This window comes from Duganella sp. LjRoot269 (assembly GCF_964254095.1).
GTDB classification, from domain to species: Bacteria; Pseudomonadota; Gammaproteobacteria; order Burkholderiales; family Burkholderiaceae_D; genus Rugamonas; species Rugamonas hordei.
The window spans coordinates 108,891-165,750 of the sequence record NZ_CAXUSL020000002.1; the positions used below are offsets into that span (position 1 = coordinate 108,891).

A 56,860-nucleotide genomic window follows, 5' to 3' on the forward strand; every position below is an offset into this window, starting at 1 on the left:
AAATCGTGGGGATCAAGTTTTCAGTCGAAGACAAGGCTCAGTCGACCATATTCAAGGAAAGCCAGCAGCGTATCGACGATGCTCGTGCGAGTGAAACATTCAAGCGCCTGGTCAAACATGGTGTCGGTGAAAAATTGGCAGTCAGCTGGGTCATGACGGACGAGCACCGGGCCAAGGCCGCCTTGGATATCACCGAGCAAAAGGCCAGGAACAACCTCATCAAAACAACCACCGCCGGCTACGTCCGGCGGCTCATCGAGAATTCTGACATCGATCTCTCCCCGAGCACGTTTGAGCAAGAGCTGGAGGATGCGCGGAAGCGGGACGCGGAGGAAAAAGCACGCAAGGCCGCCGTCCAAGCAGTTGATGCCAAGGCCGTCGCGGATCGGACAGAGAAGGTTACCGCACTGATGCGCCAGCTGTCCGAGCAAGAACTGAAGACCTACACGCAAATCTACATGGCCGGCGCGGGTTCCGCCGACTGCAATAGCTACCGGCCGGAGGCGAATACTTTCAGCAACGTGACCGAGCGTATTAAGTTCCGCGGCTGGTTACGTGATCAAGTGGTCCAAAAGCACAATATCTGACCCAATCGCTGGTTTTGCTCCACATTTGTGGGGCACTACTGTAGCGTTTACCGTTAACTCCTTTGGGTATTTCATACCGAATCGTTGCTTTTCTTCCGAATCGGTTGTATTCTCCGTGAAATTATTGTTTACATTGCCATCTTTTCATAGGGACTGATGGTGGCTAAACCTAGCCTGGAGCGGAATATGGACCTGGGATTCGACCCCAAACCTCAATGTGTGACTGCAGACGATCTGGTTGCTCTATCCGAACGATCAGGGCGGATGTTGCAGAAGATTCGCGATTCGATGTTGCAGCCGCACCCACGCAAGGAAGCTCCAATCTTTCCGAGCAATAAGCTCCAGGCACTCTGCGGCATCGACAAGACCAAAATGAACTACAACCTTAAATCCGGCCGTCTTCCACAAGGACAGCAGGATGCGCCTGGCCGCATGAGGAAGTTCACCCTGGCCGAAACGATCGAATGGACGAAGGCAATGCTCAAACCACCCGCTCGCCCGGAAGGCCAGCGGGGCAAGATTATCACCGTAGGGAACTTCAAAGGTGGCGTCACAAAGACAACCACCTCTACGATCTTGGCCCAGGGCCTTACGCTTCGCCGCGGTCGGAAGGTCCTGTTGGTGGATCTTGATCCGCAGGGCTCGACCACCACGCTCTTCGGCATCAATCCCCATGCGGAGGTCGATGCCGAAGCAACCGTATTGCCTGTCATTGAGGGCACCCAGCCGGATCTGCTCTACGCGCCTCAAAAAACGTATTGGGACAACCTGGATCTGATTCCGTCCTCTACTGATCTCTTTAACGCGGAGTTCCTGCTGCCTGCGAAAGTGCACACGAACGACGCGAATTTCGAATTTTGGTCTGTTCTCGAGAAAGCATTGGACCCCCTCCGTGACGAGTATGACTACATTATTCTCGACACGGCGCCAACGCTATCCTACCTGACGATCAACGCGCTGTTCGCAGCCGACTCGATCATTGTGCCGGTAGTGCCTGATACCTTGTCATTCGCCTCAATGGCGCAGTTCTGGTCCCTATTTTCGGATCTCGTACAGGGGATGCGACGCTTTAACGGCGATGCCAAGGTTGGAAAGACGTTCGACTACGTCGACGTGCTGATCACTAGGATTCCGAATAAGCCGGCGGCGATGATCGTCCGTGATTGGATCATCAAGACCTACGGTGACCGCGTGCTCCCCGTGTCGATTCCCGAAACCGATCTGATTCGCACGACCAGCAATGAATTCAAGACGATCTACGATATGCCCAATTATGAAGGCAGCGCCGATGCATATCGTCGTATCTGCGATCCCTACGATCAGTTCGTCGATCACATCGACCAGAAAACCTGCCAGATCTGGGGCGCTACTTAAAGAACTCATACTATGTCAAACCCAAAATCTTCTATCGCCAATCGGCAGGCCCAGTTCGCCGCCAGCATCAACCTGGACGACGACGATGCCCCTGCCTCGCAACCGTCCGCAATTCGCGAACCAAGGACCGCACCTGGTCAATTGATGAGTTTGCAGGCACAGTTGCGTGAAGCTCATACGCTTATCGCGCAATTGCGCCAAGGCGCCAGCGCCGGCCAGGTAGTGGACTTGCCACTTTCCGATATTTACAAGGTTCCTGGACGCCAGCGTGTGCTCAGCCCACAAGAGCGCGCTGAACTGAAGGCGAACCTGGCCAATAATCCCCTTGGGAATCCGATCGTTGTGTTGCCTCGCAACGAGCGGGGTCATGAACTGTTTGCCGGTCATAACCGTCTGGACCTGTACGGCGAGCTTGGTCGGCTGACTATCCCAGCGATTATCCGAGATTTCGATGCCGAAAAGGCCAACGTCTTGGCGTTTTACGTCAACCTGTTAGCGCCGGATCTCCCCGACTACGCCAAGTACGTTGGGCTGAAAAGTCGCCAGGAAGAGACTGGTTTTAACCAGGCGCAGCTCTCGGAGGAGTCTGGCCTGGTACCTCAGTCTGTATCGCTGTTATTCAATTTCGAACGGCTGCCAGCAGCGGCTCGGGAAATCCTGGATGTTTCTCCGCATATTCTCGGCGCCACCGCAGCCAAGAAACTCGCCGACGCCGCCGATAAGGGAAAGGCTGATCGAGTTGTAGAAGCGCTGGGATTACTCGCGGCATCAACAAAAGAAAATCGCTTCACCGAGGAGAACGCGGTGCAGTATGCCAACGGCTCCCTAAAGCCCGCCAAGCAAGCTGCAAAGGCCAATGGGTCTACTGTTCGCCAGGGAGCAAAGAACTTCTGCAAGATTACTCCCAGGGCCAACCAGGTGACGTTTAAATTTGCCGACGAGGAAACGTCCCTCGTATGGGCTAAGAAATTTGAGGAATTCTTGCGTGCCGAGTTGAAAAAATCGGATGACTAACGCCAAATGAACAATTGGAGAAAACCAATGTAGAACATCGCGCTTAATGCGAGTCCCACATAGACAAAAGCCCGGGTCTGCAAACCCAGGCTTTTGAATGTAAGGAAGACCGTATCGAAGGCCTTCACGGCTACACACCGACGTCAATCGGAAGTGCAGGACACCACATAGAGCCTGCAGTGTAGCATTACCTCGATGCGTGTCAAGCCTTGGGGACTCTTTTTCCCTACGAAAAGGAGTTTTTATGACACGGTCTCTCTATAGTGCCGGGCAGGCGGTCGCCTGTGCTCGATTTTTACCTGCGCCTCTAATCGAGGCCCGGGCGTCTGTTTTTGATCCGCTTAACTGCCAGGATTTAAATCTCACTGCGCGTCGTGCCTTGTTTGGCATTCTCACGTTCCTCAATCTCGCGAATAAAACCAAGGCTATATTTCCGCGCCGCGATACCTTGCGCGCCGAGTCACTCATACAGTCCGATGCCACGCTTTACCGCGGCTTGGCCGTGCTCGAGGCTAAAGGGTATATCTCGCGAGCTCAGAAGCGCAACAACCGCAACGGCAAGTTTTATCTTTCGCCGATCGCGTTGACCGATAAAGCATTGGCGTTACTCGGCCTCGGCAAAGTTATTCACAAGAAACCGTCTCTCGTCCTGAGAGACGGCCATATAAAGAAGGAACTTACCAAAGATAATCAATCTTTAAAGAAAACAACCAGCGAGCAGGATTCTGCGAAAAATACCGAAATCGACGGAAAGACAAGGCTACCCAACGAACTGGTGCCGTTATTGAATCTCGACGTTTCAAAAAGCGCTATTTGCTGGCTCATGAACCAATGCAAAAAGCACGGGAAGCGCCTTGGTGACGTTTATCGCGTTGTTGAATCCAATGTAAAACCATTGCGAGGAAAAGCTGTTGTAGCCTACCTGATGGCGCTGATCAAGAAAGATATCGACTTCAAATGGATCGCGAAAGACAAGTCCGACCGCGCCGTTGAAGATGAGAAGGCTCATGCCGTAAAAGTCGAAGTCAAGCAGCTGGACGATCGCTATGACGGGTGCGAGGTAGTTCGTCAGGACGGAACCATGATTGGTATCTTCCGGGCCGCCGAGACGCTTGGCGGTATCGCCTTCGTCCATGGCGCTGATGGAAGCTTGCCAGTCAACCAAACCTTTGTGCGTGCTTGGTTGGACGGTTTGATCCGGTTGCGTCCGAAAAGTGATTTATTGTACGGCGGCGACTTCACTGACGAGGCGTTCTAGGTCTGGGACTGACGTCCATTGCCGTGACGCGTCTTTCAGCGTCATGAAGTGACACCGCATACCACTCGGTTGCATGCCGCCCGGGATGTCGATAGGCCTTGCCTTCTTTCGAGAGCGATAGGAGGCGCGAGGTTCAGTTTCTAACGGATGGCGATCTTTGGCGTTAAAACATCCGCGCCTCGATGCGTTCAAGGCTGATGAACCAACGATTAGATCTGTTCGAGGTGAATCAAAACTTTTGATTCTTTTGAAATCAAGCACTTAGGGCGATAGCCGAAGTGAGCAGAGAGATCTATTTGGTCCTGGAAGTTTCAGGCCCTGCCCTGGCGCATTGGACGCCAGTGCTATCACCTCACCATCGTTAGATCCGCGATCCGCCGCCTGCACGTGCGGCGCTGGCCAGCACCACGCCCAGGCAAACACCAGCCGCGGGCCGGCCGCCGCCGGCACCGCGCTCACCCCTACCCCTGATAACCGCCAGATCTCCGATCGCCGCCGGCGCGCGCAGCGCGGCGCTGGCCACGACCATCACCAGCTGCTGGCCCACCTGCTCCACCAGCTCGGCGCCTGGCCGGCGCCTCCTTCAGCTGCAGCACCAGGTCGCCGGCGGCCGCCATGCACGCGCCGCGGTACCGACGCTGGCCAGCACCACGCCCGGGCACGTACCAGCTGCTGGCCGGCGCCGCCGGCGCCCGGGCACTCGCCAACACCTGATCACTGCCAGATCCCCGATCGCCGTCGGCGCGCGCAGCGCTGGCCACGGCCATCACCAGCTGCTGGCTCACCTGCTCCGCCAGCCCAGCGCCTGGCCGGCGCCTCCTCCAGCTGCGGCACCAGGTCGACCGTGGCCGCCATGCACGCGCCGCCGGCGCGCTGCGGTGCCGGCGCTGGCCGGAACCACGCCCGGGCACATAACAGCTGCGGGCCGGCCGCCGCCGGCGCCGCGCCAACGCCAACACCTGATCACCGCCAGATCCGCGATCGCCACCGGCGCGCGCAGCGCGGCGCTGGCCACGGCCATCACCAGCTGCTGGCTCACCTGCTCCGCCAGCCCGGCGCCTGGCCGGCGCCTCCTCCAGCTGCGGCACCAGGTCGACCGCGGCCGCCATGCACGCGCCGACGGCGCGCCGCGGTTCCGCCGCTGGCCGGAACCTCACCCAGGCACGCTCCAGCTGCGGGCCGGCCGCCACCGGCGCCGGGCCCACGCCAACACCTGATCACCGCCAGATCCCCGATCGCCGCCGGCGCGCGCGGCGCGGCGCTGGCCACGGCCATCACCAGCTGCTGGCCCACCTGCTCCGCCAGCCCAGCGCCTGGCCGGCGCCTCCTCCAGCTGCAGCACCAGGTCGAGCGCGGCCGCCATGCACGCGCCGACGGCGCGCCGCGGTGCCGGCGCTGGCCGGAACCTCACCCAGGCACGCTCCAGCTGCGGGCCGGCCGCCGCCGGCGCCGCGCCAACGCCAACATCTGATCACCGCCAGATCCCCGATCGCCGCCGGCGCGCGCAGCTGGTGATGGCCACGGCCATCACCAGCTGCTGACCCACCTGCTCCACCAGCTCGGCGCCTGGCCGGCGCCTCCTCCAGCTGCAGCACCAGGTCGAGCGCGGCCGCCATGCACGCGCCGCCGGCGCGCCGCGGTACCGACGCTGGCCAGCACCATGCCCGGGCACACACCAGCTGCGGGCCGGCCGCCGCCGGCGCCGCGCCAAAGCCAACACCTGATCACCGCCGGATCCCCCGACCGCCGCCGGCGCGCGCAGCTGGTGATGGCCACGGCCATCACCAGCTGCTGACCCACCTGCTCCACCAGCTCGGCGCCTGCTGGCGTCTCCTTCAGCTGCAGCACCAGGTCGACCGAGGCCGCCGCGCACGCGCCGCCACCTGATCCCCGCCAAATCCGCGATGGCCGTCGGTGCGTCGCGGCTTCTGTAGAGCGGGGACAGGGTCGAATTAAATCAAAACTTTTGATTCATTTAAAATCAAGCACTTAGCCGAATGCCCCAAAAAGAAGGGAGGCCGTTGGCCTCCCTTCTTTTTTGAAATCACGCAGATAACTTCCGTAGCCTGTCTGACAGCGATTCGCTCGCAGGTGTCCCCGCATTCAGCTGCTGGTCATTCCCAACGTCCGCGACAACGGGCGATAGGGAAGGGAAGGGCGCAGGAGCAACTTGGGGCTCACTTCGTGTAGGCGCCACCGGCTTTGGCGTTGGAGCATTAGGCGCCTCCGGCCGAACTGCTGCTCGTTCGGCCAGGTCAGGCTGGACATGCCAAGCGCGATCGGCATGACGGAGTTGAGCGCCGTCCATACGAAAACCAGCCTGCTCGGCGGCAAATCCCAACTCGATCCAGCGGCGTGACTCTGCCGCACGATCGACGCCAGGAGCACTGAGCCGGCCCATGATTGCTTCACCCACCACTGTTGGACGAAGTATAAACCGGACTTTAGGATCAGGATCGGTCGCCATCTTTGACCTTATGCTGCAAGTTCAACCGGCGCGTCGACGGTTTGGCTGATCAGATCGTGACCTTCAACAATGCGCTCTTCCGGGCGCACAACGAAGTTCGCGAACTTCCACATACCACGAGCGTTCGCGAACTCTGGATCTGGCGAAATGATGCGCTTGCCCTTGTAGACCAGCGCGAACGCGTCCTCACCCAGAGCCGACTTGATCAGCGCAGTGCCGCCGCCCACGAAGATTGCTGCACCCAGATCCGAGCCGTCCCCGACCTTTTTCACGAAGAAGTTCATCACGTCCGCCAAATACTCGCGGCAAGACGTTTCGACAATTTCCGATACATCCTCTGCAACGCCGAACAGTTCGTAGACCTTCGTCCGGAACGCTTCTTCAACATAGGACGGTGGAGGGTCGTTGCTCAGATTGAACTTGGACTTGATGCGCTCCGCAACTTTGGCAATCAACTCGAGCACCCCGATGTTCTCGGTACCACTGCGATCTTTGTACACGCCGTTGACGTTTTCAACGACCACAGCGATATCCAACGTCTTGCCGCCCAGGTCAACGACGGCGACGGGACGACGAGAGATCAACGTCTCAATGTCTTTGTCCATCGTGCCGTCATGGTTCAGCAGGGCGTCATAGAACGCCGCAATAGCTTCGCTGACGACATTTTGCTTGCCAATCTGTGCAAGCGCCGCACCGGCACCGTGGCGACGAACTGGCTTCGCCAGGCTCTGTTTCTTTTTGTTGATCAGTTCCAGGTTCGGTTTCCCATCCTTGTAGTACTGGTCCACCGGCAGGCCCGTCACCAGGTAAAGCGGGGCGCTGTTCAGCCCGCACTCGGCCAACGCGTGATTTACCAGAGTCCGGTTCAGATCCGAATACGGGTAATCAATGGTGCGAGTGTCCAAGGCGCGAATCAGAGCCTGCCCATCTGCGACGGTGTAGCTCCGGCCCTCGGTCTCGTAAGCCGCGCCCGGGTGGTTGCCCATCGACATGATTTGCTGCAGACCTTCCACGGCACGGGACTTGTGGTAACCGTAAAGGTACTTGCCCGTCTTTGGATCGTAACCGAAGCAGGTTTTAATGGTGTCGTGACCGTCATCTTGGCCGATGCCCAGCAGCTGGTGTTTCATGAAAGCTCCTTTATTTACGTGGGAAAGTGAACGTGCGGCTTAGCTATTTGTTCCGTTTTATAGCTACAAAACGTAACTGTACACCGATAATTCCCCATGTCAAGGCGTGGTTGGACGGATAATGTCATTTCGCGCCATTTTGTGCCATGTAGTGCCACGATTGGGCGGAAACTGCGTGTTCCGGATGGCGTTTGCTGCCGATATTTGTCGTAGGGTGTCTTCAAGTGACGTTTTGAGTCACTTTACGCTGCGGATAATTCGTGGCACTCAACGACTGCAAGCGACGCGCGCGGCGTATGGAGATAGCCGAGTCTTTCGCTACGAGTCGCATGAGGGAAGTAACTTAAACTCGGTACCAGGTAGGCGCCAGCACTGTGCAACGGATGTCGAAACAACGCCATATTTGATCTGCAATGCTCGTTAAGTGCCGCGAATTCGCAGGCGTAAAACGTCGTTAACGTCGTGCAACACGTTAACGGAAATGCCACGAGAGTAGAATTGCAACTAAAACCATAATAATCAACGGCTTATGATTCAACCGAAATCACTTTCATCGGTTGATGCTCATCGGTTAACAAGGCGCGGTTGCAAACGGCAGAATGCCCAGGGTGGAATGTGGGCAAAACACCACATTTTCGCGAGCGTTCGAAGGTTAATGATACGGTTGGCGCTTTCGCACGCCGTTGCAGGCCGAAGCCGAGGAATGGACGCACCGTCTGGAGGTGAAAACCGCCTCGCCGAGGATGGTATTTTCGATAAAAATTTCTCTTCAGCACTCATAGTGACGCCGTAGCAAATCCGTGGCCGGTAAAATGCTGGATATCAACCCAACGCTTGTGTTAGGTGACCAGTTCTTCGGCAGGCCCAGGGTGTCACCTAATGGGAGGGCAGGGCCTCTTTCGCGGAAAAAACTGGGCTCCAGTGATACCCGGCGCAGTCGCACCCATTAACTCGGGAAAACCCGGCTCTGGACAACCCACCGTCCGAGTCAAACCACGTACTTTTTCAATGCAAAATAACAGCCCGACGCAGAGCCAAGTCTTGGCCAAGCCCCCTCTCTTCATGCCCGACGCCCCTCCTACAGCCGCGGCCCTGAGAAACGTGGATCCCGAGATCCTCCTGGACCAGCTGCCCCTGGAGCTCGCAACCCAAATTCTCGCCGAGTGGCGGGCTTCACGCGCGACCGAAGGCGTCCCGCCGCCCGTGAAGAAGACCGTCGACCTGTACGCCCGGAACAGTGAGATGCTCGAGCACAAATACTCGCGCGAGGCCCAGGTTGAAGTTGGCCTGCTCTCCCCGGTGGATATCGTCAAGCAGCTCTTCGTCCATTCCAAGTTGCTCGCGCAATCCACTTGGAATTTGTATCGACACGGCTTTTTGCATACGATGAATGCCCGAGAACAGGCGCTTGTCGAGCAGGGCCTGCCTCAACCGAGTCTCGTCCGGGCACTGGCTGCGCTGATCGTCGCATCGAAGAAACCCATGGCCGATCCTCGCTCGTTGGGGGCTCCGCAGGTCTCCTCCCGCCGGCCAAGAACCAAATCGGTGTCGGCTGCGGACTTCGAGAAGCTGATCAATCACCTGGCGACCGGGTACTCCACGCGAAACTTGCGTCCGCTCAAGGCCCAGTCCTTTGCCATGGCCATTCTTGCAACAGGCCTGCGTCCCGCGGAGTGGGCGCGGACAACCATACGCCCGGCCCGGGCTGACGAGGTCCCGCACGGTGAGCCCCCAGAGGGCTGGATCGCGCTCGAGGTGGATACTGCAAAGCGCAAGGATGACGAGCCAGGCTGGAAAAGAACCATTGTGGTTGAACCCGGCCTGTACCAGGTCCACGTTCACCAACATCACGATCAGCTCCACGCGTTCCTCAATTCGAACCCGACCGCTGAGGACCCCGCAACCAATTATTCTGTGCGATGCTCGCGGGCGCTCAAGAAAGCCTGTGAGGAGCTGTGGCCCGAGGCTCGGAGAGGGAAGGCTCCAGTTCGCGTAACCCTCTACACCTTGCGGCACCAGGCTCGTGCCAATATCGCAGCCGCGTATGGTGGTTTTGTCGCGGCGGCAATGATGGGACACTCCCCGCATACAGGTGAAAACTGGTACTCGGGCAAACACCGGGCGAACAATCTCAGCATGCTGCGACGCGTCCGCAACGCCGGCGTGCCGGTCCCAGTACCTGGTATGGATGTCCTCCTCCAGGCCCAGGAATTCGAGAACAATCCTGCCCTGATGGAATCCGCTGGGCCCAGCGACGAGCAACGCGACGTGCCGTAATCCGTGAAACAATCGGGAAAGCACAGAATTATTTGACGCGGAAATTTACTTCAGCAAAATCAGTGACTTATCACAGAATTGGCTCCCATGAGAGGGGCCAGCAGGCCGATGTTCCACGGCTGAGCTAGCCTTCAATGCGGCACAACCCGTCGTTTCGTGAAATTCGTACCATATGGTATCCTTTTGGTACAAATGCTACTGGACCGCTCATGAAACCTATTCGCGAGGCATTGGCCGCCTCATTTCCCTGGTTGGATGCTGCTGAAATTGAGCAGGTCTGCCGACGGTTGCAGGTCGACGAAAATGGCTCCGCCATTGAGAGAATGCGCGTTACTGCCGACACCTTGGATATCCTGGGACTTCCTCCGACATCCTCATTACTCCTCGCGATCGTGGGCCGTGGTTCAAAAGGGGCTGCGGTGCAGGTTGCCCGCGAAACAGCACGTAGCAGATTTGAGCGCGCCAGTCGCGCGCCGGGGCCGTCCGCTCCTGGTGCAACTCAAATCGACGCAACGTCAATTCGCGCGATGCTGTTGGAGGCCGTGACTCAATTGAGGGCCCCGTCATCTATACCAGCGGCCGAGTCAGAAATCGTACAGATGCTTCGTTCGGTCTCCGGTGACGTCAATTGGCTCAAGTCCACCATCGACACTGAGCGGCAACTTCGCAAGCACATGGAGCAGCATGGCGCCGTGGTGGAGGAGAGCCACAAGCAGCCAGATCGAGTTCAAGAGCGTCGGGCAATCGTTTCGGATCTGGCGAGATCGTTGGAAGCCAATCGGTTTGGGTCACACTATCGTGCGCCGGATCCGGCAGACGGAGCACAAGAATAGCAGGAGTTGCAACCGCGTCTACCAAAGCCTTTCAGAATGGCGAACAAAGCCAACCTCTGAAAGGCAGATATGAAACAGACTCATTCGATTAGCAAGCTCCCGCAATTCTCGACGTTGACGCGGGAGCAGTTCGGCGGCGTTCTCTCTTCAGCTAAAACCGTTAAAGTGGTGGCTCGTGCCGGTTCCGGGAAGACCAAGCTCGCGATGGGCTATGCGGCGGCGCGCCCGAAGGCACGCGGCCTGTACCTGGCCTTCGGCAAACCTACCCAAATGCAGGCGAACGCGCGTCTGAAGGCACTGGCTGTTAATACGGAAGCGCGCACCACGCATAGTTTGGCGTGGAACGGATTTGGTTCCGCGTTGGATGCGGCGTGCAAGCTTTCTTCCAACGGATCCCTGCGTGCCGGCGTAACCGCGAAGCTGCTGGACGTGAACTACGGCGTTGCCAAGGCCGTCAACGAAGCCGTCCATACTTACTTGTGCAGCGCGGATAAGGTGCTGTCGGATAAACACTTGCCCGATGAGCGCGACTTTCCTGCAGTGCGCTTTGCTGCCGGTGCTGTGATGGACAATGCGCAGCGCCTGTGGGCTCGTATGACGGATCTGAACGACACCGACGCGAAAGCCATTCCCGATGTCTACCTCAAGCAATGGGTCAATACGGACCCGAAGCTGCCGTATGAATTCATACTCTTCGACGAGTGCCAAGACGCTAACCCTCTGTCTGCGTACCTGGTGTCGCGCCAAGAACATGCTTCGCGCATCTATATCGGCGATCCGCACCAGTCCATCTACGGCTTTCGCGGCGCCGTGAATCTGATGGACGAGATGGAGGCTGAAGAAACGCACACGCTGACTGCTTCGTTCCGGTTCTCCAAAAACATCGGCATTCTTGCCTCGACCTTTTTGCAGCACTGGAAGAAGGAACCATTGCCCTTGATCGGCTTGGGCCCGGCCGGGAAAGTCCAGCCAGGGGACCAGCAAGCATACTTGGCTCGGACGGTCGCGGGCTTAATCGGCAAAGGCTTCGAGCTTCATATGAAAGGCCAAAAGCTCCATTGGGTGAAAGGCTTCGAGGACTATCGCGTCGCGCCCATTCTGGAGGCCTACCGCCTCTTCAAAGGGGAGAGCAGCGCGAGCTTCCAGGATCCAGTGCTGAAATTGATGAAGAGCTGGACCGAGCTGGCGGACTATGTCGAGGTGACGAAGGATCCGGAAGCTGGTCCCGTTTATCGCCTGGTCGCGCAGTACGGCGATGAGATCCCGAACATTGTCGAGACGCTCAAAAGGGAGCAAGTGCGCTCTGAAGCCAACGCCCCCTACGTGCTGACGACCGCGCACAAATCAAAGGGGCTTGAATGGCCAGTGGTGCGCCTGATCAATGATTACTTCTCGTTCAAGGATCCAAAAGACGGCGACAAGTGGCTAAGTCCAAACAAAATCGATCCGCAGGAAGCCAATCTGATGTACGTCGCGCTCACGCGCGCGATGAAGGCAATTGCGCCGACGGCGGAGATCGTCGAATGGTTCCGTCAACAGCCGGCGACCGCACGTTTGTTCCCCGAACCTAAGGCGCCCACCGCCCCGGCACCATCGGAGGCTGAAAACAGCAACCTGCCGCGAGCAGCATGATGGGACAGGTAACGTAATTTAATACGCGGGATATTTGCGAGACGACACGCCGATTTTTTAGAATGGTCCTATGTGTGCCGATGACTATAGTCGGCATTATTTCTAACATAGTTGTTCCGTTCTATATATCCATAACGTATCGCACATATGCCGCGAAATCCTATTCTCAAGCCGGACCAACTAAGCCACATTACGCGTCTCCTCGCGCACGAATCACTTGAAGGCGCCTCCAAGTTGCTGGGCGTGTCGAAGGAGACGCTCACCAAATATCTGCAGAAATATCACTGGACTCCGAAGCGATTCGCCAGCTATTTCAGCTTTATTGTCGCCCCACAAAAGCAGCAGAGACCGAAGCGAACCAGAGACGCGGAAGAGGGCGAGCCAGAGGTGAAGAGGCGCCTGAGGCAACCAATCGATTGGTCCGGGTACTCCTGGGCGGCCGGCGAGCAAGCCGCTCGTTTGGCGATGCTGCGCCAGCATCTTTCGGGTACCGGATTGACGGCCACCCAGATGTTCGAACTGACGGGGATCGATCGGGGCTATTGGCGCCAGTTTGTCACCGAAGGCTGGGTACAAGTCGATCATTTGGCAGGGCGCTACCGCATTCCGTTTAGCGAAATTGCGCGCCTGGCCGTTGAGCATCCTGAACTGCTTCCTTATGCGAAGTTTCGGGAGCCTGTGAAGGAACTTTTTGGGCTGACGGACTTGCCGCCCGCGCCCGCGTTCAAGCTGATCACCTGCCATTCCAAGCATATCGTGTCCCGAGTCGTTGAGCTGCCCGCTCGGAGGGAGCGCCAGGCGATGTCTTACGAGGTGCAAAGCTGCGAGGACTTTGGCGACGTTCGCTTCTGGGCGCCACTGCTCAGTAGTCCGGCTTGTCCTCGTTGCGGCGTGCGCACGACGCGCGTATCTGAGGATGGGCTCTATACCGATTTGCCAGGCGAGGATGAAGGCGCACGGAATGCCTTGGCCAGCAAGATTGGGCTCCGGTGGCGCGAGGGGACCTTCCGAACGCCAGCTGGCGCGTCGATGGATCTGGCGGCTGTCCAGGCATACGTGGACCAGATTTCCTTGGACGATTCGCGGGAGCGTGAACGCCGGGTGCGATTGATTCAAGAGATCGAAAATTATCGGCCTCCGGAAGAGCCATAAATTTTGTAACCACGCCCCGCCAAACGCCTATCGTTCTGGCTGGGCGCTTGGCCCTATTCATCGAAAGGAAATACCATGGCAATTCAACGCTCCACCCCCACCCAGGCTTCCAGCTGCATGGCTGGTGACCTGGTGCGCGTTGTCGACGCGCGCGGCTCCAGCTATCCCGCTGCCGTGCAACTGGGCCCCGCGGTAGTCATGATCGCGAACGGCATGTTCGGTCGCGTCGCGATTGAAAACGGTGAGGCCTACCTGCGCCCGGATGAACGGGTTCCCGAGATCATGCGCGCGCTGGGCGACATGCGCCTCGGCCCGGGCGCCTCGGTCGAGCGCCTGTCGGTCGATCGCCCGCACGAGCTGGCCCTGCTCGGCCTGGAATATCTGCAGAAGATTGCCGATGTCGCGCGCGTGCGCTCCACTGACGCCACCGGCCAGGTGAACGCGTCAGTGCTGAAAGCCTTTCTCGGCGAAGCGGCTGGCTCCGATCTGCGCAAGATCGTTGATGAGCTGGCTGCGGCCGGCATTTCGGTCGTAGAGAAGGTGTCCAAGACGACTACGTACAACAGAACCGTGGTGCTGACGTCCGATCCTGAAGGCGTGCGCGACGGCGTTGTTCAGCATGGCGCGCTGTCGTTCGTTTCGCCTGAAGTGAAAGAGAGCGACGAATCGATCCAGGTGTACGACGCGTCGCGGACCCGGGAAATACTTCTGGCAACGCATTCCATGGAAGCGGTTGGCGGCAACGGTGACGTGCCGGCTAATCCGGCGCCAGTGGCAGAAACGAACATCCTGCGCCTGCTGGGGATCGAAGGCGTGCTGAGTGCAGAGGACGTCACTCTGGATCCGGACTTGGGTGACGACGAGCCGGATACCCCGGCGCCCCGCTGATCGAACTCCGGCCGCTGCCTTGTCGGTGGCGGCTGATCCCGTTTGGGCAAGCCAGGTTGCTTCCTTGTGTTCCGGTACCGGGCCGCGATAGACGGAAGCATCACTGATTATCAATGAGGCTCGTTGGCGACGAGCCAGACGTAGAAAGAACGACGACCATGACCAAGACCTTGATTATTGCCGAAAAGCCCTCGGTTGCAGAGGACATAGCGAAGTCGCTGGGTGGCTTCACGAAAACGCGTGACGGGTTTGAGCGCGAGGATACAATCGTTTCTGCAGCGGCCGGCCACTTGGCCGCCGTGTCGGCGCCAGGTGCTGACAAGACCGGGAAATCTCTCGAGACGCTCCCAATCGTTCCAGCCAGGTTCGATGTGGCTGTGATCAACGATGAGCGTGCGAAAGCCCGCTTTGCGTTACTCCAGCGGCTCATGGCGAGGCCAGATGTGTCCACCGTCGTCAACGCGTGCGATGCAGGACGCGAAGGCGAGCTGATTTTCCGATTGATCTACGAGGCAGCCGGCTGCCGCAAACCTTCGAAGCGTATGTGGCTTCAGTCGATGACGCCCGATGCCATCCGGGAAGGCTGGAAAGGGATGCGCGCCGCCACCGAATACGATCGCTTGGCCGACGCGGCCCGCTGCCGCACTGAATCCGATTGGCTTATCGGTATCAACGGTAGCCGCGGCGTTACATACCTTCAGGAGGCCTTGAGCGGCATGTATCAGATGTCCAGCCTCGGTCGAGTCCAGACACCCACTCTGGCTATCGTGGTCGACCTCGAGGACAAGATCCGGAACTTCAAGCCGCAGGACTATTACGAGATCCACGGAACGTTCGCAGGTGCCGGTGGTTCCTACGAGGGGCGTTGGTACAACCAGACATCGCGTGAGGACGCAGAGGGGAAAAATACCGAGGGGCCATACCGCATTTTGGATAAAGCCCAAGCTGAATCGATTTTGGCTAAATGTCGTGGCGTGGCGCCGTCGTCGGTGCGCGACCTGACCCAACCGACGCAGGAGCAGCCCCCCAAGCTGTTTGACCTTACCACGCTGCAGCGTGAAGTGAATAAGCGCTACAAGCTTTCGGCAGCAGAGACGCTCAAGATTGCGCAGTCGCTATACGAGCGGCACAAGGTCACAACCTATCCGCGGACAGACGCGAGCGCACTGCCTGAGGACTATGTGGAGCCCGCGCGCGAGGTCATGAAAGCCTTCAGCGGCACGCCGTATGATCAGCACGCACGTACGGCCTTGGAGGCCGGCTGGATTCGATCAACGAAGCGCATCTTCGACAACAGCAAGATTAGTGACCACTTTGCGATCATCCCCACCGGGGTGGTGCCCCAGGGCCTGAGCGAGGCCGAGCAATGCGTATACGACATGATCGCGCGTCGCTTCATTGCAGCGTTCTATCCGGCCGCGGAATACATGCAGACAACTCGCGAGACCATAGTCTCCGGCGAGATGTTTCGGTCGACGGGCCGCGTCATGAAGGTCGAAGGTTGGCGCGCCGTCTATGGTACCAAGGTGGACGAGCGGGAGAAGAAGTCCATGATGGCCCCGGTACAACCAGGTGAGCGAGTGAATCCGGTAAAGATGGAGATGAAGGCCAAGAAGACGAAGGAGCCGGAGCGCCTGACCGAGGGCCGCTTGTTGACCGCGATGGAGACCGCCGGGAAGACGCTGGACGACGATGCACTGAGCGAGGCCATGGGTGAGAAAGGTCTGGGTACGCCTGCAACCCGTGCGGCGATCATCGAAAATCTGTTGAACGCTGGGACCAAGGAAAAGCCGAAGGTTCCGTATCTGGAGCGCGTCAAAGACATCCTGGTTCCGACTGAGAAGGGAATGAATATTATCCACTTCCTGCGCGCCAACGGTATTGGTGCGCTCACGTCGCCGGCGATGACGGGGGAGTGGGAATACAAGCTGCAGCTGATGAGCGAGGGCAAGTACACCCGCGACGCATTCATGGCCGAAATCGGCGTGGCCACGCACGACATGTTGGACGCGATCCGCTCCAAGGCGCCGGTCGTTGAACGAATGACTCTGTCGAGTCCGTGCCCGCGTTGTGGGGGCGCAATACACGGGGGCCTGGGCGTGTACGCATGCGCGCGGGAGTGTGGGTTCTCGATTAAGCGCATGCTGCTTAGTCGCCCCATTTCCCCGGCTGAAGCGGAAGCTATACTGCGAGATCGCATTACCGGTGTCCTGGAAGGATTCGTCAGTCCAAAAACCGGCAAGCCGTTCAACGCTAAGCTGAAGTTAAACGCCGAGTTCAAACTGGATTTTGAGTTCCCCGATCGCGCTGTGGTGGATCCGGCCACGTTGGCCGCAGCGCCGGCGCTGACGCAAAAGTGCCCGAAATGCAAAGGAACGATGCGCGCGCTGCCGGAGCGATTTGTTTGCGAGACCAATGATTTTTCGTTTGCTCGGACGATTAGCGGTCGAACCATGAGCGAGGTGGAAGCGGACTACTTGCTGGCGAAACGCACCACGCCCAAGGCTGGTGGTTTCCTCTCCGTGAAGAAGAACAAGTACTTTGAGGCCGCGTACAAACTGACCAAGGACTTTAAGGTCGAGCTGGTGTTTGACTGATCGAGCTGAAGTGTGGATGCGATGCGCAACGCAAGCATCTGCACTTCAGCAAACGTGTTTAGTGGGAGATGGAATGAACAATCAGAAATCGTATTCGCCGGACTTGGTTATCCAACAAGCGCTTCACCAGGCAGGCTTGGTGCCGAGCCGGTATGTCCGCGATGACGACAGTGTCTTGGTGGTGTTAGAGGGTCGAGATATTGCCGCCCTGGAGCTGCATCTCGTGGCAAGTGGCCTGGAGAAGATGTCAGGTCTGGCGACCACGATCCGCAGTTCGGGCGAACTGAGCCCGGCCGAGAGGGTGAAGCTGCGGGAGGTCGGAACGTCTGTGGCCTGAAGCTGTCAGCTTGCGTCGAATCCAGGCAGATCCGCCGTGTACGGCGTGGTGGCTTCGCCGTAACGGAGGTGGTAGATGGCGCTGTAGTAGTGCATCGGGTCTACGGCATCCTCCAGTCCCTTGAGCTCTTTGTCGAACTGGCAGATGGCCGGCACTACTGCCGGCTCCTTGCGTATGGCCTCCCAGTTGAGCAGCTCGGGCGCCAGCATTTCATCAGGGCTATTGAGCCCAAGGTACACCAGCAACTGGGCGAGCGGGTGCAACACCTTAGGCCGGTCCAGATCCATTTCGATTGAGTGGGCCAGCCATTGGCTCCATATTTTCGCGCCAACCGGATAAATCACTGCGTTGTGAATTTTGGGCATCGGCCGGGATGGGCTCTGCGGGATCGCAACGTGCACGACGTCAGTGGGTTGTGACCAACCGACGCGGGACAGTGCGGTCTGCCCGATCCTGATCATGTTGCCACCGAATCTGCGGTACAAGCTTTGATAGACCAGGCGCTCCTGGTCCTGGTCCATGAAACTGCTCATGTACGTGCCGGGGCCGGTCCTGACCAATAGGCCTTCGTTTGTCCAGCGTTGCAAGAGATTTGCCGCTGACCGGACGTTTATGCCCAGGTTCGTGGCCACTGAATTGGCGTCAAGTAGCTCGTCGGATCGGAGGAGTGCCACCTGCTCAGGAACGGAACTTTTCATGGTCGGAAATAACATCGAAAGTAGTGTAAAAATTGTAGCTGAAAAAGCTCTATGCAGTGGGAGTATTCCGTTTTCTCCTGCAAAAAATACATCGTAAAAGTGTATTTCTGCTTTGTCGTATCGTCGATGAACGCATGGCGAGGCCTCTTCGCTGCTGACTATAGTCGGAATTGAACTGATTGGCTGGTGCAACCACGTCCAAATATAAAAACAGCAGGCTGCGCTAGGAAGCTGCTTGCGGGAAACCTTTTTCTCTGGCAATCTTCAATCGCGCGTCTCCCACGCGTGCCTTGCCAATATCTGGCGAACTCTGGCGAGAGGGAATTGCGGCGCAGCCTTTCCCTGTCTCCGACACCGAAAGCTGCATTGAATTGGCTACTGCGGCCCCGATACGATCGGTGGCTTTTTTGTCGGAGAATCTTGATGGAATTTTCATTCGTGCGCGCTATGCGCGCATCCATTCGCTATACCCTAGCCTCATTGAAGCGGGACTCGAAACGCCTGCAGCGTGCTGCTATTGAAGTCTTTGGCCAACCCTATTCGCTATCGCAGTGTCAGGAGGCCTTGGCTCGAGCACGGGGTTTCCGAACCTGGCATGAGGCCGAGACGGTGCTGAAACGCGGGGGGCGAGATCGTACTTTGCCTTTCTGGACGATATTTTCTCGTAATGACGTCCACGAGGCGACGCTGTCTGCGGTTGTCGCATCGGAGCTGGAGATGGACCAGACCGGCCCAGTGGTTTTCTTGGGTCCTCCAGGCGAGGCAGCGTCGCCTGCACTTTGTTTATGGGCAGAGACCATGTCCGCGATGGCGGTGCCAGGCCTTGCTTTGCTCGATACGAAAGCGAAGTCGTTTCAAGATACGCCGCTTGGCCGAGCAGCAGCGGATCTTGGTCTGGAGGATGTCATTGGCGAATTCCGATTCTTGGATGCGCGAGAACCGAACTTGGGTGTATCTTTGAGCACGTCCGGTCGGGATTGGGCTCGAAGCTTGGTTCATGCGCTGCCTGACGCGCATCGTCAGGCCATTCAGGATACAGGCACTGAGTCCCTACTCGCAGGCATGCTCGATGCGATCGGACGCAAACGCGCAACGGAAGACGGTGGAGAGTACAGCGTCTCGGCATGGGAGGTGCGCACCGCAGTGGCGTGTATGGCAGCGAGCACACCGATCATTCCCAGGGAGTTGTACGAGCGGGGACAAGGCGACGAAATAGAGCGCGTGGAGAACGACTTCGACGAATTCAAGAAGCGCCGACCGGTCGCCGCACTGGAGGCTCTCTCCGAACTCGCATTTTTGATCGAGAAGAGGGGGCTGCACGTCGGGCGCGTATTCTCGGTTGAATCCAAACACCGGCCCACTGTGCTCTTGTTCGACCAGGACGATCCGGTGTCCGTTGCGGTGGCCAGTGTTGTGCACTCTTTGTACTATTGGCGCTATGTGGGGCATGAGTTGCGCTTCCAGGGTATCTATACGAGACCATTGCTTTACTATCGAGACGCAGAGACCGCTGGCCAGCTCCCGGTTTTCCTAAAGGTTGGTGGTGATGCCACCTTTGCCTGCATCGTGTCGGGGGGATCGCTCGATCAGCGGCAGCACATTCCGGAACATCTCCATTCGCGTGCTCACGTGGTTGGGGTGGAGGACGGGGCGCTGGTCTTCAGGGGCCGTCGAACGCCGTTCGTGACGGGACCTGAGGTGAGCCTCGTCACCTGAACGCCTGAGACTGGCGAGACACCCTGACTATTAGCTAAAGTGTCGAAAGAGGTCAGGGTTACCAGGGCTATAGAGGACGGGGAGAAGATGGGTAAGATAAACGACAGCTTGCGTCGACGGCTGCTTAAGATTGCCGAGTTAGCGGCGCGCGGCGTGGATGGGGAACAACAGGCTGCCGAGTCCATGCTGGCAAGACTGCTCAAGAAGCACAGCCTGTCTTTGGAAGATTTGTCCAAACACCGCGAACGTAGCTGGGCTGAGTTCGCAGTCGACGGGCGCTACGAGTTGCTGTTGTTGGAGCAAGTCATTCGGCGTGTGACCCAGAAAAACGAGTTTGATCGGTGCCGGTCGCAGGAGGATTTAGGGACCGCCTGGTATGAGTTAACGCCAGGTGAGCATGTCGAGGTGCAGCTTCTGTTCGACGTGCTGAAGGTCCACATGCATGATCAACTTGAAAAAACGGTGGCCGCGTTCGTTTTAAAAAATGAGATATATGGGCCCATCGTGGACGCATCAGGTGAGGTATTACGGACACCTGCTGAGCAATCCCGGTCGGAGCAAATAGCTTTGCTGGCTCAGGACATGGCGCTCGTGCCGATTCTGCCGGCATTAGGGTGACGTCTGAGTAGCGCAACGTTTGAGGAGACAAGAATGAATTTGAAATCGTTACACACCTATTTGGGGCAGCTGCTCGACGCTGGCGTTGCGCCCGATATCCCAGTTGTAGCTTTGGCCGATGAGTGGCCGCGAGAAGTGCACGACATCTACATGTTTGACGGTGGCTATCACGCGGACATGGCACCAAAATTGGTTGTCGGGCGCTTGATCGGTCCTATGCTTACCCTGGTTCCAATTGGTGAAGACACAGGGGCATTGCTCAGCGGATCTGCCGAGGAACAGCCGACGCATCGCCGGATCGCGCTGCCCATTGAGCCGCCATACAAGGCATAAACGGGAAATCATGATGCGCTCCATATTGCAAGCCCTTTTTGACGGCGCCCGCGAAGACCTTGGCTACCCAGCTTCGCTTATTCGCCTTCTGCGCGCTCGGCCTGACACGCTGGTCGAAGTGCATGGATACCCGGCCAGCATTTACTTAGAGGATGTGCCGGACTGGACCCAGCTAACCCAGCCCATTGGATTCGACTGGGGTCGGGAGAGCGTAGGAGAATTGGCCGGCTGGCGAAATGTCGGCTCTCATTACTACGAGAGCTTCACCGTTCGTCGCCCTGAGTATGAGCGGCTGATCGAACTGGATATCCACCAGAACTTCAATTGCGATATCCAGCAGGTTCACGGCTTTTCCGCATCGAAGACAAATCTGAAAAGCTTCACTTCCATGGAGGCGATGGCGATCGCCGACAGCCCTGAGCTGATCGCAGAGATTTCAGAGTCTGGCCTTGCGCGTGTCATGCGGAAGGCCGCGCTGGGCCCTGAGAAGGCTGCGAACTCGGACGACTATTTTGTGCGCCATAGCTGGCACGGACCGCTCTACCTGGTCAACGACGATGGCTCGCATCACTTCGCCGCAGCAAAGACGATTGCTGGTCGCTTAAAGGTTCCGGTACGTGTTGCCGCGCCGCTGCACAGCTATCGAATCAATCCGAGTGCAGTCCAGTCCCTGGAGGATGATTTCGACATGTTCGTGATCTCTGACGACGCCGAAATATCCAATGCGTTTCATGAAGCGATGGAGCGCTTTAAGGCGACATACTTGTGGCATCGCATGCCGCGCCCGTTTGACGAAACGCGGGCTATTTTGCTTCCGAAATCGGAAAAGCGTTCGCGACGTGTGGCACAAGTCCTACGAGAAGCGAGTATTACGGATTTGGGCAAGCACTTGCGTTTGTACGCTGAGCAGAAGTGGTAGATAGGTGTAGTCCAGATGCTGCAACGGGTGATTGTGGCACGAGTTTGTAGTGAATACTTTCAGGAGAATCTAAGATATGGGCAACAAGAAGCGAAGCTTGTGGGAGGAACTTGGTTGGGAGGGTGCGTGGTCTACGACTGCTCTTATCTTGCTGGCACTATTCCAGTATGTTCCCTTCCTGTCGTCATTCGGCACGCTGAAGGCCGTCGTAGGAGTAAATGGGCTCATTTGCGGTGGTGTGCTTGCCGGCCTATATTTCATGGAAGTCGGCGAGGGACGGAGCTGGGTGGGGGGAATTCTGCCGCTGGCATTCGCAGGGTGGGGCCTCTCTTTCGTGATTTAGGTCCCCATAGTTCAATTCTAGCGTGAAGCGTAAGCAGCGTCAGATTGGATGTGGAAAGCAAAAAACCTCGACCGTTTGCCTGGTCGAGGTTTTTTGCTTTTTGGAGGGCGCGTGCACGGCTGCCGCAGTCGACCTGGTGCTGCAGCTGAAGGAGGCGCCGGCCGGGCGCCGAGCTGCTGGAGCAGGCGGGCCAGCAGCTGGTGATGGCCGTGGCCGGCGCCGCGCTGCGCGCGCCGGCGGCGAACGGGAACCTGGTGGTGATCAGGTGTTGGCGTGGACGCGGCGCCGGTGGCGGCCGGCCAGCAGCTGGTGCGCGCCTGGGCGTGGTGCTGGCCAGCGCCGGCACCGCGGCGCGCCGTCGGCGCGTGCGCGGCGGCCGCCGTCGACCTGGTGCTGCAGCTGAAGGAGGCGCCGGCCGGGTGCCGAGCTGCTGGAGCAGGCGGGCCAGCAGCTGGTGATGGCCGTGGCCGGCGCCGCGCTGCGCGCGCCGGCGGCGAACGGGAACCTGGTGGTGATCAGGTGTTGGCGTGGGCGCGGCGCCGGTGGCGGCCGGCCAGCAGCTGGTGCGCGCCTGGGCGTGGTGCTGGCCAGCGTCGGTACCGCAGCGCGCCGGCGGCGCGTGCACGGCTGCCGCGGTCGACCTGGTGCCGCAGCTGAAGGAGGCGCCGGCCGGGCGCCGAGCTGCTGGAGCAGGCGGGCCAGCAGCTGGTGATGGCCGTGGCCAGCGCCGCGCTGCGCGCGCCGGTGGCGATAGCGGATCTGGCGGTGACCAGGTGTTGGCGTGGGCGCGGCGCCGGTGGCGGCCGGCCAGCAGCTGGTGCGCGCCTGGGCGTGGTGCTGGTCAGCGCCGGCACCGCGGCGCGCCGGCGGCGCATGCCGGGCGGTCGACGTCCACCTGGTGCTGCAGCTGGAGGAGGTGCAGGGCTCTCCGGGGACGGAACTAACCTTGTGGCGTGGTTGCACTGACTGAGCGACGGCCGTGTGCCACCATTAGCCATATTCCCAAACAGATTTCCTCGAAAAAATGGCCAAACGAGTATTCCAGATAACGGGCGGCATGCTCCCACTGTTCGCATGGCGCCTACCCGCGGAACTCGCGGGTTATAAGCAGGCCAGGCTGCAAGCCGAACAGTGGATCCACGTGATCAAGGGCTTTGCGCAGAAGGGTATCAAGCAATCCGAAATTGAAGATTCGAAAGTGCTTCCTTGGCTGGCCGAGCAGGGGCGTAATCAAGTCACCCGCGAGGAACTGGCGGAATACGTCACCTACGCTTTGCCGTCTATAAAGGAAGCCCGATTTTCAGGCAAGGACACAAAATATCAGCAGTATTCCTGGGCACCCACCGGTGACTACAACGAGAGCCTGTTCTATTTCCCGACCGTCACCGAAGATCTCGCTGATCGGATCGCGGACTTGGATGACGCGATCTCTGCGCTGAACTTTGACTTCGACGCACTGGGCCGAGACCCCGACGCAGTATTTCGACTCGATCGCAAGCGTGAACAGCTGTTTGATCAGCAGACGGAGGCCAGCGCGGGAGGGCTGCAGCTGCGTACGCACTTCTCTGCAAGTCTGCAGGACATGTGCCCTGACGCTCGCGCGGATTTTGCGCATATGCGATGGTCAGTGTTGCCGCTTGATGGCGGGAGAACCCTTTTCATCCACGAACTCCAGAGTGATTGGGCGCAGCAAGGCAGGAAGCACAATTGGGCTGGCGCGTATAAGCGGGCGCCGCTGGTTACGGAAACCGAGTACTGGACGGCATTTCTCCTACGTCGTGCTATGGCATTGGCTGTTGAACTGGAGTGCGACCAGGTGTCGTGGATCAATGGTGCGGCCATGGCGAACGGTGGCGTGATTCAAGGCGCTGAAGGGCTCAATGAGTTCTACATGAAGATCGTTCCGAGCCTCGCGAAGAAGCTCGCGAAGCCGTTTGAAGCCGAGCTGGCGTTGAAGGAGCTGGTGCTGCGTCAAACTGGGCATCGATTGGCGGTTATGCCAGTGACCAGTTCGATGCGTGAGCGGATGGTGGCTCAGGTGCCGGTCTATTCCTATGCCAATACCGTCAAACGATCGACGTACGATCCGGTGCGGGCCTCCCAACTGCAGCAGGTCCTCCAGTTGCGGGCGAACGATAACCTCCCTCATAGCCGTATGCGTGTGTCGATTGTGCGTGAGATTCTCGACGCGCAAGAGAGCGGTAGGCCAGTCGGGGCGTTGATCGGGAAGGTCGCGCGTATCGCATTTGACGCTGAGGACCCAGTCAAAGCGTTGGACCACGAAGCATTTCACTTTGCCCACCGCTACAATTTTACATCGCGCCAGCGGAAAGACGTCGAGCAACACTTCTCCAGCGGATCTCCATTGCTGGTGCGGACCGTCCGTCTTCTCCTTTCGCATGGTGAGCATGCGGCTGCGAAACAGGCCATGCGCAGCCCGGAGGAGGCGGCGGCGCACGCGTATTCGCTTTGGAGGAAAGGGCTGATGCCGGCCAATCGCCTTGAAGGCCTAGCAACGTCAGTCGGAGCGAGTGCTGCTGCACAAAGCATCTTGACCAAGCTGTTCCCGGCGGTGAGCGAATACGTGTCGTCAGTGTGTCGCTGGATCCGCGGATCGGCCGTTTCGCCAACTGACTTTGTCGCAAAGATCGTCCGCGCTCAAGCAAGTGGTCGCGCGATGGCGGAAAGACATGAAGAACGTGCTGGGCCTCTTGATGCAGCCATGCTTGATCCAGGACGAGAGTACGGTGAACATTGTGGCGACTCGGCGATGATGAAGTGATCGATGAATGAATTTTTGAGGATACAACATGCGAATTGAACTTAGCCGATTTGACGACAATGGCGCCGTGAGCGCCACTTACCTGGACCTGACGCCCGCGGAGATGGCGGCGATCGTTGGCCGGGCACACGAAGTCGCCCGCCTGCGGCGTGACGGCCAGCCCTATGAAGATGCCTTGACGCAGCTCGATGGTGCGTTTGAAGGCGTCAGTGTCAAAACCGGTCCGGCAATAGCTGCCGAGACTTCTGTGACGCCAAGTTTGGTTGACAGCATCGCTGCTTTGCGACAGTCGACTGCGAGTGATCAGGCGGACGAGCGGCGCGTCAGTGTGAGCCGCGATGCCTTGGACGCGGTGGACACGGCTCTTCAGGAAGCGGTTTCGCCTGGCAAAGCTGATTGGAAATGGGTTTCCACGCGCCGCGGCGAAAGCGTCGAGGTCAAGTCGCAGGATGCAGCCGATGTGCTTCGAAAAATGTCCCAGGTGACGCGCGATGCTGGTGCTCCAACGATCAAAGAGGCCATGGCCAAATACCCGCTCCAGTTCAGTGCCGCCTTTGCCGCGCTCGTTGAAGAGGAGGAGCGCGAACGGAGCGAACGTTCAACGACCATCGTCCATCTGAGCGACGAGCAGAATGGCGAGACCATGATGTCGATCGTTGCGCCCGCGGGGATGAGCGAAGAGGCCGTTCGCGATGTAGTCCAGGCTGCGGTTATCAAGGGTGGTGACGTCGATGGCATCGCGGCTCAACTGCATGCTTCTGGATTTGAGCCGGTGGAACATGTGACGGTGGTGGTGCCGCCGCCACCGCGCGACGACGAGGGCGATAACTTCGATTCACCTTCACCGTTGAGATAGGACTTGTGGTGCCAGCGCCGCTGAACTGGCGCAGCGCGCTAGTCCTTGCTTTTGCTTCGCGCAGGCGTGACCTGGATGAGGTTGAAGGCTGTCCTTATCCAGATTCTCGCGGCGGATTTTGTCTCAACAATGGTTTCCTCAACGGCGGCGTGCGAATGTCGCATCACGCAGCGCAGGAGCCCTGCGTCGTCGGTGTAGAGTGTGAGTTGGCCGGCCGGACCATTCGCAAAACACGGCCGCCCGACAAGCATCGCTCGCTCCGCCGCAGACGCGCTTTTGACAACGACGACGTCATCGAGGGTGCCAGTGGCGATCCCTGCGATGCCGTTGAGGGTCACTGTCGCCGCTCCCGAGGCCTCGCGCGTCGAGGCGCGGTATCGAATGCGTTTGTCTTGGTTGATCCCACGGCTTCGGACCATTTTCAGGGTCCCTTGGCCAAACAGGAAGACAGTGTCGCCTGCCACCACCGACTCCCCGATGCGCTGGCCGATGGCGTCGAAGAGCAGAGCACCTTCCTCCATTGGCACATTGAGCCGGCGAGCGATCCATTGCGAAAATTCACGTTTATTGAAGCTACTCATTATAGAAATAGTATCGAAATGATGCGGTACAGCTGCGTTCGCAAAAATATTTTTGCTCTTTTCTCCGCTGTTCCGTTCTGTTACTATAGCACGTAACTACTGCGATAGAGGCACTTTGGTGGGAAAGTATGCAAGCAGCAGCTGTTAGGTGGCGGGTGTCACCTAATCGACGGCCAATTGACCACTACAGTTCTTTGTGGAATGATCCTGCCAAGATCGGATCTGTATGCGTTGAGTCCGCTGCAAAATCCTTGAATTTATACCGTGGAGAGGTTCTGTGGACGATGAAGATTTGACGAACGATTCGCTCGGTGATTATCAGGAATACGTTCGTCTGCGTTCGTTGAACCGGATTCTCGTTGTCCTCGCTCCATATGCTGGGGCCTTGATGATTGTGGGCGCGGTGGTCATGGCGGCGGGTTACGTGCTTCAGCCAGATGCAGAGGTAGTTGGAGTTGATCCAGCAGGGCGCGCTTGGGCCCTCAATTTCGTGGACCAGGCAGGCCACGCTGTGCAGAAAGGAAGTCGTGGTGAGTAATGTTGCTGAAGACGCAGATCTCTTTGGGATCGACCTGAAAAGGGAGAATGAGCGCCTGCGTGCGCAAAACGGGAAGTTAGCAGTTGCGATTTCTTTGGCTGTAATCGGCGGCTTGATTGCCATCGCTGTCGGTGCCGTCGGTATGTTTTCGCGGCCAGAGCGTGAGCGAATTGGTCTGGACGCCAACGGGCGTGCGATTCCGTTGGTCTCTCTGACGAAGAACGACCCGCCGGATGCGAAAATCACGCGGATGGTAGGGGACTGCATGAACGAGTTGTTCAATCACGCCTTCCACAATTATCAAACGACCGTCCAGCGTGCGATCGGGGATTGCTTCACCGGCGGCGGTAGCGATTCCGTGCGCAAGATGATGGAGCCGTTCCTGGCGCGGATGAAGAAAGAAGATGTGAATCTGGCTGGAACGTTTGTGATTCAGCCATTTATCAATAACCGGGGTACGACAAGCTCCGGTGGCATAGCACGCAACGCGTTCTATGTGCAGGGTGTCTTATCAATCGGTTATCGTGGCGGCAAAGGTGGTGTGAAGCCAGTGGAGTATGCATTTCAATCTGATGTTGTGCGTGTCTCCTACGACTCGCATCCGGATGGAATTCGACTGCAGAACGTCGTGATGGCTCCATGGGAAGGTCAGCGGTAACGCCCGGCCAGCGCATCGTGTAGTGGATAGGAGTGAGGTTTATGAGCGATCTTGAAGTACTGAGCCCGGCGCAGCTGAGTTCAATGGCATCGGGCGATGAAGCCGTGGTGATCGAGCTGTGTCGATCCGAGCATGAGAAGGTTCTATTGCAGCACCCGGAATTCGCGGAAATGATCGAAGATATCGACCCGTTTGTGTGCCGGCGCCTTGACCTGGTCGATGCTATTCGAAATGCGCCGAATGGGTTTATTCGTCAGTACCTGTATTCCATCTACGTTTTCCGCCAAAGCATTACGCTGGTGAGCGGCCGTAGCTTCTCCTAAAGATGAGCATCATGCGAAAACAAGCTATCACGGCAGTTTTCTTTGCCCTTTGCAGTTCCGTTCTATATGCTCAAAACGGTACGCAGAGCAGCGGGCAGCCACCCGCTGCGAAAGGCGCAAGCTCTGCGCGTGCACCGGTGGTGCAAAATTTCCCGTCCCAGCAAGAGGCTCAGGCGAATTGGCAGAAGGCGAATCCACCGCAGGAGAGTGCCACGGGCAATGGCCCTGAGGGCCGTGCTGCACAACCAGCCGGACGTAAAGGCGGTGGGCGGGTGAATGGTGATGAGCTTCCCAACCCGAAAATTGACTACCAGGGCGAGGCGCTTGAGCGCGTTTCTCCAATGGGGCCAGCGGAGATCCGCAGTTTCGAGGCGGCAATGATCGAGCGCGCGCGGGCGATGTCCGAGGTGCCGGGTGGACCTTACACGAGCAAAGGCTATCGCATCGTGCGCATCAGCTTCGAGCCGAACGCGAAACCTGAAACGGTCGACGTGGCATTGAACATGGGGGCTGTCGTCACCTTTGTCGACCGCGCCGGCAATCCGTTGATCGTCGACGGCGTGAAGAGCTTCTCATACGCATTTGAAGTCAGTGTCATGGAAACCGATGAGATCAAGGCGAAAGGCGGTTCGTCCTCCCTGGAGATTACACCGAAGTCAATCGCGGGTCGGGGCACGATGATGGTTCGACTGAGCGGTGTGCAAACGCCACTGATCCTTCAGGTCCGCGTTGGGGACTCAGGCAAGCAAGTCGACAGCCTAGTGCAGGCGGTAGTTCCTGTTCTGAGCCCATCGCGCGTGGCGCTTCCTGGGGACCGCCTCCAGGCCGATACAGGACTGCAGGTCGCTGAGATGCAGGGTTTCTTGATGGGCATTCCGCCAGATGGCGCCGTCGACGTGCAGGTGCGCCAGGTATCGGGCACGTCGGTTTGGCTTTGGAAAAACCACCTGTACGTCCGTACCGCGCACACGATCTTTAGTCCGGGCTGGTTTCAACGGCAATCGGCCGTGGACGGCACCGCTATATACGAGATGCCTCTTACTTCGGTTGTGCGCATGGGCGTCGACGGCCGTGAAGTTGAGGCGGTCTTCGATCTTCCCTATATCCCAGCCATCGTCGGCGTAAAGCAAAAATAGGACATCTGATGGAACAAGAAAACAATGCCGGAGAAGGCGGCGCGCCCCAAGCGAGTTCGACGATTGGCGGTAACGCACCAGTGATTGAACGCAAAGCCGTTTGGGACCCGAAGGGGCGTCGCAATATGATCATTATTGGCAGTGTGATCCTGAGCGCCATCGTCTTGGTTGTGCTGATGTCGGTATTCGGCGGGCCCAAAGAAGCAGGCAAAGCCTCTTCGATCACCCCGTCTAAGGATGAACAGCCAGTAGGGACCGGGATGATGAGTACGACCGAACGCGCCACCTTGCAGGCGCAGGAGCAAGCACGTTTGGCTGACGCGCAGGCCAAGGGACAAAGCGCCCTTGGTAATGATATGGCGCAAAGCGGTGTAACCCTGGGCCACGGTCAAGGGCAGGTGTCGAACAACAATGGGGCGCCGGCTGCTGGCGTTGCAAATGGCGAGGTGCCGCGGCGTGGTGAGCAGCGCCTGGACCAGCAACAAGGCGCCTCGTCGCAAGCGAGCGGCGAGGCAGGCCGCGCTGCGGACGCGAAAGTCGGGCAGCTGGCGACCCAAATGGACTTCATGATGCAGGCTTGGGGCCTGAAAGCTGCCGGCCAGCAGGATGGCGGCGCAAAGACGATGTCCAGGTATAGCCGCAGCATGGGCACGCAGAACGCTGCGCAGCCTGGACAGCAAGTTGCAGCCAACGGCGCTGGCCAGGCTGCGCAAGCAGGGCACGATCCAAGCGAGGTACCTGTCATTGGCGCTTACCAGCAGGCATACGGTGCCGAAACGATGGGGCCGATCGACACGGACACTCCGGGCAAACTGCGGAGCAAGATCTTGTCGGGGCCTTTCGCTGGCGGGGTTGCCACCGGTACGGCCAAGCGCATCGGTACGCAGGGCGTCCAATTCGACTTCGATACGGTTTATTTCAATGGGCGGCCGATCAAGGTGTCTGCCTACGGGGTGGATCTGGCCACATCGGGCGACGTCGTGCAAGGTAACTACGACGGCCGCTACATACAGCGCTTCGTGTTCCCTATTTTGTCCGAAGGCCTGCGAGCGTACGCCACAGCGCGAGCTCAAACAGGCACCCAAGTGATCGCCATTAACTTGCCGGGATCCAGCGGTCTGGCAACTGGCGCTCAGCAGACACCGCCGCCAACCGCAGAGCAAGCGCGCGAGGCGATGATCGCTGCTGGCGCGAACCAGGTAACTCAAATTCTGCGCACTGGCCCGCAGGATGGACACATCACGCTCGATGTCCGGCAACCATTCGCCATCGTATTCGAGCAGCCGGTCTATCAGTCCGACCTGATCGGCCAAACCACAAAAACCTCGAAATAAGTAAAGGAAGAGATGATGAGTTCGGACTTTTATCTGGAAGAAGGCAGCGGCGTTTCGGCAGCCGATATGGACCCGCTGGGCACCGCGGCCGCTTCTCAGCAAACCGGCACTGGCACCACAGGTGAGCCGGTGATTGGTCAACTGAAGGGGGCCGCGGCCGGTAAGAAGAAAGCCAAGCAGTCGATGTCGACGACCAAGAAAGCCGCGATCGCATTCGGTGCGGTGGTGGTAGCGGCAGGCGCTCTCACCATGCTTGGTGGTGGCCAAGCACCTGCGCCGAAGATGGGGCATCCACCTCCGATGGCAATCCAGCCTCAGGCAGGGACACAGGCGCCGCAGGGCATGATCGCAGCACAAGGTGGAGGCGAAGGAGCCATGGTGATGGGCGGTGATGCCAATCAAGCGGCCGCCGCAGTACAGGCACCGACGATGAATGGCCAGAACCCTGGTGGCGCGCCGATGGTGCAAGGAGGTGCTGCTGTACAAGCTGGTGTGCCGCAAACTCCAGCGGCCGCTCCGCCGCCGGCACCCGTTGCGCCTGCGGCGTCGAGCGCTGGCCCCAAACAACCGCCGGCGCTCGCACAGAAGCAAGGATTGGCGTCGGTCAGCAACTCTACGGGTTGGGACCAGGGTAAGTCCGTACCCGACAATGCCGGTCAACCAGCAGCCGCATTGCCAGAGAACGCGAAACTTGCAGAACGGGTTGCCGATCTGGAGCGCAAGCTGGCCAAACTCGAGCAGGGCGGTGCCGTGCATGCACCAACTACGCCACGCGCTGCGGCCAATGACATTGCTCCGCCATCTCATCGGGCAAAAGTTCAGCGTGTGGCGCGCGCAGCGGTCAGCTCACCAGCTATTCCCATTTCTCGTCAATTGCCGGCAGCGTCGGGTGCTGGCGGTACGCCGCAGGCCGGTGCGTTGGTCAGTCTGGACAACGTCCATGTGATAGGCACCACCACCCGCCAGGGTGTGACCACGGCGTTGCTGTCGATGGGCAGTACCAATAAGCGGGTTGTTGAAGGAGAGGTCGTGCCAGGCTTGGGTACGGTAGCAAAGATCGGTACGGATGCCGCTGGCAACGCGTATGCGGAGATCAACGGCGTGAAGTATCAATAAGCTCACGAGAAGGAAGTTGCGGTGGACATTCAATCATTTTTGGAAACCCTGTCTCAAGGCGCGGTCGTTGTTCGCCAGTTCGCCATCGCACTGTGCTCAATGGCGCTCGGGTGGTTTCTGATCGGCCAGGCAGGCGTGAAGATGTTGAAGTGGTCGGACCCCCGCCGGCAATACGGGGCGCCGTCGATCGCGGCTCGGTTTGTGGTCGGAAGCCTGTTCAACAACGCGTCCGACTACTTGCAGATGCAAGTACTGACGTGGACCGGGCAGGGCATGGGTTCCGACAATGCCATGTCGGTTATGCCATCCGGCGGGGCGAGCGTCCCGCGGATGATCATCGCAACGCTATTGGCCTGGGTGGCGACGGTCGGTGTGATGGCGATTTTGAAGGGGACCAGATTGATCGTCAAGGCTGCGGATGGCAGCGGTCAATCGGGGTCCATGCATGAAGACCCCGGCTGGACAGCGTTCGTTTATATCGTGTCCGGTTCCATCGGCGTCAATTTGTGGAGGTGGTGGCCAGCCTGAGCGCCTTGTCCACTATTTCGATTCGAGAAGTTGTAGTTACTAAAACCACTGAAAGGAAGTATCAAATGAAGACTCAAAAATCCCGCAAACTCGCAGCCATTACTTCGACCTTGCTGATGGTCGGCCTGGCTATGTCGACTCCCGCGCACGCAGACACGATTTTCGATCGTCTGCGCTCCCTGATTACGGACTTTTCCACCGTGAAGACGTTCCTCATCTGGATCGGCTTCCTGGCGGGTCTCTGCGGCATCGTTTGGGGCGGTACGGACATGTACAAGAAGTCGAACAACCGCGGTGGTGAAGATGTGACCTGGAAGGGCATCGGCATCAAATTCCTGGCCGGCGCCCTGCTGCTGAGCCTGACGGTTACCAGCGACACTATGCGTCAGACCGCTCTCGGTACTTCGGCGACGACTACGTCGACTGCAAACATGCAGTAAGCCGGGCGGCCCGATGATCGAGCTCATTCCTGGCGTCAGCCGCAATACATTCCGCGATCACGATCCGCAGGCCCAGGCGGCGGATGCGGAATATCGGGTGAAACGTCCTGCGGCACTGCAGCGGGCTGGTTACGTCTGCCAGGGCTGTGGGGTCAAATCGGTGGACGGTATGGAGGTGCACCACAACGATTGCAACCATGCGAATAACTCCGAGAAGAATTTGACGCCTGAGTGCGTGTTGTGTCACCCGGTCAATCACATCGGAGAGCTGGCCAGCCGGGTGACGCGCACGGACGATTCGGAGCTGGCGGGGGGAATGTCTCACCTGGCCTATCTGCCAGACATCAGTCAGAAGGATCTTTCTCATCTGATGAGAACAATCGGGCATGTGCTGACATCGGCGGCTGCAAGCGACCAGCAAAAGGCGGACGCCAAGGCGTTACATGAAAGCCTGCTCCCGTATTCGCAGTACATTGAAGCGGCGTGGGGATCGTCAAAGGTTGCGCATTTCGCGATCGCGCTGAAGGAGATCACACTCCCGGAGTACGAGCAGCGCGCCATGCCGATGGAAGGCCTGCGCGTCGTTTTCTCGATCGGTGTGGTCGTGAAGCAGGCGAAGAAGTTTGCAGCTGAATTTGTTTCGCTGCCACTTGATTCCTGGGCGTCGATTGCGGCCCGCCGCCTGGGCGCTCGGCAGAATTAAAAAAAAAGCAGCACAAAAAGAGGAAGGTTGGGATGTTCGAAACTGGTTCAAGAGCAGTGCGAAGCGCGGCGCTGGCGGAGCCGAAGCCGACGGCTCGGGAGGTCGCGGCCAATCTCTCCGTGGGCATAGTCTTGCACGACAATAAAAACAATCTGGGAGAGGGCTGGGCCTTCTTACCTGGCCGGGAGGCTTGGCGTGTTCGCGGCTTACTGGATCTGCCCAACGACGCGATGTGGGTGTCGTCAGGTGACTGGGGCGACTTTCGCAAAATGGGGCAAGCGCAGCTGCACCATGTCCGGCGCACGGGATACCTGGGCCTCAGGCTCGACGAGCTCGCGACGGATTTTGGCATTCGTATCGATGGACAGCACGCGCGCACCGGCGGGCAGCAGTTGGTGACGTATGTGCAGAATGCGGTTCGCGTCGCGGTTGAGGCCTATGGGTTGGACGACCCCTTGCGAAATCTACAGGACGACACGCTGGTTGTGACACTGAGCAAAGTGCTTCCAAATGCGCCGCAGGCCAAGGAGTTACTCCTGCAAAAACTGGCGTCGGCCTATCAGAGTTGGTCTTCGCAATACCAACCATTTCGCGACAACACCGTGCGCGTCCGCCTGCGCTTTAACCGGATGCCGTACGCTGAATGGCTGCTGAGCAATCCTGTACCCGACTCTGGCTGGTCGCACGCAATGTCTGACGTCGGATTTGATCATGAGGCTGTGATGGCAGGCACTTTCCCGCCCTCGCTCATTCAGGGCGTGGTCGAGTTCGACGGCGTGCCGGCGGAGGTGGCCAACCTGATCGCGTTCGGTGTCGGCGCCACCAGCAAACGCGCGAAGCGCGGCTGGATGACCGACGTCGAATACCGTTGGATCAGCCGATTCGCCCGCGTTCATGTCCAGTCCTACCTGGTGTCGGTAACCCGGATGCCGTTGCCGTCCGGGTGCCAGCTACCAGAGCTGCTGGCGGGCGATCGCCTGGTCAAGGCACTGCCAGGTGCCGGCATCGTCTCGTATGTGCATTGGCAAGCCCTCGTGGCGCCCAAGTACTCGAGGTTGACACAGTCGAGCGAGAACGATGTGTTTGGTACCTGGTTGCGTGCACACGATCGAGCGGTTTGCTTCGAAGCCGCGTTGGAGATGCAAAAGCTCGGGTTTCCGGTTTCCGGATACGGAAACGGCTCAGTCATCGTCATGGTCGATCGTAACCGCCTCAAAGAACTTGAACAGCTCGCAATTGGTATGGATTTCACCATGCCACGGTGGAACGCAATCATGCAGGAGTTCGGCTATGCCAGCCCCGATCATTCCTATTGACCCGGTCGATCGGGCTATCGGCCAGATCGTTTGGCGCCTGCCCCTGGAGCTCACGTCGGAGATGGACAACCTGTTCAATCTCGATCCGCTGAGCCGGGTGCGTCGTTTGACCGAGATTATCACTGTCGCAGCGAAGAAGGATCCGAAGATCGTCGAGGTGCTCCGCTTGCCGAACGTTCTGCCGGCATTGAAGCAAATGGCCGAGGAGCGCCAGGTCGAAATCGGCAGCAGTGAGGCGTCACCAACGCCTTGAACAAAACGTATGCCCTTGTCCCTATAACGACTGAATTGCCTACCAGATGAATAATCTCTTCCTCGCCGCCGCTGAAATGATCCATGACTCCCTCGGCGGCGGTAGCGCCGAAATGCACTGCCAGTGGCGCGGGGCCGTGGCGCCGTCGCAACGACTGGACAACGGGACCTATATCAGCGAGCTGCTGCAGGACAGCCACATTCCCCGGACGGACGCGGCGGCGCGCGAGGAGGACACGCCGATGCCTGAGCCGTATTCGCTGGAAATGGCGGATGGCACGCTGGTGTCGTTCCTCCTGGTCCGCGGCGCACGCACCAACATGCGCGAGAACGATACGGCGCGCATGGCCGATCTCGTGTCAGCGAAGGTGGCCGCGTACATGGCTGGCGGAAACAAGAGTTCGTACTCGTTCGGGATGTATTTCCTGCATGATCCGGAAACTGCTTCTCAGGTGTTCGAACAGAAGATCGCCCCGATGCTTGCGACCGCCAAGCGCCTGGGCGGCGATGCAGAGTCGTATCGCCGCGACCTTGGTTCTCGTTTGGCTATCGGCGCCGCGGAGGAAATGACTCTGTTGACCGTCCGAACGCACATGACCGCGCTGCGCAAAGACGAGCACAAGCGGGTGACCGAGCAGTATCAGAACATGATTAAAAAGATCATGGAGAGCGGTAAGGGCGTCAAGAACATGCCCTTGGCGCTCCAGACTCCATTCGGGCAAATATTATTGAGCCGGAGCCCAGCGATCCTGCAGCGGCATGAGGGCATCGTGAAGACGCTGCTGAGCGACTTCAACAGCCGCAACATCGGTCTGTCGATGCAGCTTATGGCGGTGCGCGAGGCGTTTGAACGTGTTCGCCGCTTTGGGGATCGAGAGATCCCGTATCAGCCAAGCTGGACGGCGCGTATGGCCGGGCAAGAGGGCGGCATCCTTTCCGCCTCGTCGAACAAGGGGGCGCCGACGCCGCTGTCGCTTGGCATGCAGGTGCTGAACCGGAAGGTGGTCGGCCATATTGATAACTATGAGACTGCGACCCTGGGTCACACCTGGTATGGCACGGCCGTGATGGAGATCGGTCCGGTGTCACCTCGAAAACTGCCATCGCAAACAATATTCTCAGCCTTGATGGCAAAGGTACGTGGCGTCGGCATTCCGATCAGCATCTCCTATGAAATATTCCCCAACGGGCTTGCATACAATCGCTTAAACCAGGTGCTGAACTCTTTCCTTGCGCCCTTGAACGCGACCAATCGCCAGATCCGTGATGCATATAAGGAGCTGCGAGCGCATGAGGAGCAGGCGGGTACGACGGATCCGATCATCGGACTTCGCGTGTCGTTTTCGACCTGGTCCCGAAACAAGCAGAAGGCTGAAAGTGCGCTACTCGAGCTGGACCTTGCGGTGCGCAGCTGGGGCAGCATGCAGGCCTCTTATGAAACCGGGCAGCCCGATATTGCGCGGCTGTCCGCCATTCCAGAATATACCGCCACCAGCTGCGCGCCAATTGTTCCTGCGCCCCTGGCCGACGTGATCTACATGTCTCCAATCATGCGGCCGGCTTCGCCCTGGGACTTTGGTCAGCTGCAGTTCAAGACCAGCGATGGCGTCATCTACCCTGTGCAGATCGGCTCACGCAAGCATGCGTCGTTCGTAACGGGTCTCTGTGCGCCGTCTGGCTCCGGTAAGTCGTTCTTGCTGAACAGGATTATGTACTGCCTCTCGTTGACGCCTGGCGCCCAGCAGCTGCCATATGGGGCCTACATCGACGTCGGGTATTCCGGTAAGGGGTTCCTCCGACATCTGCGCACTGTGCTGCCTAAAGAACTTCATAGCCAGCTGGTCTACTTCAAAGTGCTCAATGAAGCGGCGTATTGCGTCAACCCGCACGATTTGCAGTTGGGCTGCGTCAAGCCGACCGGAGCGGAGATGGACTTCCTGATCGCCGTGTACGAAGTGATCTTCAAGGGTCTGGGCGACGAGACGTCAACCTTTATCAATGCCCTGATCCAGGAAGCATATCGGATGTTCGGGCCAGATTCGACGGACGCCAAAATATGGCAGGATTCGATCGACGAGCGTGTCAGCAGGGAGTTGGGCGAGATCGGGTACAAGGCGCCGCAGACCCGTAGTCCGACCGTTTTCGAGGTTGTCGACGCCCTGTTTGCTGCTGGTCGCATCGAGGCAGCGCGCATCGCGCAGCGCTACGCCGTTCCGATGCTCGAAGACATGACCCGCGTCGTCAACAGCGACCGGATTCGGCGGGTCTATGCCAGTGCCAAGGTCGGTGACGAACTGCTGCTGGATAAGGCGACCCGTGCGTTGCTTAATGCTTCGACCGAATTCCCAGTCATCGCAGGCGTGACCCGCAAAGACCTCGATAACGCGCGGATCGCGGTGATTGACCTGCAGAACGTTCTGGGCGCGAGCTCCTCCAGCGGAGTGGAATTCGCCGGCATGATGTACCTCTATGCACGTCACCTCGGTGCCCGCAATTTCTTCCTCGACGTGGACGAGATCACGATGCTGGCCCGACCGCAATATAAGGACTATCAGATTCGCCGCGTCCGTGAAATACAGCAGACCCCGAAGGTTCTGACCTACGACGAGTGGCACAATGTCAAAGCGGTGAAAGGGCTGGTTGGTCTGAATGCCAAAGAAACACGGGAAACCCGGAAGTTCAAGATCTACCTGAACTTCGTGACGCAGTACATCACCGACTATCCAGAAGAAATCCTGGCCGGCATGACGACCGTGATGGTCGTTGGTCAGCAGGCCGAGGCGCACAACTTGCATGCGCACAAAGAGCTGGCATTGTCCGCCACTGACTTGGACATTCTGCGCAACGGTCTGGATCGTCAGGGGCGAATCTGGCTTTGGTTCCGTCTGCGCGATGGAATGGTCACGGCCGTGGTTGACAACGAGGTCGGACCGATCGAGGCGTGGTGCTATACGACGGACGACAATGATTCGCCGCTTCGAGCGGAGATGGAGGAGCGTGTTGGAGAAACCGAGGCCGTGAAGTTCTTGGCCAAGGAGTTCCCAACTGGATCTGCAGCTTCGTATCTCGAGCAGCGCCGACGGCACCAAGGCGCTGAGCGCCAGGGCGAAAAGATGGCGACGATCACGTCGATTGTGGCAGACGAGTTGGCGGGTAAGTACCACGAGACGCTGCGCAAAGGCCACTTACAAGCCGCCTAATTGGGAACTCCCTCAATGTCCACGTCGAAGATATCCACAGTTTCTGGGGATATCTTCGACGTTTCTCTCCCGACTAGCCCTAGTTTCCACAGATCTATCGGCGTGCCTAAATATTGGGCAGGTTTGGGGCGCGTACACGCCAAGGTTATGACTGAAAAAATCGAGATTCAAACTGATTCAAATGCTGGATCCTACGAACCGAAGTGCCAGCGGCGTCCGGACTCTCGCATAGTCGTGGGCGACGGCGGACGGTTTTTGGATGCACTAAGCACATACATGCGCGTAGCGAATGACGCAGAGCTTTGTAGGCAGCTCGAAGTACTCCCTTCGCTCATCAGCAAGATTCGCCATGGGCGAGGTGTGGGGGTTCTACTCCTGATTCGTATTCACGAGGTCACCGGGCTGCCAATCTCGCGCCTACGTGCATCTATCGAAGACGAGGAGGAGCTCGCCCCGGAATAGAGCCGGCCGGTGAACGACACGATCATGGTGGCCACGGTCGACCCCGTGCTGCAAGTGATGGAGCCGCCGGCCGGGCGCTGAGCTGGCGGAGCAGCAGGCGGGCCAGCAGCTGGTGGTGATCGGGGATCTGGCGGTGACCAGGTGTTGGCGTGGACGCGGCGCCGGTGGCGGCCGGCAAGCAGCTGGTGCGCGCCTGGGCGTGGTGCTGGCCAGCGCCGGCACCGCGGTGCGCCGGCGGCGCGTGCACGGCGGCCGACGTCGACCTGGTGCTGCAGGTGAAGGAGGCGCCGGCCGGGCGCCGAGCTGGCGGAGCAGGTGGGCTAGCAGCTGGTGATGGCCGTGGCCAGCGCCGCGCTGTGCGCGTCGGTTGCGATCGGGGATCTGGCGGTGATCAGGTGTTGGCGTGGGCGCAGCGCCGGTGGCGGCCGGCCAGAAGCTGGTGCTCGCCTGGGCGTGGTGCTGGCCAGCGCCGGCACCGCAGCGCGCCGGCGGCGCGTGCATGGCGGCGGCCGTCGACCTGGTGCTGCAGCTGGTGATGGCCGTGGCCGGCGCCGCGCTGCGGGCGTCGGCGGCGATCGAGGATCTGGCGGTGATTAGGCGTTGGCGTGGGCCCGGCGCCGGCGGCGCCGGCCAGCAGCAGGAAGGCGCCCGGGCTTGGTTCGCGCCACAGTCAACTCGATGGTGATCTAGGAGGTGGTAGGGCGCCGGACCGCAGGACCAGTTTGTGAGCTTGTCGTTGTGAGAGGGAAGGGATGTTTGCCATAATGCGTGTGTGACCCAAAGTCGCGCGCATAGAGGAATTCAAATGGAAAAAACTGGCAATCTTGGCCTGACGGTAGAACAAGCGGTGGAGCACCTGTCATCAATTGTCGCGCAGTCGGAGCGCAAGCTCCGCTTGGTGGTGCCCTATGAATCGGGACAGGTCTTGATCGGCGCGAAGCCCGCTGTTCCGATCGAGAGTTTCACGCTTGGGATGGACTGGGATCATGGCAAGGTATTCGCTAATCCTGTCCACAAAATCCGGGGGCCGGTGCTCGAGCTCGAGCAGGAGCAGCAGCTGGTACGCCGGGCAGTAAATGCGATTGGTTCGATTGCTTCATGCATGCGAAACGATCGAATTAGTCAGAATGAAAAGTTGCGTTTGATCGCCGCAGCGATCACTCGTTTTAACAGCAAGGATGCAGCAGCGTCAGCTGCATTGGCGAACGATCAATAACCAGAAGAAGGCCCGATGCGAACTAAACAAGTACAGGCACTGCGTCGTGCCGTTGCGATGGAGATTCTTAACCTGCTAGCGATTCGCCGTTCATTGAACAGGTTCCGGCGCGAGCTCAAGGAGGGGAAGTCTCCGCACGAGAAGCTACCCACTGCACGTGGGCACATCGCCCGCGGTATGCTGCTGGCGTATGCTGAGACCGCCTTTAAACACGGCGTTCGAAATGCCTGTTTCGCGCGTCGCGCGCTTTTCAGGGCTGAGCACGAATGTGGTCCTGAGAAACACCTGGATCGACATCGCCAGGCTGATGTTGATCCGCGCGGAGCGTGACCTGGCTGCCCGGAATTGCCTCTAAGGGATATGGCGCCAAGTGCGGCGTGCGACCAGGTCGCGAAGTGCGCCGTTGCTGACACCGTATTCCTTGGCTTTTGCCGTCCAAGGAGGTGTCTGACCCTTGCTGATGTACTCGGCTGCCCATGCGCGAATAGTGACGACGTCTTCTTCCGACAGTTCGGCGCGGCCGTGGCTCTCGCCCTTGCGGGCCTTCTTGGGGAACGCCAGCCGCTTGCTGCCCTCTTCGTCCTGTTCACTCACAGGAAAGCGTCCTCCAATCCTCTTATGCTGAACCTTGTACCCCGACTCAGCGTCCAGCGTGTAGACCCTCGCATTAAGTTCGCTGTCCGCGAAGTAGACCTGTAAAGGCGCACCGCCGAAGAGCTGTGACCAGAGTGCGCTGAACCTGGTGTCGGCCGGCGTGTCCGCCTCCAGCGCGGCCTCGTGCTTCTGTTCTGTGGTCGTTGTCGGGGTCGTCATGCGTGCACCAGCTCATTGGCGTAGAACGTAGCGATTCCCTGGATAGCAGCGTACTCACTTTGATCGAGTTTAACGACGAGCTGCTCGGCCGCGGAAACGGCGTCCGCGACTGATAGACCACGCATACGGATGCCATGGAGAGCTCGGAATAGCGTCAGCGAGGACGAGCTGGAAAACAGGCAGCGGGTCCAGCTTTTGGCGTCCGCGAGTACAGCCTGGAGCTCGGATTCATAGCGCTGGGTGACCTTTCCCATATCGCCCATGGTCTCGGCCCGCATCGTGGCAGTCACCCGAATATAAGATGGCGCATGCCGCAGTTGCCCGAGGCGGGCCCAGGTCGCCTGGCCACAGCGAATGAATTGGACCGGCAGCCGCTGCAGCGAGCCATCGATGAAGTAGTCGACGAAGCCAAACCCGGCAATTTGAATATCGGATGCGTTACCGGGGCGCATAGTCACCTGCCTCTACTTCATCGTCAGCATCGCGTTCCTGATTATCGAGCGCCGGAGCCAGCGCCGGATATTGTGAAACCAGTCGATCTACGGCGAGACGTTGCTCGCTTGCGAACATTGGCATTGTGGCGCCGGCGCCGCCGGCGTGCTCCAGAAGTCGATCCAAACTACCGCGAACCCACCCATCCCGCAGCAGAGCGGCGCTGCTATCTGCGTGAATGGCGATATGCGCCATGTCAACCGCATCCGCGAGCAACTGCCGCGCGCCAATCTGGTGCTGCAGTTTCGCGCTGCTCATGTAGGCGGCAACGATGTCCGCAGTAATCGGGTGCGCCGCAGTCGGTCCGACATATTGGCTGAGTAGGCTCTCCATTCTCGCGTCATTCACGCTTACACCCTTCGCGTCCGCATGCAGAACGTACTGGGCGGCCGATGCGAATGCAGTGTCTTGCATCCCTATTAATGTTGTGGTGTCAAATCCCTGGTGTGCCATTGCGACCAGTTGAGTGCAAAGAAGATCGGGCGGCTGCAGTTGCAGCGCTTCGCCCGGGAATTTATCTAAAAGCGTACGTGGTTCAATCATGTGCGACCAGCTTTAAGCGAGCGAAAACCCCTCTGAAATTTGGTGAGAGCTTACTTTGTTTCTTGTGTGTTGTCACGTATTATAGCTACAATACGGCACAACAGAGCGTTTTGAAAAACCAACGCTTTGACCTCAATTATCTAATTATTATCAAATATGTCATCTTCGAGCCCCCGTCGATTTGCGTCCAAGGTTGAGCGTCCGGATCCTGTGCAGAAAGTGGTCGATGCCATGGGCGAGGCTGCTGTCAACGCACTGCTGTCTTCGAAACAGTTCGAGGTGGTGTACGCCGAGCCGTATCGTGGCTCGGAGGACGAGATGATCAATATCTCGAACATGTGCGATGGCCTGACCAACATGATCGTGTCGGCACCAATCAATGAGCGTTTGGCGCTGGCCCTCGGGGTGATCGACGGGTGCCTGATCGACAATTTGCCTTCCCAAGAGGTGCGCTCCCTGGTGCGCACCATCGCCAAAAAGGATGTCGGTTTGCTGGTGCACATGCCTCAGACGAAAGCGATCTTGGCGCGAGTGCTTCGTGCTGTGAATTTATCCGAGTTGCTGGCGCCGACCCGGATCCGGCAACTGGCCTTGGACGTCAAGCAGTATCAACAACAATTTGAAGGTGGCCAATGACCGTACGTCAAAAGATGCGAGTAGTCGGCAAGGGAATTTTGTGGGCAGTATTTCCTGTCCACGCGTTCCGCCAGATTGTCAGCACCAGGGACTCGCTGGTGCGCATTTACCAGATGGCGCGCCGCGGCAAAACCCGCGATGCGCAGGCCATCAACGAGCTCTCCGATATCGACCGCAAGCGCTACGAGCTGGAGGCTGAAGGTCGGGACCTCGTGTTGCAGTTGGAAGAGCACGATCGGTTCGTCTATATGGCCAATGCGCTGGGCTGGACGGAAGAGGCAATCGAGAAGGAAATGGGCGCGCTCGCCAAGAGCCACATGTTCCGATACTGCCTGTTGATTTTCACCGTTGTACTGTCGCTGGGCTTGACAGTGAAGTTCGGCCTGCGCCCATTCGTCTTTGGTAGCGCCGCATCGCTGTACCTGGTTGCCGCCTGCGTAAAAACTGCTTGCCTCTATACCCAACTGGAGGAGCGTGCGCTCTGGAGCCTCGGGCAAATTGTGAAGCGGCCTCGGCTGTGGATTTTGCGCCGCGCGCTGTGGGTATTGGGCTAGATATGCCGGTTATCCAGAACATGGCGCCGCCGGCCCAGGTCGCTGAAGCGCCTACACCTAAGGGAGGAGGGCTGAGCGTGGCGCTGCCCGAACGTATTCCGAGTGAGTGCGTGGATGCAAGCGCGCGTGACTATCGCATCAGTCCATTTGTGTTGTTGGCGATTTTGAAGGTTGAGAGCAATGGGCGGACCGGGCTCACCAATCAGAACGCAAACGGCACTGAGGATCTTGGTCCCTCGCAGTTTAACTCGGGCAGCTGGGCGAAGGTGCTGATAGTCAAGTACAAGATTCCGAAAGAGGCGCTGCTGAACGACATGTGCCAGTCGGTAAGGGCGCTCGCGTTTGCCGTACGTACTGAGGTCGACGGTGCTGGCGGCGATCTGTGGGCGGGGATCGGCAATTACCATTCCCGCACGCCCGTGCATCACCAAAAATATATTGGCTTGGTATACGGAGCGTACCGGCAGATGATTGTGAGAGGGAAGTTCTGATGGCAAAGCAGATCCAAAATGGCGGTGATGATATCGGAGGCCTTGTCGTAATACCGCTGCTCGTACTGGGCCTATTCGCGATCCTCTGGTTCAATTTTGGCCCGGCTCTGTATTACGGCTCTGCAAAGATGGCGTACTGGATGCTCTGGCCGCTCGATGTGGTTGGTCTTGTGCACGACTATCGCCAACAGATAGCGATGGATGTGGTGCAGACACCGTCCGTCGGAAAGTTTGCAGAGTGGACGAACAACGCTTGGCGCCTGCCGGCACTGGTCATAGCGGCGATCGCGTTCAACATGGCGAGGAAGGCCTGGATGCATCCGATTGGCAAGGAAACAGGTGGCTTGCGCGGCAGGCTTTCTGTCGATGCGCTGATGCGGTACCAGGCGCAGATCCATTCCCCCATTGCGCCGATCGTGCCTATCGCCAAGGACATGCACAAGAATGAAGACCCTCGGTTCCATGAGGCCTGGCATCCACACGAAGTGGTCGAGAAATTCGGCCTGGCGAAGAAGGACGGTGATTTAGACAGGGAGAAGGCCGAACTGTACCTGGTCTCGCAATTGGGCACACGCGTCTTCCGTCCCGGCATCGACAAATCTGACACCATTTTTGCGGACCGCCTCAATGACTGGGAGAAGGCGATCTTTGCGCTTCTGGCGCCGCCCGCCATCAATGGGAAGGCTGGTTTGAAGGAATACCACGAATTGCTGGACAAGCTCAACTACTCCGCGGTGAATGCGACACAGACCCCCGATCTGCGCTTGGCCAATGAGAGCTATCAGAAGTACCGCGACCACCCGAAGCTGAACAACCTTTGGCGCTCGCATCATTTCTCGGTCACATACCTAATGCAGATTTACAAGCTTTGCAAACGTGCCGGCAAGGTAACGACTGCCGACTTCCTTGGATGGTTGCGCCCTAATGCCAACGGACTATACGCGGCGCTCAACAGTGTTGGGCGTCAACGTACTGCCTTCGCCGAGTGCTCTGGCGCCCACGAGCATTGGGAGCATGAGCAAAAATGCCAGCGCGTCGGGCGCATGCCTATCCTGCCAGTGGTCGTATCCGCGCTCCAAAGCCTGGATGATGAGTACACGTTCTGGCGCCACGCAAATGCGGGGGAAACGCAAGAGACCTTGTGGGGAAAGATGACGCAGGACCAGGCGCGGCTCGATAGTGACCTCTTCCGTCAGCACGTGGTGGACATGCTCGCGCCGCACATGCCGGCGACAACCAAGCCAGGCGACGACACAGAATTCGACGAGGCAGAGATGGTCGCGCGTCGTGAGTACCAAGACAAACAATTGTCCAACATTATGTCCGGCATGAAGTCGGCCTTCAACAATGACGAGGAGCAGGAATCGTGAGCGCTGAACAGAACCAGATCGGTGGACCGAAATTTGACCGTGTAAAACCTGATGGCCGGAGCAAGTATGAGCCAAACATCACCCTGAAAGATGGCATGGTGTCTGTTGCGGTACGTCAGGTCGAGCGCAAATGGTTACCCATTGCGTTGTTCGGCCGCGTGGTCCTGTCTCGGATGGTTCGCATTGCCGGACCCGAGATAGGTGCTGCCAGCCTGGTCAATCATGAGATCTTGGGCTTGGTTGTACGCCACGAGCAGCCGGCCAGCGAAGCGCATGAGGTCCTGGGTCCAGAATGGCCTGTGGACTTCCGTCAGAAGGTTTTCGACCAGATTACCCGGGAACTTCATCGCTCGGACGCTCGTTTTTCCGTTAGCATTCGCGGCACCGGCGCCATTGCGGTGGCCGCTCTCGCGCTATACCTGATCATCGCGTCCCTGGCTGGACCGAAAGCGGTCGCTCAGCCCGCTGTGCCGCAGCTGGGCGCGCCGCCTGCGTTGTCGGCCACCGAGGTGGACGCAATGTCCTCGGCCGGTTTTGCGCAGAAGGCGGCTGAATCGAGCGCGCCGCTGGCGCCGTTGGCCGCCGCCGGCAACGCGAAAGCGTTCGTTCTGCGCCCTGCGCCTGCGGGTGGGAAGATAATCACGGTCTGGTCGGATCCGTTGTGCCCACACTGCCGCGACTTCGAACAGAAAGTCATCGCAAAGCTGCCGGCGTCGATCGGGGTCACGGTCATCCCAGTGGCCTTCAAGCATGGCGCTCGTCCGGTAGTGTCAAGTCTGCTGTGCACTGTCGCTCCGGCGGCGAAAGCGAAGCGTTGGGCGGACCTGATGGCGGAGCAGCCGAGCGTCGATCTGAGCGAACAGTGCCCGGCCGGGCCGGAAGGAGCTGACCTCAATTCGGGCTTGTTCGCGCGCGCCGGCCTGCAGGCGACGCCGACGATCATGAAGCCCGATGGCTCCATATACACCGGTGACAAGGACTCGGTGGAGCAGCTGGTCAAATGGGTGGGGCAGCCATGATGCGCGATCGCCTGACTGGTCTCTGGGCTATGTTGGCAGGGCGTGCCGCGCGCGCCGCCCGGCCTCATTTCTTGCCGCTGCACATCGCGCCGGATGGCGCTGAACTTGCCCGTGAACTCCGGGCCGAGTACGAGAAGGCTGTGATCGAAGGGTACCTCTCCGCGCGTCAGCTGATGATCAAGGGCCCGAAGGTGGGGAACAACAAAACGAGTTTGAAGAAGGGAGCCGTTTGCCAGAACGTCCGGGAAGTCGGGCTCCGATTCGACGAGAGCGCTAAGACGCTGGACCCGGATGGTCTGGCATCGGAAATGGTGAAGCTCTTCTGTGTGGGCGTGCCGCACATGGATGATCTGGACAATCGGCGGCGCGTGGTGACTGTGTGGTCGGCCTTGCTGGCACCTTCGGTGGTGCAGCGGCACGCTGCAGGACAGGCGATCGCACAAGACAAACTCGTGGACATCGCCTGTCAGTGGCTCGAAGAGGGCACTACGTCGGACGCCCAGCGCTGCGCAAGCAATCCGGACACGAATTTTATCGCCGCCCATCCTGGGCGCATCTACGACCTGATGGCGGACACCGCTGCCAAGCACGACATTGAGCTCACCAAGCTGCTGGCCAGCGTCGTGAAGCCCGTTGTGCTGGCGGTCGGACAGTACGCCGGCGCCCTGCAGGCCGCAGAAGGGCGCGTTGTAGAGGAGCTGGACGAACTGCTTAAGCAGGCGGAGGCGAAGTGAAGCACGGCCGCTACACAACCATCGAAGGTAACCAGGAGGTTTCGCAGCGCCGGGTTATCGTCGACGTGCGCACGACTGGACAACGGTTCAAGGACTGGGTGCTGTTCCCCCGCAATTTTGCGAAGGCGATGTGCGTTCTTGGCGTCGCCTGCCTGGTCGTGCCGATATTGCTGCCATTCCTGTTATTTGCATTGATGGCATTCGCTGACGAGTACGGTAACTCAGCACAGTACTTGCCAATGCGGTATCCGGCCTGGTGCAAGGAGCGCGATCCTGGGCTTCTGCACCCCGGCACCGACAAACCCGAACTCCCGACCGGCATCATGTACTTCGGGATCGTTGACGCGCGTGACCCATATGAGCGAGGCAAACAGGTCTTCCTATCCGCCGATGATCTCACACGGCACATGCTCGTGCTGGGCACGACTGGGTCCGGCAAGTCCGAATTCCTGAAAGGAATGACATTTAATGTTCTCTGCTGGGCGAGCGGCTTCTTTGTAGCTGACGCGAAGGCAGACAATAAACTTCCGACCGATATGTACTCGCAGGTCAGGATGTTCGGGCGCGACTATGACTTCCTGGTCGTGAACTACCTGTTGGGTGGCCTGTCACCTACCCAGATCGCGAACATGCGCGAACGCCTCTCAAACGGCCTGCAGCCAGCGACGACGGCGGATGCCGACACGATCGTGCAGATGACGTCAAATATCCTGGTGAAGGCATCTGGCGACTCCAAGACCTGGCAGGACCGTGGCCTGAATATGTTCCGCGGTATCTGCCGTGCGGTCACCCATAAGCGTGATAAAGGCGAACTGACCCTGTCGATCGAAGTTCTGCGCGAGTACCTCTCGCTCGACAAGATTGGCGAGCTGTATATCGAGGGGTACAAGCAAGCTGATGGTGGACCGTGGCCGACGCCGTACCTGGGAGTGAAGTCCTATCTCGAAGTTGGTCTGCCAGGATTCCAAATCACGAACTTGCTGCGCAAGCACGGCTGCCTCAAGGATGAGGATGAGGAAGAGGCGGCCGGTGCGGCCGCGACCATGGCCGGCGCGTTTGGCCGGGCGCCAGCGCAGCAGAAGAAGCCGCCGACGAACCAGACCAACGAGACCTACAACCAGCACGGCTATCGTGCCGACCAGGTATTCCCTGCGCTGTCACTGCTGATCGACACGTATGGGCACATCTTCAAGCGCAAGCATGCTGAAGTGGACATGCAGGATGTTGTGGTCAATAACCGGATCTGTGTCTCCCTCATCCCGTCCCTGGAGAAGGGTTCCCAGGAACAGGAAAGTTTGGGTAAGCTGAACCTCGCCCTGCTGCGGGTGATGATGGCCCGGGCACTGGGCTCTTCGATCGAAGGCGACGTGCATGAGAACGTCGACGCGAAGATCACCGCGTCGGCGACACCGTTTGCGCTGTTCCTGGACGAATTCGCGTACCAATTTGCAGAGGGTATCGCGTTAACCGCCGCTCAGGCTCGCTCTCTGAATTTTTTCCTCTGTGCCTTGGCCCAGGACTTGGAGAAGCTGACCGAGGGCGACCGGGCCGCTGAAGCTGGCGCCATGATGGCAAACCAGGCGACAAAGTTCTTCATGAAAATTGTTGGTTCCGACAAGACGCACGACCTGGCTCAGAAAACGTTGGGCGAGGCCGAGGTGGCAGTGTTGGCGGGGTTTGAGCTGGAGGCTGATTCGCTCAGTGGCAACGTCAAGCGCGATACCATGTATAAACTGGATAAACGCCCTCGAATTGGCCGCAAGGTGCTCGAGGAGTTTGCCTCTGGCTTTGCCGCGTTCGCGTACCGGGAGCGTGCTCACGTTATGCGAACGTTCTATCCCTCGCCAGAGGTGCCGCGCGTGCGCTATCCCCGTATTAACCGCTTCCTGCAGATCCATGACCTGGGCGAGACCACGATGCTCACCAGTACGGTGGAGATGCAGCCGAACCAGGATAAATGGGTGATCCAGAAGATCCGCGGCCTAATCGAATCGGGCCGCCCGCCGACGTACGCCGAGCTGGTGACCAGCGACGTTATCCAGAGCATTTCTCGTGCGGCCCAAGACATGAACCCCCATACGCCAGCAATCGAGCGCGGCATTGTGCTCTTTGAAGCCGGCGTGCTGGCGCTACACCATGCCAGGACTGGCGAGACGCTTCTCGGCGGCGGTGGTTCCCGAGGAGCGAGGGTGGCGGCGCAGAGTGTGCCTCAGACGCCTGTGGTGGCTCCCGTTGAGAATGTGCCGCAGGAGCCGGCGGCCGAAATCCAAGCGGCTTCCGCTGGCGAGATTGGTGCACCAGCCGCCGATACAGTAGCTGTATCGGCGGGCTCGGCGTTTGGGGATGATGGAGATCTGGAATTCGGTCTTGGTGAACCCCAGGACGATGCCTTGCTTGCTGAGGCGGAGCAGACCGACCCGCTCCTGACGGGCTTTGACCCGCTCAACGAGATCATGCGCATTGCGCCGCCAATTGCCCGCAAACCCAAACAACAGGTGTTCGGGAGCGAGCCGGCGACGGATGCTGCAGCTGAAACCGAGGCGATTCCTGCGATCGAAAGCCAGGTCGTGTCGGATGACGCCCAGTTCGACCCCCTGGTGGAGATTTCGGGATCGTCTTGGGACGACGATGTCGCATTGGTCACGGATGAACCTGGTCCTGATTCGCCCGAAGAAGCCTCCGGTGCAACCACGGCTGGTGTTTCTGCGGTTGATCAAACTACACTTCCAGCACAGGCCCAGTCTGAAGCGAGAGCCGGCCTGCAAGCGTTGTCTCGAACCACTGTTGATTCGGCGCTGATCGAACGCATGGGCCCAGAAGTGATTGGGCTGCGTGAGGCGGCGAAGGATGAGCTGGTTAACCTGGAAGTGACGCTGGGCGCGACACCCGAGCAAGCATCGGACGCGGCCGCGAACACGGAAAAGGCTGTCGCCAAAGGGCTGTCTTTGTTGGACAACAACAAGACGAATACCTCGGCAACGGACTTCGAGATCCTTTTTTCAGAATTGACGAATTTGGTCGATAATACGTAACGAAGGAATTAACATGAATGCAACTATGCAGAAGCCCGTTCGCACCACGCTGTTCGACATGAAGCAGCTGCAGGGGCAAGATTTGCTGGGTAAGGAGGGGCTGCAGAACCTGATTGCTGCCATTCGCCGTATGATTGGTTGGCTTTTGTCACCGTTTCGGACCGTGGCTAGGGTATTATTCGGTCTCGGCGCGCCCGCAGTGGCCCAGTCAGGTGACGTTCTGACTACCGGGGACGTAACGGCCTTCCCCGGGGCTCCTAAGGCTCCTGAGTGGCTGGAGGATGGTGGCATGGCTGACCACCTGCTGGCGGACAGCGCTCCCGAGTTGGCAGGGCTGGACGACGGCGGGGTCGCCGATCAGATGCTGGCGCGTGGCGCCGGTTCGATTGAGATCGAGCTGCAAGGCCCTCCCGAGGAAATCGATGTGTTGTTGCCGATGTTGCAAAAGCACGTCGAGCAGTTGTTGAAATCGCATCTGCCGTCCGACGCTGAGGCGGCCAAAGTCGAGGGCCGCGTGGTGGCGTTGGCTGAAACCGCTGAATTTGTACGTTATGCGCATCATATTGTTTCGCGCCAGGTAGCCAGCATGGTACAGGGCATGGCTGAAAACAAACTGTATGACGGCATGAGCGCCCAGACGATCCTGGAACTGGTGCGGGCTGGTGCCGAGGGCGGCGGTAAGCCGAACGCCGATGGATCGCCCGAGGAGCGGTTGCTGGCTCGCCTGGCGCTCCAGGAAAAACTCGCATCGGACTATACGCATCAGCTGCAGCAACTCGCGGTGATGCTGGTTCGGCCAGCCTCGGCGGCACTGGAAGGTGAGGAGCCGCAGGAAGTGGCCGTTGTTGGTGAACTGGAAGCCGTTGCCCTGCGCGCCGGCGACCAGGCCCGCGCGAAGCTGCTCTTGCGGGGCACTCCGATGCAGACCTCTCTGGATGAGCTGCCGAAAGCGCTGGTACAGGCGATCGCGGCGGCGAAAGCGGGGGCGGCCGCGCCAGCTGCTGTGGATGACGTCGCAGAAAGCGCTAAGGTGTCCGTAGCAGAACCCGCAGGTACCGAACCCGCGCCGTCGACTGTTGCAGTTGCCGCAGCATCACCGGCTCCAGCACGGCAGACTGCGCCAGCTGCGCGGAAGCCGGCTGGTATGTTCGGCGCCGCTCAGGTTGAGCGGTCGGTTGCTGAAATGGACGAGGCAAACGTAATTGATGACGACCTGCCGGATATGGAAGGCATGGTAGTTGGTTAAGTATCCTGCCGCCCCACAAAACTGGGGTGGCGTGACCTTTTGATTTGGGAATTCGGATGACACTAGAAGGTGAAATCAGCGAAGGTGGTGTGAGCGGCGCGGTTGGCCATGCCAAGGCGTTCGCTGTCCGGCCGATGACGAGCAACGACATTACGGCTTGGCAGATGAAGGAGGGCATGATGCATTGGGACATCATGTTCGCGCTCGCGTTTACTTCCTACCGCATGTTCTTGAAATATATGAACGTGCATAACAGCGAGCCGATCGACCAGGTGCGTGAAATGCTGATCCGGCTGTACCTGATCGAGCCTTCGCACACCTGGCACTTTGTCCCTCCGGACATCATTACCATGATCGACTTTCTGTTCAATATCCACGATGGCGACACCGATGCCGGAGCGGAGCGTCGCAAGAAGTGCGGTGCCTTGTTCGCTACGCTGATGGGCAAAGCCCGCGGCTCTGGATATCGTTGGCTGCGCCGAACGGGCGAGGAAGACAACTCCGTGGGGTTGCCTCTGCGCAAGTTATCGAGCAAACTGTTCTCCATGAACCCCGAGCATGCACGCGATAATTTCTGGCGCGCCGCCTTTGCGATGGGACATGCGCGTGGCTTCAACCTGGAGCCGATTATGGATGTTTTGAAGGCGAATGGAGTGAAAGTTGACTAAGTCGCTGTGCTTGACCGTTCCGGTCGTTGCTGCAAACGATGCAACCGTGCTGACGCCGGCGCCGATGTTGCTCCAGCTCGTTGGTACCCACCCTGACATGCTCTACGGTCTGCACGGTAGCACTGCGTCCAAGCAGCCTGTATTGTCGGCGGCGTTCGCGCAAGCCGACAGGAAGGGGCTGCTGTCCGATCACAAGGAAACCTTTTATCTGATCGATATGACTTTTCGAGGCCCGGACGACGGCGGCGCAGATGATCCTGTGCTGTATGGGCATCTGCCAGCTGACATGCTGGACAAGGCGCCGTTTATCATGCCGCGCCGCATGTCGGTGGACGCCGCGACAGAACTCGGTGAGCTCTGGTTTAACAGCGCGAAGAAAGAATTCGGGCTGCGCAAGGTCACGAAAGAGGACGTCAATTGGGTCCAGCCCTCGTCGTTCATGATGGCGTTCCCGACCATTGTGGAAACGGTGTTCAAGAAATTGCCCAAGCTTCGTTGCATGCTGATGCCAATGCAAACGCAGCTGCTGCCGGAAGGGAAAAATGTCTGCTGGGTAGGGGTATCTCCGGCCAGCAAGACGAAAACGAACAAGGTCGAGGCTGAGGTCCGCTACAAGGCGCACATCAAGGTCAACCTCAAACTGGAATAGCCATTGGGAAAAATCTATGATTAGCGAACAAGGTAGTGCGATCTGCTCCCAGCCGGCCTGTTGGTCGCGTGTCGGCCATGGTGAACCGCCGAAGAAATTCGAGCTGCAAGCGATCGTTGCGATCAAAGATTCTGCGCTGTACGGGTACGAGTACCTGTATCGCGGGATGGTCCGGCCGACCACCAGCGCAGGATGGACGCTGGTCGATCATGCCCTGGTGTCTTACCTCGGAGAGGAGGTGACAGCTGGGCTGGAGTGCGCGCGCTTCGTCAATCTGTCGCACGAGTCCCTGCTGGCAATTCCGGATCGGGATCTGATCGCCGCAGCGGCGCGCAATGATATGCGCTACGAGGTCAGCGAAGCGATCGCTGACGACCGCATGTTTGCGCTCGTATGCGAGAAAGTGAATCGCCTCAGTGCGATGGGGCTCGATTTTGTCGTCGATGATTTCGGTGCCGGCCTCGACGGTAACCGGCGGCTGTATTCATTGGATCGTGTTTCGGCTGTTAAGGTCGACCGCGAGCTGTTGATCGCGGCATCGCAGCGGAGCGCGGCCGCAGGCATGCTCAAGGCTTCTGTGCGTCACTGGAACGAAACCGGGATCACGACCATTGCCGAGGGCGTTGAGTCCCCGGCGCTGCTTAAGTTTTCGGAAGAAATGGGCTTCCAACTGGCCCAGGGCTACCACCTGGATAAGCTGGCACTGGGCGAGACCCTTTATTTTTAACTGTAGTTGTTCCGTTCTATAGCGTCATAACGTAACCTTGCAACCGCGTCCGGCCAGCGATGGTAAAACTGCGCTACCAATTCAATTAAGGAAGTTCATGGCCATTGTGCTTAATGTTGATTCTGCTGATCCAGGACGCCTTGCGGCAAACTCCGCGCCGCGGCTGGCCGCCTTGCTGATGGATGCGTTCCAACGCGGCCAGCCGGTGCAGGTGACAGCGCATGCCGCGAACGCCGGGATGGAGATCGCGTCCGTGTTTTCTCCCGCAGACCCGCTTTCGCAGTGGGTCGAGCTGGCGCATGTCCGTGAACCAGTGCAGGAGTTACTGACGGCACCCGTGCTGGATGTGGGCACGCCCGACGCTGCACCAGCGCCAAGTGGCGCGGCAATGTCGCCGATCGCGGCTATCTATCGGCGGTTGCTCGGTGAGGCGGGGTCGAACGACCGATTGCGCTCCCCCGACGAGTTGGTCGAGGCGGCCAATCCGGCTCCAGCTGGTGTGACAGCGGCGGCCGCGCGCCAGAACGTCGGTGCGCATGTTGACCGCGAGACGGAGTTGGTCCGGATTGCTGCTCTGGTAGTGTCAGCGGGCTTTGGAGTGCCAGCTGCGGGCCGTGGTGACGGTGGCGAATTCGAAGGCAGCGTGCTGCGCAATGTCGGGCTGGCGGCCGATGTCGTGGCGCCAGGTAAGCCTCTTGGGGGCCTGTCCGTTGTCGAGCTGCAGGCGATTGTCACCGCTACGATGCACAGTTCGACTGGCGCATTCTTAAGCCAGTTCGGCAGTACCCCGCGTGGCGGCACGTTTCCGCGCCTGGTCATGGATACCCTGAAGGCCGTTCCTGACGCAGGGAAGGTGGCGGCCCAGTTCAACGAACAGGGAGCGTTCAACCAGGCGAAGTTTCTGGAAGCGGCGTCCGGCATGGGAATGCATCCAAGCCAGGTGCTCGCGGCGACGCCCGTTGGACTGAAGATGGCCCTGATCGGTGTGGCCGCCCAGAAGGCCAGTGTCATTGTTCAGCAAGTGCGCCGCGGCATCCGCGATCACCAGGTCGAAGGCCGGCTGAGCCCAATCCGTGGCGAAGGCGAGCGCGGGCAGCCGCAGCGCCACGCGTTGGCCGTTAACGAAACGACGCAGTACGAAGATGTGCCGAAACCAGCTGGAGCATAAAAATGACGATCGCGGACAAGGAACAAGACATTAGCTCGTTGCGTGAGCTGCTCGACGACCAGCTGCGCTTGGATGCCCAGGACGTTGTCAGGGACATGCAGTTGCCGGTCGTCATGCGTGTGCGCGCTGACGTGAATGAACCAGGATCGTATCGGCTGTTGGCCATGCGTACGGCGCGCATGAGCAGCGCCAAATCTCTCGTTCAGCAGCGCATGATGGGTGTAATCGAGCACACGCTTCCGCTCGAGCTGGAACAGCAGCGGACGGCGCTGGCTGTGGATGTTCGCCGGGCCCTGGAAGCTTGCCTGCGCGTTCTGGAATCGACGGACGCCAAGCCGTCGACCGAGCTGGTGGCCGAGACCGCAGAGGCCATGAGCCATAACATCGGCAACATGTCCACGCTGCTCGCGGCCCGGTTCCCGAAGTTCGCGGAGAGCCTGGCCAAGGCTTCGCTCGACGCCAGTGAGATCGCGAAGAACGTGGACACGATTGCCAAGGAGATGCTGCACGCGTACGAGGAAATCCGCGCGCAGATGGCGCAGACCGGGCCGCGCACCGGCGCTACTGCGGACCGCGAAATGGCACCTCAGGCGCCGGCCGCGCGTTCTTAAGCACCCGATTTCACCAATACGACAGAAAGAACCACGCTATGATCAACGATCGCCGACAGAGCAAGACTTGGATCCCAATCCTGCTGTGCATGGCAGCCGGGCTGCTGCCGGAGCTGGCGAGGGCCGATGTACTTGCTGATGCCGCCGCACTGCTTGGCAGTATCAACAAGGATACCGACGAATCCTTCGGGATGTTACGTGCGGTCCTGGGGGACTTCGTGCTCGATCCGTTCCGCCGTGACGAAAGCGCAACGGGCTCCTTGCTGGCGGCGATGTTCAAGGACTTTAATCTGTTCATCTTTTCCGTGTCGTCCCTGTGGACCGCGTGGAATATGATGGCCGGCCTGGGCCAGACCATGCACGAAGGAGTGGTGTTGGGTAAGCGTATGTCCACCGTGTGGGTGCCCATCCGTATTTCGTTCGGGACCGTCAGTCTGATGCCGATCTTCGGCGGCTGGGCACTGTGCCAAGCGTTCATGGTGATGGCCTGCCTGCTGGGCATCGCCGGCGCCAATCGCGTCTCGACCACAGCGATCACCAGCAGTGCCCAGTTCCAGACCTTGGTAAATCCCATGGGGGGGATCAAGCAAGCCGCCCAGATCCGCAACGTCGAGCTGTACATGGTCAAGGCGGTGGCCTGTCAGCGCGCGTCGCGTGATATGGCCACCGCCATGCAGGACGCTGGCATCGCCACGCCTACGGACTTCCCGATCACCCTCAATGCCAGTGCTGAAGGCAATACCGCCATCCAGATGAAGTTCGGCGGGCGTCGTACCAGTGGTGACTTCGGCGACGCAGCGTGCGGCGAGATCAAGATGAAGTTCTCGCCGCGGTCCGACAACGGGATCGCCGCGACGTTCGGGTTCCGGATCGCTGGCATCAATTACGCAGGCATTCGCTCGAAAGTGATGCAGGCACACGCTGACACCATGAACCAGGTCTATCAACAAGCGCAGAAAATTGTCGCGGGCATCTCGCCGAGCAGTACCGACCAGCAAATGAAAGACAGCGTGTCCGCGATCAATGCAGGCTACTTCGGTCTGTACACGAACACGTTCCAGAGCAAGCTGCAGCAGCTGGCGCAGGACATGAAGGCAAACGATAACTCCGGCGCGATCACCGACCAGCTGCTCGCGAAGATGCAGGAGGGAGGCTGGGCCACCTTGGGCGTCTGGTACGCTGTCTTCGCAGAGACCAACGAGACCATGAACGAAATGCTCGACGGCGTGGTGACGCTGGCGCCGATGGCCGACCAGTATAGCGATGACCTGTCGTCCACCACCTACGATGTAATGACCGGCCTCGAGGCCGCCATTGGCGCCGCCTCAGCCACCAGGCAGGACACTTCTTCGTCCGGCGGCCTAACCTCGGCGACCGGGAATACTTCGCTCGGCCAGTGGATTCTGGGCGGCCTGATCAACTACACCGCCGGCGCCAGTTCGACAGGCTACAGCAACACGATCAACCCGATCATCGCGTTCAAGAACCTGGGCGACAACGGGCTGGCCGCTGCGCAGTCGCTGTATGTTGCGTACAAATTGTCGCAGACGAAGATTGGCAAAGCTGTGACGTCGGCCGTTAGCTCTGGCGCGCTGTCGATGGTTCCTGGTGTCGGCGGCATCGCTTCGACGTTGGCGTCGATCGCGGAGGACGCGGCCGAGATGCTTTTGCCGGTGGTATTCCTGCTGTTTGTGACCGCCGCGATGATGGCGTTCTACATTCCCTTTGTCCCATTCATTCAGTGGTTTGCCGCAATGATTCAGTGGTTCGCGTCAGTGCTGGAATCGCTGCTTGGTGCCTCGCTGTGGGCGATGGCCCACTTTGATACCGATGGAGAGGGCATGGGCCAGCGCACCAGCTACGGCTACACCTACGCGCTGAACAACTTCGCGCGGCCGATCATCATGACGTTCGCGTTCTTCATCGCATCAGCGACCGTGACCGTCATGGGCACGTATCTGTTCCGGTACTTCGGTACCGCGGTTGCCAGCGCGCAGGGCAACAGCCTTACGGGCCTGATGTCGATCGTGGCCTACCTGGTGCTGTTCTGCGTGATGGGCCTGACGCTGATCAACACGTCGTTCGCGAGCATGCTGAGCCTCGGTGACCGTCTGATCGGTTGGATTGGTTCGAATGGACACCAGTCGGCGCTGGGACATGATGTCGAGCAGCGGGTGTCTGGCGTGTTCATTAATGCCGCTCGCGGTGGTACTGGTGCGGTGCAGGGGATGCTGGCAGGAAAAGGCGGTGCCGGGAATGGAGCTGGTAAGAGCCCAAGTGGGGGCTTGGCTGACAGCGTCGCGAAGCAAACTCACCGGGACTAAGCGGGACTAAGAAAAAGGGGCCTGAGGCCCCTTTTTAACTCTCTGCAGCGCCAAGTTTCACTTCATCTGTTGGATTTGTGCGTCGGTGGGCGCGAAGTCGTTGAAGTCCCCATTCTGAGGACGATCGGCTCGGTTGAAGTTAATCAATGTCATTGTGCCAATCTTGCTG

At 59.0% G+C, this 56,860-nt stretch carries 57 protein-coding genes (2 of these 57 only partly in view); 46 read left to right on the forward strand and 11 right to left on the reverse strand.

What is annotated here, in order from left to right; translation table 11 throughout:
- The 4 genes from ACSQ3S_RS33225 to ACSQ3S_RS33240 all read left to right on the forward strand — a co-directional run.
- A protein-coding gene (locus ACSQ3S_RS33225) for a replication initiation protein (protein WP_436145229.1) crosses the window boundary here: on the forward strand, positions 1-587 show its end. Its footprint begins 724 nt before the window's first position; the window shows 587 of its 1,311 coding nt (coding positions 725-1,311); its start codon lies off the left edge, out of view; its stop codon occupies positions 585-587.
- A gap of 186 nt (positions 588-773) precedes the next feature.
- Positions 774-1,961, forward strand: coding sequence for a ParA family protein (locus tag ACSQ3S_RS33230; protein ID WP_436145230.1), 1,188 nt, complete (start codon positions 774-776; stop codon positions 1,959-1,961).
- Between the two features lie 12 nt (positions 1,962-1,973).
- Positions 1,974-2,975 carry a ParB/RepB/Spo0J family partition protein gene (locus tag ACSQ3S_RS33235; protein ID WP_436145231.1) on the forward strand — a complete coding sequence of 334 codons (1,002 nt, stop codon included), beginning with the start codon at positions 1,974-1,976 and terminating at the stop codon, positions 2,973-2,975.
- 244 nt (positions 2,976-3,219) lie between these two features.
- On the forward strand, positions 3,220-4,233 hold the full coding sequence (locus tag ACSQ3S_RS33240) for a hypothetical protein (protein ID WP_436145232.1): 1,014 nt from the start codon (positions 3,220-3,222) through the stop codon (positions 4,231-4,233).
- Positions 4,234-5,014: 781 nt separating this feature from the next.
- Here the strand turns inward: ACSQ3S_RS33240 and ACSQ3S_RS33245 are convergent.
- The 4 genes from ACSQ3S_RS33245 to parM form a co-directional block, all read right to left on the reverse strand.
- Complete coding sequence (locus tag ACSQ3S_RS33245) at positions 5,015-5,272, reverse strand: hypothetical protein (RefSeq protein WP_436145233.1); 258 nt, start codon at positions 5,270-5,272, stop codon at positions 5,015-5,017.
- 114 nt (positions 5,273-5,386) lie between these two features.
- Positions 5,387-5,644, reverse strand: a complete 258-nt coding sequence (locus ACSQ3S_RS33250; protein WP_436145234.1) for a hypothetical protein — start codon at positions 5,642-5,644, stop codon at positions 5,387-5,389.
- A 116-nt stretch (positions 5,645-5,760) separates the two neighbouring features.
- Positions 5,761-6,081, reverse strand: coding sequence for a hypothetical protein (locus ACSQ3S_RS33255; protein ID WP_436145235.1), 321 nt, complete (start codon positions 6,079-6,081; stop codon positions 5,761-5,763).
- Positions 6,082-6,708: 627 nt separating this feature from the next.
- Entirely contained in the window at positions 6,709-7,830 is a 1,122-nt protein-coding gene (gene parM, locus ACSQ3S_RS33260) for a plasmid segregation protein ParM domain-containing protein (protein ID WP_436145236.1), read from the reverse strand.
- A 1,101-nt stretch (positions 7,831-8,931) separates the two neighbouring features.
- Between parM and ACSQ3S_RS33265 the strand changes: the two genes are divergently transcribed.
- From ACSQ3S_RS33265 to ACSQ3S_RS33295, 7 genes are all read left to right on the forward strand, one after another.
- Positions 8,932-10,107 (forward strand): hypothetical protein, encoded by a 1,176-nt coding sequence (locus ACSQ3S_RS33265; RefSeq protein WP_436145237.1) that lies wholly within the window; start codon positions 8,932-8,934, stop codon positions 10,105-10,107.
- Between the two features lie 209 nt (positions 10,108-10,316).
- On the forward strand, positions 10,317-10,940 hold the full coding sequence (locus tag ACSQ3S_RS33270; RefSeq protein ID WP_436145238.1) for a hypothetical protein: 624 nt from the start codon (positions 10,317-10,319) through the stop codon (positions 10,938-10,940).
- 69 nt (positions 10,941-11,009) lie between these two features.
- Complete coding sequence (locus ACSQ3S_RS33275) at positions 11,010-12,572, forward strand: UvrD-helicase domain-containing protein (RefSeq protein ID WP_436145239.1); 1,563 nt, start codon at positions 11,010-11,012, stop codon at positions 12,570-12,572.
- Positions 12,573-12,719: 147 nt separating this feature from the next.
- On the forward strand, positions 12,720-13,724 hold the full coding sequence (locus ACSQ3S_RS33280; protein ID WP_436145240.1) for a hypothetical protein: 1,005 nt from the start codon (positions 12,720-12,722) through the stop codon (positions 13,722-13,724).
- A gap of 75 nt (positions 13,725-13,799) precedes the next feature.
- Positions 13,800-14,612, forward strand: a complete 813-nt coding sequence (locus tag ACSQ3S_RS33285) for a hypothetical protein (RefSeq protein WP_436145241.1) — start codon at positions 13,800-13,802, stop codon at positions 14,610-14,612.
- Between the two features lie 158 nt (positions 14,613-14,770).
- Positions 14,771-17,209 carry a DNA topoisomerase gene (locus tag ACSQ3S_RS33290; RefSeq protein ID WP_436145242.1) on the forward strand — a complete coding sequence of 813 codons (2,439 nt, stop codon included), beginning with the start codon at positions 14,771-14,773 and terminating at the stop codon, positions 17,207-17,209.
- 73 nt (positions 17,210-17,282) lie between these two features.
- Entirely contained in the window at positions 17,283-17,546 is a 264-nt protein-coding gene (locus tag ACSQ3S_RS33295) for a hypothetical protein (RefSeq protein WP_436145243.1), read from the forward strand.
- Positions 17,547-17,551: 5 nt separating this feature from the next.
- Here ACSQ3S_RS33295 and ACSQ3S_RS33300 read toward each other — a convergent pair whose 3' ends face one another.
- Complete coding sequence (locus ACSQ3S_RS33300) at positions 17,552-18,079, reverse strand: hypothetical protein (RefSeq protein ID WP_436145244.1); 528 nt, start codon at positions 18,077-18,079, stop codon at positions 17,552-17,554.
- Positions 18,080-18,667: 588 nt separating this feature from the next.
- Here ACSQ3S_RS33300 and ACSQ3S_RS33305 point away from each other — a divergent pair.
- The 5 genes from ACSQ3S_RS33305 (at position 18,668) to ACSQ3S_RS33325 (ending at position 22,631) form a co-directional block, all read left to right on the forward strand.
- Positions 18,668-19,960, forward strand: a complete 1,293-nt coding sequence (locus ACSQ3S_RS33305) for a hypothetical protein (protein WP_436145245.1) — start codon at positions 18,668-18,670, stop codon at positions 19,958-19,960.
- An 87-nt stretch (positions 19,961-20,047) separates the two neighbouring features.
- Positions 20,048-20,578 carry a hypothetical protein gene (locus ACSQ3S_RS33310; protein ID WP_436145246.1) on the forward strand — a complete coding sequence of 177 codons (531 nt, stop codon included), beginning with the start codon at positions 20,048-20,050 and terminating at the stop codon, positions 20,576-20,578.
- A gap of 33 nt (positions 20,579-20,611) precedes the next feature.
- Entirely contained in the window at positions 20,612-20,911 is a 300-nt protein-coding gene (locus tag ACSQ3S_RS33315) for a hypothetical protein (protein ID WP_436145247.1), read from the forward strand.
- A 10-nt stretch (positions 20,912-20,921) separates the two neighbouring features.
- The gene (locus tag ACSQ3S_RS33320; RefSeq protein WP_436145248.1) at positions 20,922-21,830 is read left to right on the forward strand and encodes a DUF6685 family protein; all 909 of its coding nucleotides are present in this window, start codon (positions 20,922-20,924) and stop codon (positions 21,828-21,830) included.
- Positions 21,831-22,376: 546 nt separating this feature from the next.
- Complete coding sequence (locus tag ACSQ3S_RS33325; RefSeq protein ID WP_436145249.1) at positions 22,377-22,631, forward strand: hypothetical protein; 255 nt, start codon at positions 22,377-22,379, stop codon at positions 22,629-22,631.
- A gap of 57 nt (positions 22,632-22,688) precedes the next feature.
- Here the strand turns inward: ACSQ3S_RS33325 and ACSQ3S_RS33330 are convergent, their stop codons facing one another.
- Complete coding sequence (locus ACSQ3S_RS33330; RefSeq protein WP_436145250.1) at positions 22,689-23,048, reverse strand: hypothetical protein; 360 nt, start codon at positions 23,046-23,048, stop codon at positions 22,689-22,691.
- 149 nt (positions 23,049-23,197) lie between these two features.
- On the opposite strand from ACSQ3S_RS33330, the gene ACSQ3S_RS33335 reads away from it, so the two are divergent.
- Both ACSQ3S_RS33335 and ACSQ3S_RS33340 read left to right on the forward strand, forming a co-directional pair.
- Complete coding sequence (locus ACSQ3S_RS33335; RefSeq protein WP_436145251.1) at positions 23,198-24,955, forward strand: hypothetical protein; 1,758 nt, start codon at positions 23,198-23,200, stop codon at positions 24,953-24,955.
- A 28-nt stretch (positions 24,956-24,983) separates the two neighbouring features.
- On the forward strand, positions 24,984-25,811 hold the full coding sequence (locus ACSQ3S_RS33340) for a hypothetical protein (protein ID WP_436145252.1): 828 nt from the start codon (positions 24,984-24,986) through the stop codon (positions 25,809-25,811).
- 38 nt (positions 25,812-25,849) lie between these two features.
- On the opposite strand, the gene ACSQ3S_RS33345 is transcribed toward ACSQ3S_RS33340, so the two are convergent.
- Positions 25,850-26,392 carry a hypothetical protein gene (locus ACSQ3S_RS33345; protein WP_436145253.1) on the reverse strand — a complete coding sequence of 181 codons (543 nt, stop codon included), beginning with the start codon at positions 26,390-26,392 and terminating at the stop codon, positions 25,850-25,852.
- Between the two features lie 277 nt (positions 26,393-26,669).
- On the opposite strand from ACSQ3S_RS33345, the gene ACSQ3S_RS33350 reads away from it, so the two are divergent.
- From ACSQ3S_RS33350 to ACSQ3S_RS33415, 14 genes are all read left to right on the forward strand, one after another.
- Positions 26,670-26,930, forward strand: a complete 261-nt coding sequence (locus ACSQ3S_RS33350) for a hypothetical protein (RefSeq protein ID WP_436145254.1) — start codon at positions 26,670-26,672, stop codon at positions 26,928-26,930.
- Positions 26,923-27,588 carry a DotI/IcmL/TraM family protein gene (locus ACSQ3S_RS33355; RefSeq protein WP_436145255.1) on the forward strand — a complete coding sequence of 222 codons (666 nt, stop codon included), beginning with the start codon at positions 26,923-26,925 and terminating at the stop codon, positions 27,586-27,588. Before ACSQ3S_RS33350 ends, ACSQ3S_RS33355 begins: the two co-directional genes overlap by 8 nt.
- Positions 27,589-27,629: 41 nt before the next feature.
- Positions 27,630-27,911 (forward strand): hypothetical protein, encoded by a 282-nt coding sequence (locus ACSQ3S_RS33360; RefSeq protein ID WP_436145256.1) that lies wholly within the window; start codon positions 27,630-27,632, stop codon positions 27,909-27,911.
- Between the two features lie 11 nt (positions 27,912-27,922).
- Positions 27,923-29,047, forward strand: coding sequence for a DotH/IcmK family type IV secretion protein (locus ACSQ3S_RS33365; protein ID WP_436145257.1), 1,125 nt, complete (start codon positions 27,923-27,925; stop codon positions 29,045-29,047).
- Positions 29,048-29,055: 8 nt separating this feature from the next.
- Positions 29,056-30,381, forward strand: coding sequence for a hypothetical protein (locus ACSQ3S_RS33370; protein ID WP_436145258.1), 1,326 nt, complete (start codon positions 29,056-29,058; stop codon positions 30,379-30,381).
- A gap of 12 nt (positions 30,382-30,393) precedes the next feature.
- On the forward strand, positions 30,394-31,497 hold the full coding sequence (locus tag ACSQ3S_RS33375) for a hypothetical protein (RefSeq protein ID WP_436145259.1): 1,104 nt from the start codon (positions 30,394-30,396) through the stop codon (positions 31,495-31,497).
- 21 nt (positions 31,498-31,518) lie between these two features.
- On the forward strand, positions 31,519-32,025 hold the full coding sequence (locus tag ACSQ3S_RS33380) for a hypothetical protein (protein WP_436145260.1): 507 nt from the start codon (positions 31,519-31,521) through the stop codon (positions 32,023-32,025).
- Positions 32,026-32,090: 65 nt separating this feature from the next.
- On the forward strand, positions 32,091-32,465 hold the full coding sequence (locus ACSQ3S_RS33385; RefSeq protein WP_436145261.1) for a DUF6750 family protein: 375 nt from the start codon (positions 32,091-32,093) through the stop codon (positions 32,463-32,465).
- A gap of 13 nt (positions 32,466-32,478) precedes the next feature.
- Positions 32,479-33,168 (forward strand): HNH endonuclease, encoded by a 690-nt coding sequence (locus tag ACSQ3S_RS33390; RefSeq protein WP_436145262.1) that lies wholly within the window; start codon positions 32,479-32,481, stop codon positions 33,166-33,168.
- Between the two features lie 32 nt (positions 33,169-33,200).
- Entirely contained in the window at positions 33,201-34,484 is a 1,284-nt protein-coding gene (locus ACSQ3S_RS33395) for a hypothetical protein (RefSeq protein ID WP_436145263.1), read from the forward strand.
- Positions 34,459-34,737 (forward strand): hypothetical protein, encoded by a 279-nt coding sequence (locus ACSQ3S_RS33400; RefSeq protein WP_436145264.1) that lies wholly within the window; start codon positions 34,459-34,461, stop codon positions 34,735-34,737. The genes ACSQ3S_RS33395 and ACSQ3S_RS33400 overlap by 26 nt, the downstream gene beginning before the upstream one ends.
- A 46-nt stretch (positions 34,738-34,783) precedes the next feature.
- Complete coding sequence (locus tag ACSQ3S_RS33405) at positions 34,784-37,936, forward strand: hypothetical protein (RefSeq protein WP_436145265.1); 3,153 nt, start codon at positions 34,784-34,786, stop codon at positions 37,934-37,936.
- A gap of 865 nt (positions 37,937-38,801) precedes the next feature.
- The gene (locus ACSQ3S_RS33410) at positions 38,802-39,083 is read left to right on the forward strand and encodes a hypothetical protein (RefSeq protein WP_436145266.1); all 282 of its coding nucleotides are present in this window, start codon (positions 38,802-38,804) and stop codon (positions 39,081-39,083) included.
- Positions 39,084-39,203: 120 nt separating this feature from the next.
- Positions 39,204-39,614, forward strand: coding sequence for a hypothetical protein (locus tag ACSQ3S_RS33415; RefSeq protein WP_436145267.1), 411 nt, complete (start codon positions 39,204-39,206; stop codon positions 39,612-39,614).
- A gap of 351 nt (positions 39,615-39,965) precedes the next feature.
- Here the strand turns inward: ACSQ3S_RS33415 and ACSQ3S_RS33420 are convergent, their stop codons facing one another.
- The 3 genes from ACSQ3S_RS33420 to ACSQ3S_RS33430 are packed head-to-tail and all read right to left on the reverse strand — an operon-like array spanning position 39,966 to position 41,462.
- A complete protein-coding gene (locus ACSQ3S_RS33420; RefSeq protein WP_436145268.1) occupies positions 39,966-40,427 on the reverse strand; it encodes a hypothetical protein in 462 nt (153 codons plus the stop codon).
- Positions 40,424-40,879, reverse strand: coding sequence for a hypothetical protein (locus ACSQ3S_RS33425; RefSeq protein WP_436145269.1), 456 nt, complete (start codon positions 40,877-40,879; stop codon positions 40,424-40,426). The genes ACSQ3S_RS33420 and ACSQ3S_RS33425 overlap by 4 nt, the downstream gene beginning before the upstream one ends.
- Positions 40,866-41,462 (reverse strand): hypothetical protein, encoded by a 597-nt coding sequence (locus tag ACSQ3S_RS33430; RefSeq protein ID WP_436145270.1) that lies wholly within the window; start codon positions 41,460-41,462, stop codon positions 40,866-40,868. Before ACSQ3S_RS33430 ends, ACSQ3S_RS33425 begins: the two co-directional genes overlap by 14 nt.
- Before the next feature lie 210 nt (positions 41,463-41,672).
- Here ACSQ3S_RS33430 and ACSQ3S_RS33435 point away from each other — a divergent pair, with 210 nt between their 5' ends.
- The 14 genes from ACSQ3S_RS33435 to ACSQ3S_RS33500 all read left to right on the forward strand — a co-directional run bounded on the left by ACSQ3S_RS33435 (position 41,673) and on the right by ACSQ3S_RS33500 (position 56,691).
- Positions 41,673-42,098 (forward strand): hypothetical protein, encoded by a 426-nt coding sequence (locus ACSQ3S_RS33435; protein ID WP_436145271.1) that lies wholly within the window; start codon positions 41,673-41,675, stop codon positions 42,096-42,098.
- Positions 42,095-42,652 carry a hypothetical protein gene (locus ACSQ3S_RS33440; RefSeq protein WP_436145272.1) on the forward strand — a complete coding sequence of 186 codons (558 nt, stop codon included), beginning with the start codon at positions 42,095-42,097 and terminating at the stop codon, positions 42,650-42,652. The genes ACSQ3S_RS33435 and ACSQ3S_RS33440 overlap by 4 nt, the downstream gene beginning before the upstream one ends.
- Before the next feature lie 77 nt (positions 42,653-42,729).
- Positions 42,730-43,143, forward strand: a complete 414-nt coding sequence (locus tag ACSQ3S_RS33445; RefSeq protein WP_436145273.1) for a lytic transglycosylase domain-containing protein — start codon at positions 42,730-42,732, stop codon at positions 43,141-43,143.
- Positions 43,143-44,513 (forward strand): secretion/conjugation apparatus DotM-related subunit, encoded by a 1,371-nt coding sequence (locus tag ACSQ3S_RS33450; protein WP_436145274.1) that lies wholly within the window; start codon positions 43,143-43,145, stop codon positions 44,511-44,513. The genes ACSQ3S_RS33445 and ACSQ3S_RS33450 overlap by 1 nt, the downstream gene beginning before the upstream one ends.
- The gene (locus ACSQ3S_RS33455) at positions 44,510-45,532 is read left to right on the forward strand and encodes a hypothetical protein (RefSeq protein WP_436145275.1); all 1,023 of its coding nucleotides are present in this window, start codon (positions 44,510-44,512) and stop codon (positions 45,530-45,532) included. The genes ACSQ3S_RS33450 and ACSQ3S_RS33455 overlap by 4 nt, the downstream gene beginning before the upstream one ends.
- Positions 45,529-46,266 carry a hypothetical protein gene (locus tag ACSQ3S_RS33460; protein ID WP_436145276.1) on the forward strand — a complete coding sequence of 246 codons (738 nt, stop codon included), beginning with the start codon at positions 45,529-45,531 and terminating at the stop codon, positions 46,264-46,266. The genes ACSQ3S_RS33455 and ACSQ3S_RS33460 overlap by 4 nt, the downstream gene beginning before the upstream one ends.
- A complete protein-coding gene (locus ACSQ3S_RS33465; RefSeq protein ID WP_436145277.1) occupies positions 46,263-49,298 on the forward strand; it encodes a TraM recognition domain-containing protein in 3,036 nt (1,011 codons plus the stop codon). The genes ACSQ3S_RS33460 and ACSQ3S_RS33465 overlap by 4 nt, the downstream gene beginning before the upstream one ends.
- Positions 49,299-49,311: 13 nt before the next feature.
- Positions 49,312-50,544 carry a hypothetical protein gene (locus ACSQ3S_RS33470; protein ID WP_436145278.1) on the forward strand — a complete coding sequence of 411 codons (1,233 nt, stop codon included), beginning with the start codon at positions 49,312-49,314 and terminating at the stop codon, positions 50,542-50,544.
- A gap of 56 nt (positions 50,545-50,600) precedes the next feature.
- Complete coding sequence (locus ACSQ3S_RS33475) at positions 50,601-51,212, forward strand: hypothetical protein (protein ID WP_436145279.1); 612 nt, start codon at positions 50,601-50,603, stop codon at positions 51,210-51,212.
- Entirely contained in the window at positions 51,205-51,861 is a 657-nt protein-coding gene (locus tag ACSQ3S_RS33480) for a hypothetical protein (RefSeq protein WP_436145280.1), read from the forward strand. The genes ACSQ3S_RS33475 and ACSQ3S_RS33480 overlap by 8 nt, the downstream gene beginning before the upstream one ends.
- 16 nt (positions 51,862-51,877) lie before the next feature.
- Complete coding sequence (locus ACSQ3S_RS33485; RefSeq protein WP_436145281.1) at positions 51,878-52,588, forward strand: EAL domain-containing protein; 711 nt, start codon at positions 51,878-51,880, stop codon at positions 52,586-52,588.
- Positions 52,589-52,685: 97 nt separating this feature from the next.
- On the forward strand, positions 52,686-53,756 hold the full coding sequence (locus tag ACSQ3S_RS33490) for a hypothetical protein (protein ID WP_436145282.1): 1,071 nt from the start codon (positions 52,686-52,688) through the stop codon (positions 53,754-53,756).
- Positions 53,757-53,758: 2 nt separating this feature from the next.
- The gene (locus ACSQ3S_RS33495; RefSeq protein WP_436145283.1) at positions 53,759-54,367 is read left to right on the forward strand and encodes a hypothetical protein; all 609 of its coding nucleotides are present in this window, start codon (positions 53,759-53,761) and stop codon (positions 54,365-54,367) included.
- Between the two features lie 38 nt (positions 54,368-54,405).
- Positions 54,406-56,691 carry a DotA/TraY family protein gene (locus ACSQ3S_RS33500; protein WP_436145284.1) on the forward strand — a complete coding sequence of 762 codons (2,286 nt, stop codon included), beginning with the start codon at positions 54,406-54,408 and terminating at the stop codon, positions 56,689-56,691.
- Positions 56,692-56,748: 57 nt separating this feature from the next.
- On the opposite strand, the gene ACSQ3S_RS33505 is transcribed toward ACSQ3S_RS33500, so the two are convergent.
- Positions 56,749-56,860: the 3' portion of a hypothetical protein gene (locus ACSQ3S_RS33505; RefSeq protein WP_436145285.1), read on the reverse strand. Its footprint extends 311 nt past the window's final position; only the last 112 of its 423 coding nucleotides appear in the window; the start codon falls outside the window, past its right edge; the stop codon is at positions 56,749-56,751.

Excerpts from the sequence above, each read along its gene's own strand:
- ACSQ3S_RS33230 (WP_436145230.1), top strand. The coding sequence starts at position 774 with ATGGACCTGGGATTCGACCCCAAACCTCAATGTGTGACTGCAGACGAT.
- ACSQ3S_RS33235 (WP_436145231.1), top strand. The coding sequence starts at position 1,974 with ATGTCAAACCCAAAATCTTCTATCGCCAATCGGCAGGCCCAGTTCGCC.
- ACSQ3S_RS33240 (WP_436145232.1), top strand. The coding sequence starts at position 3,220 with ATGACACGGTCTCTCTATAGTGCCGGGCAGGCGGTCGCCTGTGCTCGA.
- parM (WP_436145236.1), bottom strand. The coding sequence starts at position 7,830 with ATGAAACACCAGCTGCTGGGCATCGGCCAAGATGACGGTCACGACACC.
- ACSQ3S_RS33270 (WP_436145238.1), top strand. The coding sequence starts at position 10,317 with ATGAAACCTATTCGCGAGGCATTGGCCGCCTCATTTCCCTGGTTGGAT.
- ACSQ3S_RS33275 (WP_436145239.1), top strand. The coding sequence starts at position 11,010 with ATGAAACAGACTCATTCGATTAGCAAGCTCCCGCAATTCTCGACGTTG.
- ACSQ3S_RS33280 (WP_436145240.1), top strand. The coding sequence starts at position 12,720 with ATGCCGCGAAATCCTATTCTCAAGCCGGACCAACTAAGCCACATTACG.
- ACSQ3S_RS33285 (WP_436145241.1), top strand. The coding sequence starts at position 13,800 with ATGGCAATTCAACGCTCCACCCCCACCCAGGCTTCCAGCTGCATGGCT.
- ACSQ3S_RS33290 (WP_436145242.1), top strand. The coding sequence starts at position 14,771 with ATGACCAAGACCTTGATTATTGCCGAAAAGCCCTCGGTTGCAGAGGAC.
- ACSQ3S_RS33295 (WP_436145243.1), top strand. The coding sequence starts at position 17,283 with ATGAACAATCAGAAATCGTATTCGCCGGACTTGGTTATCCAACAAGCG.
- ACSQ3S_RS33300 (WP_436145244.1), bottom strand. The coding sequence starts at position 18,079 with ATGAGCAGTTTCATGGACCAGGACCAGGAGCGCCTGGTCTATCAAAGC.
- ACSQ3S_RS33305 (WP_436145245.1), top strand. The coding sequence starts at position 18,668 with ATGGAATTTTCATTCGTGCGCGCTATGCGCGCATCCATTCGCTATACC.
- ACSQ3S_RS33310 (WP_436145246.1), top strand. The coding sequence starts at position 20,048 with ATGGGTAAGATAAACGACAGCTTGCGTCGACGGCTGCTTAAGATTGCC.
- ACSQ3S_RS33315 (WP_436145247.1), top strand. The coding sequence starts at position 20,612 with ATGAATTTGAAATCGTTACACACCTATTTGGGGCAGCTGCTCGACGCT.
- ACSQ3S_RS33320 (WP_436145248.1), top strand. The coding sequence starts at position 20,922 with ATGATGCGCTCCATATTGCAAGCCCTTTTTGACGGCGCCCGCGAAGAC.
- ACSQ3S_RS33325 (WP_436145249.1), top strand. The coding sequence starts at position 22,377 with ATGGCCGTGGCCGGCGCCGCGCTGCGCGCGCCGGCGGCGAACGGGAAC.
- ACSQ3S_RS33330 (WP_436145250.1), bottom strand. The coding sequence starts at position 23,048 with ATGCGCCGCCGGCGCGCCGCGGTGCCGGCGCTGACCAGCACCACGCCC.
- ACSQ3S_RS33335 (WP_436145251.1), top strand. The coding sequence starts at position 23,198 with ATGGCCAAACGAGTATTCCAGATAACGGGCGGCATGCTCCCACTGTTC.
- ACSQ3S_RS33340 (WP_436145252.1), top strand. The coding sequence starts at position 24,984 with ATGCGAATTGAACTTAGCCGATTTGACGACAATGGCGCCGTGAGCGCC.
- ACSQ3S_RS33345 (WP_436145253.1), bottom strand. The coding sequence starts at position 26,392 with ATGAGTAGCTTCAATAAACGTGAATTTTCGCAATGGATCGCTCGCCGG.
- ACSQ3S_RS33360 (WP_436145256.1), top strand. The coding sequence starts at position 27,630 with ATGAGCGATCTTGAAGTACTGAGCCCGGCGCAGCTGAGTTCAATGGCA.
- ACSQ3S_RS33365 (WP_436145257.1), top strand. The coding sequence starts at position 27,923 with ATGCGAAAACAAGCTATCACGGCAGTTTTCTTTGCCCTTTGCAGTTCC.
- ACSQ3S_RS33370 (WP_436145258.1), top strand. The coding sequence starts at position 29,056 with ATGGAACAAGAAAACAATGCCGGAGAAGGCGGCGCGCCCCAAGCGAGT.
- ACSQ3S_RS33375 (WP_436145259.1), top strand. The coding sequence starts at position 30,394 with ATGATGAGTTCGGACTTTTATCTGGAAGAAGGCAGCGGCGTTTCGGCA.
- ACSQ3S_RS33385 (WP_436145261.1), top strand. The coding sequence starts at position 32,091 with ATGAAGACTCAAAAATCCCGCAAACTCGCAGCCATTACTTCGACCTTG.
- ACSQ3S_RS33390 (WP_436145262.1), top strand. The coding sequence starts at position 32,479 with ATGATCGAGCTCATTCCTGGCGTCAGCCGCAATACATTCCGCGATCAC.
- ACSQ3S_RS33395 (WP_436145263.1), top strand. The coding sequence starts at position 33,201 with ATGTTCGAAACTGGTTCAAGAGCAGTGCGAAGCGCGGCGCTGGCGGAG.
- ACSQ3S_RS33400 (WP_436145264.1), top strand. The coding sequence starts at position 34,459 with ATGCCAGCCCCGATCATTCCTATTGACCCGGTCGATCGGGCTATCGGC.
- ACSQ3S_RS33405 (WP_436145265.1), top strand. The coding sequence starts at position 34,784 with ATGAATAATCTCTTCCTCGCCGCCGCTGAAATGATCCATGACTCCCTC.
- ACSQ3S_RS33415 (WP_436145267.1), top strand. The coding sequence starts at position 39,204 with ATGGAAAAAACTGGCAATCTTGGCCTGACGGTAGAACAAGCGGTGGAG.
- ACSQ3S_RS33420 (WP_436145268.1), bottom strand. The coding sequence starts at position 40,427 with ATGACGACCCCGACAACGACCACAGAACAGAAGCACGAGGCCGCGCTG.
- ACSQ3S_RS33425 (WP_436145269.1), bottom strand. The coding sequence starts at position 40,879 with ATGCGCCCCGGTAACGCATCCGATATTCAAATTGCCGGGTTTGGCTTC.
- ACSQ3S_RS33430 (WP_436145270.1), bottom strand. The coding sequence starts at position 41,462 with ATGATTGAACCACGTACGCTTTTAGATAAATTCCCGGGCGAAGCGCTG.
- ACSQ3S_RS33440 (WP_436145272.1), top strand. The coding sequence starts at position 42,095 with ATGACCGTACGTCAAAAGATGCGAGTAGTCGGCAAGGGAATTTTGTGG.
- ACSQ3S_RS33450 (WP_436145274.1), top strand. The coding sequence starts at position 43,143 with ATGGCAAAGCAGATCCAAAATGGCGGTGATGATATCGGAGGCCTTGTC.
- ACSQ3S_RS33460 (WP_436145276.1), top strand. The coding sequence starts at position 45,529 with ATGATGCGCGATCGCCTGACTGGTCTCTGGGCTATGTTGGCAGGGCGT.
- ACSQ3S_RS33470 (WP_436145278.1), top strand. The coding sequence starts at position 49,312 with ATGAATGCAACTATGCAGAAGCCCGTTCGCACCACGCTGTTCGACATG.
- ACSQ3S_RS33475 (WP_436145279.1), top strand. The coding sequence starts at position 50,601 with ATGACACTAGAAGGTGAAATCAGCGAAGGTGGTGTGAGCGGCGCGGTT.
- ACSQ3S_RS33485 (WP_436145281.1), top strand. The coding sequence starts at position 51,878 with ATGATTAGCGAACAAGGTAGTGCGATCTGCTCCCAGCCGGCCTGTTGG.
- ACSQ3S_RS33490 (WP_436145282.1), top strand. The coding sequence starts at position 52,686 with ATGGCCATTGTGCTTAATGTTGATTCTGCTGATCCAGGACGCCTTGCG.
- ACSQ3S_RS33495 (WP_436145283.1), top strand. The coding sequence starts at position 53,759 with ATGACGATCGCGGACAAGGAACAAGACATTAGCTCGTTGCGTGAGCTG.
- ACSQ3S_RS33500 (WP_436145284.1), top strand. The coding sequence starts at position 54,406 with ATGATCAACGATCGCCGACAGAGCAAGACTTGGATCCCAATCCTGCTG.